We start from the raw sequence: 57,671 nt of genomic DNA on the forward strand, positions 1-57,671 counted from the left end.
AAGCCGTTCGCATCTTTTAAGCACGAGACGGTACCGGTGTCCCGATCAGCCATCTCACTATCTCCCTGTGACTCACTCTTGTTGTTGGAAACGCCTGGTGGGCGGCTGACAAGCAAGCGGGAAGCGAGGTCCATCGAGGCAGCCGATCGGGAAGAACTTGCGTCATCAGGCCACGAGCCACGGGGCCCCGCCCCCCCGCCCCCCCGCCCCCGCCCCCCCCCCCCCCCCCCCCCCCCCCCCCCCCCCCCCCCCCCCCCCCCCCCCCCCCCCCGCCCACCCATGGAATGCCGCTCTGGCTTTGGCTCTGGCTTTGGCTCTGGCTTTGGCTCTGGCTCTGGCTCTGGCTCTGGCTTTGGCCGTTGCCGTTGCCGTTGCATTGAGCAGGTGCAGGGCTGCAAGCCCTGCCGAAACCCTCCCCAACCATGACTGCAGTCACTTGCCCGGTTGCGCCGCGCTGGCGAAAGTCGAGGAGTTGACGTGATCGGTCCGGCGCGTTGCCGACCGCACGCAAGCGAGAGAGAGAAACGCTGTGCAACGACGTGAGTTCCTGGCTTTTTCCGGCCTGGGCCTGGCCGGCCTGCTGCTGCCGCATTCCCGTGCCATCGCCGCCGAGCAGCTGCTGGCGCCGGTCGATACCGCCCAGCGCCGGCGCTTGGCCGAGGTCGCGCTGGCCACCGCACGCTCGGCCAAGGCCAGCTACTGCGATGTGCGCATCGGCCGCTACCTCAATCAGTCGGTGATCACCCGCGAGCACCAGGTCGGCAATGTGACCAACCGAGAATCGTCCGGCGTGGGTGTGCGGGTGATCGTCAACGGCGCCTGGGGCTTTGCTGCCACCCATCAGCAGACCGAGGCCGCCGTGCGCGCAGCGGTCGAGCAGGCCGCAGCAATCGCCCGCGCCAACGCCAGCATCCAGACCCGCCCGGTGCAACTGGCACCCACGCCGTCCGTCGGTGAAGTGCGCTGGCAGACGCCCATCCGCAGGAACGCGATGGCGGTGCCGATCCAGGACAAGGTCGAGCTGCTGCTGGCCCTCAATGCCGCTGCGCTGGATGCGGGCGCCGACTACATCAATTCCACCCTGTTCCTGGTCAACGAACAGAAGTACTTCGCCTCCAGCGACGGCTCGTTCATCGACCAGGACATCCACCGCATCTGGTTGCCGTTCACCGCCACCGCCATCGACAAGGCCAGCGGCAGATTCCGCACCCGCGCCGGCCTGTCCTCGCCGATGGGCATGGGCTATGAGTTCCTCGACGGCGATGCGCGCGGCAAGGTGCAGCTGCCCGGTGGCATCACTGCCTACCGCGATTCCTACGACCCGGTCGAGGACGCCATTGCGGCCGCCCGCCACGCGCGCGAGAAACTGAAGGCGCCGTCGGTGAAGCCCGGCAAGTACGACCTGGTGCTGGACCCGTCCAATCTGTTCCTGACCATCCACGAGAACGTTGGCCACCCGCTGGAGCTGGACCGCGTGCTCGGCTACGAAGCCAACTACGCCGGCACCAGCTTCGCCACGCTGGACAAGCGCGATGCCGGCTTCCGCTGGGGCAGCGACATCGTCACCTTCTTCGCCGACAAGACCCAGCCCGGCAGCCTCGGCGCGGTCGGCTACGACGACGAGGGCGTGAAGACCCAGCGCTGGGACCTGGTGCGCGACGGCATCCTGGTCGATTACCAGGCCACCCGTGACGAAGCCCATATCCTCGGCCGCGATGCATCGCATGGCTGCAGCTACGCCGATTCCTGGTCCAGCGTGCAGTTCCAGCGCATGGCCAATGTCTCGCTGGCGCCGGGCAAGCAACCGCTCAGCGTCGAGGACATGATCAAGGACGTGGAGAACGGCATCTACATCCACGGCCGCGGTTCGTATTCGATCGATCAGCAGCGTTACAACGCGCAGTTCGGCGGCCAGCTGTACTACCAGATCAAGGACGGAAAGATCGCCGGCATGGTTGAGGATGCGGCCTACCAGATCCGCACCCCGGAATTCTGGAATGCCTGCACCGCCATCTGCGATGAACGCGACTTCCGCCTGGGCGGTTCGTTCTTCGATGGCAAGGGCCAGCCGGGCCAGGTGTCGGCGGTCTCGCACGGTTCATCCACCACCCGCTTCAACGGCATCAACATCATCAACACCGCGCGCAGTCTCGGCGCTTGAGCCACCCATCCTTCGACATGGAGAGCAGCCTTGCAAAGACGTGACTTCCTGGCCCTGACCGGGCTTACCGCGGGCGGGCTGATCGTGCCCTCCTTCTTCGGCAAGGTGATCGCCGCCGAGCAGCTGCAGAGCACGCTGGACCTGGGGCTGAAGAAGCGCCTGGCCGATGCGGCGCTGGCTGCCGCCCGCCAGGCCGGTGCCACCTACTGCGACGTGCGCATCGGCCGCTACCTGCGGCAGTTCGTGATCACCCGCGAAGACAAGGTGCAGAACGTGGTGAACACCGAGTCCACTGGCGTGGGCATCCGCGTGATCGTCAATGGTGCGTGGGGCTTTGCCGCCACCAACGCGCTGGGTACGGCCGATGTGGCCAAGGCCGCGCAGCAGGCGGCGGCGATCGCCAAGGCCAATGCCGGCGTGCAGACCGCGCCGGTGCAGCTGGCCAAGGCGCCGGGCGTGGGTGAGGTGAGCTGGCGCACGCCGATCCGCAAGAATGCGATGGAGGTGCCGATCAAGGACAAGGTCGGCCTGCTGCTGGACGTCAACGCCGCCGCAATGGGCGCCGGTGCCAGCTTCGTCAACTCGATGCTGTTCCTGGTCAACGAGCAGAAGTACTTCGCCTCCACCGACGGTTCCTACATCGACCAGGACGTGCATCGCATCTGGGCGCCGATGACGGTCACCGCCATCGACAAGGCCAGCGGCAAGTTCCGCACCCGTTCGGGCCTGTCCTCGCCGATGGGCCTGGGCTACGAGTACCTGGACGGCGCCGCCGCGGGCAAGGTGGTCAGCCCCAATGGCGTGGTCAACTACAGTTCTTCCTACGACATGAAGGAAGACGCCATCGCCGCCGCCCGGCAGGCGCAGGAAAAGCTGAAGGCACCGTCGGTGAAGCCGGGCAAGTACGACCTGGTGCTCGATCCGTCGCACACCTGGCTGACCATCCACGAGTCGATCGGCCACCCGCTGGAACTGGACCGCGTGCTCGGCTACGAAGCCAACTACGCCGGCACCAGCTTCGCCACCCTGGACAAGCGCGAACAGCGTTTCCAGTACGGCAGCGAGCTGGTCAACATCTTCGCCGACAAGACCCAGCCGGGCAGCCTTGGCGCCGTGGCATACGACGATGAAGGCGTGAAGTGCAAGCGCTGGGACCTGATCAGCAACGGCAAGCTGGTGGACTACCAGACCATCCGCGACCAGGCGCACATCCTCGGCAAGACCGAGTCCGACGGCTGCTGCTATGCCGACTCGTGGTCCAGCGTGCAGTTCCAGCGCATGGCCAACGTGTCGATGGCACCGGGCAAGAAGCCGCTGAGCGTGCCGGACCTGATCAAGGACGTGGAGAACGGCATCTACATCATCGGTGACGGTTCGTTCTCGATCGACCAGCAGCGCTACAACGCGCAGTTCGGCGGCCAGCTGTTCTACGAGATCAAGAACGGCCAGATCACCCGCATGCTGGAAGACGTGGCCTACCAGATCCGCACGCCGGAATTCTGGAACGCCTGTACCGCCGTGGCCGACGAGCGCGACTACCGCCTGGGCGGTTCGTTCTTCGACGGCAAGGGCCAGCCGGGACAGGTCTCGGCGGTCTCGCACGGCTCGTCCACCGCGCGCTTCAACGGCATCAACGTCATCAACACCGCACGCAGCCTCGGCTGACCGGTCAGGAGCCCTTACACATGAGTATCTTCACCGAAGCCCAGGCCAAGGCCATCCTCGACAAGGTCATCGCCCTGTCCAAGGCCGACGAGTGCACCGCCGTGCTGGCCGGTGCAATCAGCGGCAACATCCGTTTCGCGCTGAACAATGTCTCCACCAGCGGCATCGTCGACAACACCGAACTGGCGGTCACCGTCGCCTTCGGCAAGCGCGTCGGCACTGCCTCGATCAACGAGTTCGACGACGCCGCGCTGGAACGCGTGGTACGCCGTGCCGAAGACCTGGCCCGCCTGGCCCCGGAGAACCCGGAGTTCATGCCGGCCATCGGCAAGCAGAGCTACCGCGCCAGCCCGACCTTCAGCGACTCCACCGCCGCGATCGATCCGGCCTTCCGTGCGAAGGTCGCTGCCGATTCGATCGCCCCGTGCCGCGGCCACGGCCTGATCGCCGCCGGCTTCCTGGAGGACGGGCAGGGCTTCCAGGCCACCGCCAACAGCAACGGCAACTTCGCTTACCAGCGCACCACCAACTTCGATTACACCTGCACTGTGCGCACCGAAGATGGCCGTGGTTCGGGCTGGGTCGGCCGCAACCTGAAGGACGCGGCGGACTTCAAGGCTGACCAGGACATCCGCATCGCCATGCGCAAGGCCACCGAATCGGCCGAAGCCAAGGCACTGGAACCGGGCAAGTACACGGTCATCCTGGAGCCGGCCGCAGCTGCAGGCCTGATCAGCTTCATGATGAACTTCTTCAGTGCACGCTCGGCCGATGAGGGCCGCAGCTTCCTGTCGAAGAAGGGCGGCGGCAACAAGCTGGGCGAGCAGGTCTACGACCCGCGCGTGACCATGATCGCCGACCCGTGGCATCCGGAGGCGCCGGTGCTGCCGTGGGACAACGAAGGCCTGCCGCGCGAACGCATGGCCATCATCGAGAACGGCAGGATCGCCAACCTGGACTACTCGCGCTTCTGGGCGCAGAAGCAGGGCAAGACCGCCAAGGCTACGCCTGGCAACCTGCTGATGAGCGGTGGCGACAAGAGCACCGCCGAGCTGGTGCGCGGCACCCAGAAGGGCATCCTGGTCACCCGCACCTGGTACATCCGCATGGTCGACCCGCAGACCGTGCTGCTGACCGGCCTGACCCGCGACGGCACCTTCTACATCGAGAACGGCCAGATCAAGTACCCGGTGAAGAACTTCCGCTTCAACGAGTCGCCGGTGATCATGCTCAACAACATCGAAGAGCTGGGCAAGCCGGTGCGTGTGGCCGGTGATGAGTCCAGCTTCGTGATGATGATCCCGCCGATGAAGCTGCGCGATTTCACCTTCACCTCGCTGTCCGACGCGGTCTGATGGATCGCCGGGCCTGCCTGCGCTGGTTGGCCGCTGCCGCTTCGGCGGCGGCGCTGCCAGCCTGGGCACAGGCAGGCCCGCGCAGTTCGCGCTACGACTTCTGGTTCACCCGCCTGCAGTACGACTCCGGTGACTGGGACGTGGACGCGCGCATGCCGTCCAACCTGATCACCTCGCTGATCGACTACACTTCGCTGCGCGTGGACCCGCAGGAACACGTGGTGGCCCTGGCCGACCCGCGCATGCTGGAAGCGCCGTTCTGCTACCTGGCCGGGCACACGCTGGTGGAGTTCAACGCCGCCGAACGGCAGAACTTCGTGCGCTACGTGCGCAATGGCGGCTTCGTCTTCGTCGACGACTGCAACCATGACATCGACGGCCTGTTCGCCACCTCGTTCGAGGCACAGATGGGCCGGCTGTTCGGCCCGAAGGCATTGCAGAAACTGCCCAACAGCCACGCGCTGTACCGCAGTTTCTTCCGCTTCCCGGACGGTCCGCCCGCCACCAGCTTCGAACTCAACGGCTGGGGCGACGACCTGGTGCACGACTATCTGAAAGGCATCGAGGTCGATGGTCGGCTGGGCCTGCTCTACAGCAACAAGGACTATGGCTGCGAGTGGGACTACGACTGGCGCAACAAGCGCTTCCTGGCCGAAGACAACACCCGCTTTGGCGTCAACATCGTGATGTACGCGTTGAACAATTGACAGGACCTGCACGCCCATGAACTCCCCCGACCTCGATTCCCTGCTGCCGCGCCTGGATGAACTGCGCGCCGCGCTTGCACGCGCGGTGGTGGGCCAGCACACGGTGGTCGAGCAGCTGTTGATCGGCCTGCTGGCCGGTGGCCACTGCCTGCTGGAAGGTGCGCCCGGGCTCGGCAAGACCCTGCTGGTGCGCTCACTCGGCCAGGCATTGGAACTGCAGTTCCGGCGCGTGCAGTTCACCCCCGACCTGATGCCCAGCGACATTCTCGGCACCGAGCTGCTGGAGGAAGACCATGGCACCGGCCATCGCCATTTCCGCTTCCAGCAGGGCCCGATCTTCACCCACCTGCTGCTGGCCGACGAACTCAACCGCACCCCGCCCAAGACCCAGGCCGCACTGCTGGAGGCAATGCAGGAACGCACGGTCAGCTACGCCGGCACCACCTACGCGTTGCCCGCGCCGTTCTTCGTGCTGGCCACGCAGAACCCGATCGAGCAGGCCGGCACCTACCCGCTGCCCGAAGCGCAACTGGACCGCTTCCTGCTGCATGTGCTGGTGGATTACCCCAGCGAAGACGAGGAACGGCGGATCCTGGAACAGACCACCGGCGGTGCCACCGACGCGGTGCCGAAGGTGATGGATGCCGAGGCGGTGATCGCCCTGCAGGCGGCTGTGCGGCAGGTGCATGTCAGCCCCGACGTGCTGGCCTGGATCACCCGCCTGGTGCGCGCTAGCCGGCCCGGCGAAGGCGCCCCGGCGGCGATCAACCAATGGGTGAAGTGGGGCGCCGGTCCGCGCGCCGGGCAGTCGCTGGTGCTCGCGGCAAAAGCGCGCGCCTTGCTGCAGGGCCGCTTCGCCGCCACCCGCGAGGACGTGCAGGCGCTGGCCGCGCCGGTGATGCGCCATCGCCTGCTGCTGTCGTTCGCCGCCGAGGCCGAGCAGAAGCGTGCCGACGACGTGGTCGCCGCCCTGCTGCAGGCCGTGCCATTCCCGGGTTGATCCACGCGTGAACGCCGGTACCCCGCTGACCTTGCCACCGGAACTGCATGCGCGCCTGCGCCTGCTGCGGCTGCGGCCGCGCCTGGCCAGCGGTGCCAGTGGCATCGGCCAGCACGCCAGCCGCAGCCGCGGTGCCGGCCTCGAGTTCGCCCAGTACCGGGCCTACGAACCGGGCGACGAGCTGCGCCAGATCGACTGGAAGCTGTACGCGCGTTCGGACCGCTTCTTCGTGCGCGAATCCGAACGCGAAAGCCCGATCACGGTCTGGCTGTTGCTCGATGCCACCGCCTCGGCCGGCCAGGCCGATCGCGCGGCACCGCAGCGCACGCGCCTGGATCACATGCGCGGCGTGGCCGCCTGCGTGGTGGAACTGGCGCTGCAGCAGGGCGACCGTTTCGGCCTGCTGGCGATCAATGGCGATGGACTGCAGCTGGTGCCCGCGGCGAACGGCGCACGCCAGCGTGACCGCGTGCATCTGCAACTGCATGCCCTGCATGCGCGCGGCACCTGGCCCGCGGCCGAACGCCTGCGGCCACTGTGGGAGCGCGTGCGCCCGGGCGACCTGCTGCTGGCGATGGGTGATGGCTTCGACGCGGCCTGCATCGTGCTGCTGGAGCAACTGGCCAGCGCACGCCGTGAAGTGGCACTGCTGCAGATCCTGACCGCCGACGAGCGTGATTTCCCGTTCGACGCCGGCCATCGCTTCCGCGATCCGGAGACCGGCGAGGAACTGCTGGGCGATGGCGCGGCGATCCGCGCCGACTACCTGCAGCGCTTCGCTGACGCACGCAACGCATTGCAGTCGCGCCTGCAGGCCAGCGGCATTGCCAGTGCCACCGGCTGGCTCGACCAGCCGTTGGATCAACCCCTGCAGGCGCTGTTCGGCCGTGGGGGCAGTGCATGACCCTGCTGTTCCCGTTGGGCCTGGCCGCGCTCGCTGCGTGGTTGCTACCGCTGCTGATCCATCTGGCCCGGCGCCATCCGTACACGCCGCTGGATTTCGCCGCGCTGCGCTGGCTGCGCGCGCAGATCCGCCCGCGCCAGCGCATCCGCTTCGATGACTGGCCGTTGCTGCTGCTGCGCCTGTTGCTGCTGGCCGCATTGGCCTTGCTGCTGGCACGCCCTGCATTGACCGGCCCCGCGCCCGTCCCCACCGAGTGGACGGTAGTGGCTCCCGGATTGGACGCCGCCGCACTGCGCGGCACCGCCGAAGAGGGCAACTGGCACTGGCTGGCACCCGGCTTCCCCACCATCGATCAGGCACCGCCGGCATCCAGCGCATCGCTGCCCAGCCTGCTGCGCGAGTTGGACGCACAGCTGCCCGCGGGCACCGCGTTGACCGTGCACGTTCCCGATCCCCTGCCCGGTCTGGACGGCACCCGCCTGCAGCTGTCGCGCGAAGTGCAGTGGCGGCCGCAACCGGTACCGGCCACTCCGCAACCGAGTGCCGCGACGCTGCCGCGTCTGCGCGTGCACAGCGATGCGCCGGCCGCCGCCCAGCACTGGGTGAACGCACTGCAGCGCGCGTGGGGCATGCAGGCGCCGCTCGCTCCTCTGTCGGCCGATGCCCTGCCCGAACGCGGCGAGATCGGCGTATGGAGCCGCAGCGATGCACTGCCGGCGAGCTGGCAGGCATGGCTGCGCCACGGCGGTCGTGCAGTGAGCGCCGGCAAGCCTGCTGGCGACGCCGGCATCCTGCTGCGCAACGCCGACGGCTCACCAGTGCTGTGGCAACAGCGCATCGGCCACGGCGTCCTGTTGTCACTGCCCGGCGACTGGGATGCCTCAGGCAACGCTGCGCTGCGCGACCCGCGGTTGCCGCGTGCCCTGCTGCTGGCGCTGCAACCGCCAGCGTCACCGCGCCTCGGCGATGCACAGGACCAGGCACCACGCCGGGCCGCACTGCCCGCCATAGCGCCCCCAGCGCGTGAGCCAACCACGTGGTTGCTGCTGGTCATCGTGCTGCTGTTCGCGCTGGAGCGCTGGATGGCCAGCAGTCGCCGGCGCAGGGTGGCCACATGAACACCCTGCAGCACGCCTGGCAACGCGCACGCCGTCGACGTGCACTCGTTACCCTGCTGCTGGGCCTGCCATGGGCGCTGGCCGCGACGACGCTGGTGCTGCGTCTGGCGGGCTTCGATATCGCCTGCGTGGTCGGCACCGTCAGCGCGCTCGCCTGCGCAGCGCTCGCCACGGCACATGCCCGCCAGCTGGACCCACAGTGGGTGCAGCGCCAGCTTGATGCCAGCGGTGCCAGCGAGGACAGTGCCGACCTGCTGTTCGCCGATGCCGCCATGCTCAATCCGCTGCAGCAGCGCCAGCGCGCGCATGTGCTGGCCACGCTGGAGCGCGCGACACCGGACCTGCGTCAGCGCTGGCCGCGCAGGGCGTTGGCCCTGAGCTGGGTCGCGGGCCTGGCGATCACTGCGCTGGCATTCGGCTGGCCACGTTCCGGCCCCGACTCCGCGCCGGCCCGCACATCGGCGCCTGTCAGCACGGCTGCCGCCGGCCCGCTGCACCTTCAGTCCACCCGCCTGCGGATCGACGCACCGGCCTATACCGGCCAGGCCACGCGCACCCAGAACGCGCTGGATGCCAAGGTCGCCGCGGACAGCCGGCTGTCGTGGTCGTTGCGCTTCGATCGCGCGCCGGACAAGGCATGGCTGCAGTTCCACGACGGCCGCCGGCTGCCGCTGAGCGAGCAGGATGGGCAGTGGCTGGCGCAGGATGTGGCGCGCGTGCCTGTGCTGTACCGCGTGGTGAGCGAACCTGCACTGGCCCAGACCCGCCTGCATCGCCTGGACGTGGTCGCTGATCGTGCGCCCAGCGTGCGCGTGCTGGAGCCCGCCGCGACCCTGGTGCTGGGCACGCCCGGGCAACGCCAGTGGTCGTTGCGCTTCGAAGCCAGCGATGACTACGCCGTGGCCACGCAGGCAACGCTGTCGATCACCATTACCCAGGGCAGCGGCGAGAACATCACCTTCGTTCGCCGCAGTGTCGGCCTCACCGGCAGCGGCGAAGCGACTGCACGGCGTTTCGCGCACAGCCTCGACCTGGCTGCGCTGGGCGCGCAGCCCGGCAGCGATGTCATCGCCCAGCTGGAAGTACGCGACAACCACGCGCCAACACCGCAGGCCGGGCGCAGCAGCAGCGTGATCCTGCGCCTGCCCAGCGCCGAGGTTGCACTCGGTGCCGAACTGGAAGGCCGCATCAAGAAGACGCTGCCGGCCTACTTCCGCAGCCAGCGGCAGATCATCATCGATGCCGAAGCGCTGATCCGGCAGCGACACAGCCTCGCCGCCGAGGACTTCGTGAAGCGCAGCGATGCGATCGGTGTCGACCAGCGCATCCTGCGCCTGCGCTACGGCCAGTTCCTGGGTGAGGAAAGCGAAGGCGCACCGAAGCCGCCGCCGACCAGCGACCTGCCCACCAGCGATGCGCCAGCTGCAGGCAGCCACGATGACGAGCACGAGCACGACCATGGCACCGAGGCCGGGGCACACGATGAGCATGGCCACGATCACGGCGGCAAGGCGTCCAATGCCGATTCGCCACCGGTGTTCGGCAGCGCCACCGATGTGCTCTCCGAATACGGCCACACCCATGACCATGCCGAGGCCGCGACCCTGCTCGACCCGCAGACCCGGGCCACGCTGAAGGCCGCGCTGGACCAGATGTGGTCGGCCGAAGGCGAGCTGCGCCAGGGCCGTCCGGAGCAGGCGTTGCCGTTTGCCTACAAGGCGCTGGGTTTCATCAAGCAGGTGCAGCAGGCCGAACGCATCTATCTGGCCCGGGTCGGGCCAGAGCTGCCACCGATCGATGAAGGCCGTCGCCTCGGCGGTGATCGCGCCGGACTGGCCAGTCGTGAACTGCCGTTGGCCGCACGAACCCCGCCCGACCGGGCCATCGTTGAAGCCTGGCAGCGCCTCGGTGATGACACCAGCGTGCCCGACCTCGATGCACTCGCTGCCTGGCAGCAGCGCAATGCCGCCTACCTGCCCGATGCGCTGGATCTGGCTGCCGCCATCGAGCAGCTGCGCATCGAGCCCGGTTGCCGCGACTGCCGCCAGCGCCTGCGCGCTCAGTTGTGGCGGGCGCTGCAGCGTCCACTGCCGCAGGCGATGCGGCGCGGTGCCGCCGATGCGATGGGCCAGCGCTACCTGGACGCGCTGGAGGCGCAGCCATGAACCCCTCCGGCCTGAACCTGTGGATCGTCCTGGCACTCGCTGTGATCGTGGCGATCGCCAGCGTTCGCCAGTCGCGCAACAACACCACGCACCGTGGCCGCCGCTGGGGGGTGATCGGACTGCAGGTCATCGTCGCCACGCTGCTGTATTTCTGCCTGGTGCCGCCCACCCGCCAGCAACCCGCAGGCGGGCTGGTTGTGCTCGGAATCGATGCCAGCAGGGCCGGCGCGTTCCCGGCCAGCGAAGGTCCGCTGTGGCTGTTGCCGGAAGCTGCCGATGTGCCCGGCGCAAAGCGCGTACCCGACCTGGCCACCGCGCTGCGGCAGCATCCGGCCTCCACGCTGACGCTGGTTGGTGCCGGCCTGGTCGCGCGTGACCGCGACGCAGTACTGCCACGCGACGTACGTTGGCAGCCGACAGCACCGCCGCGCGGCTGGGTCGCCTTGCAGCCACCGGCCGACGCCGCGCCCGGCGCACGCTTCGAGGTACAGGCACAGGCGCGTGGCGTTGCCAGGGCAAAGGCGGAACTGCTCGACCCGGCCGGCAGCGTGGTCGATCGCGCGGATGTTGCCGACGATGGCCACGTTCAGTTGAGTGGCATCACCCGCGCCGAAGGCCGCAGCGTGTTCCAGCTGCGCCTGCTCGATGCCGACGGCCATGTGGTGGACAACGTGCCGGTGCCGCAGCAGACCCTGCCGGCGGCGCCGTTGCGCCTGCAGGTACGCGCCAGCGCGCCGGGCCCCGAACTGAAGTACCTGCGCCGCTGGGCAGCCGATGCCGGCATCCGCGTGCAGGTGCAGGCCGATACCGGTGCCGGCCTGAGCGTCGGCGACGGCGCCTTGCCGCTGGACGCGGCGTCGCTGGCGCGCAGCGATCTGCTGCTGCTGGACGAGCGCAGCCTGGCGGCATTGAATGCCGCCCAGCTGGCCGCTGTGCGGCAGGCGCTGCGCGAAGGACTGGGCGTGCTGGTACGCAGTGCGGGCGCGCCTTCGGCCAGCGCGCGCCAGCGCCTGCACGATCTGGGCCTGCCGCTGCGGGGTGATGGCAGCAGCCAGGTCCTCGAACTTCCCGGCGACGGCGAGAGCGCGGTCCTCACCGCACGACGTGGCCCGCTCGCCGCGGGTACGCTGCCGACCGGCTACGGCGAAGAGGCAGACCGCAGTTCGCACGACGCCGCGCTGCCCACACTGGAAGCACTGGGGCTGCAGGTACCTGGCAGCAACGCGCTGCTGCACGATCGCATCGGCAAGGCTGTCGGTGGCTGGCGCGCTACCGGCAAAGGCCGCATCGGCCTGCTGCCCATCACCGACAGTTGGCGCTGGGTGCTGGCCGGCCGCGATGACCGCCACGGCGAACTGTGGAGCGGCGTGGTTGCCACGCTGGCGCGGGCGCAGGGCAGCGCTGAGGCGCTGTGGTCGCCACAGCCGATCAGCTGGGCGGGCGAACGGCAGGCGCTGTGCGGCGTGCAGGCGCCGCTGCAAGCCTTCAACGCACGCGGCGAAGGCACGCCGCTGATCGTCGATGGCGCGACGTCAGACCTGCATTGCGCGGGCTGGTGGCCGCGCGAGGCGGGCTGGCAGCGCCTGCAGCACGGTGACGCTACCCTCTGGCGCTATGCGTTCGACCCGAAGGACGCGCCCGCGCTGCATCAGCAGGCAATGATCGATGCAACCACGCAGGCGCTGGCGGGCACCTCCCCGGCAACCGCGTCGCTGATGCAACCCGTGCCGGGATCGCGCTGGCCGTGGTGGCTGGCGTTCGTGCTGTGCGCATCGCTGCTGTGGTGGTTGGAGCGGCGGCGCTGACCGCGACGATGGGATCGCGGGCGGCATCCACGCATGGCGTGGATCTACTGGCCGGTTGCCCTGGTGGACGCCAACCTTGGCTGGCGTCTTTCGGCGGGGTCAACGCGTTCCCGCGCGCCGGTACACGCCATTGAAGCGCACGTTCATGCCACCGCATTCGCTGTTGTCGGCCACGATCAGCACCTCACCCAGCGAGTGCACACGCACCCGGCACGTATCCTCGGCGAACTCGACATCGGCACCCTGCGGTGTGGCACGCGCTTCCACCTGGCCCAGGTTCGGCCCATACGGGCGCTGTTCCGGCGTGGGGTTGGCGGAGGGCCAGTAGGCGTCGCCATCCACATGCAGCTGTCCACCCTGCACCGTGATGCGCAGGCCGTTGTCGCCATCTTTCCAGTGGCCCGTCCAGTCCTGCAGCGTGGGCACGGCCACCGGCAACGGCTGCAGCTTGCTGCGGTCGACCCAGCCGGCGCTGCCGCCCACCTTGTTGGGGAAGAACGCGCAGCGGTAACGGCCCAGGTCGCGACCGGTCACCACCGTATCGCCGTTGACCACATAGCTGCGCTGGCGGCAGGCCGGTTCGCCCTTGGCGGGGCAGCCCTCCATGTCGCCGAGCAGGTACAGGCGCGGTGCATCAACCACCCGCGCCAGCGCGAACCGGCTCTGTTGGGAGGGGAACGCGCCATTGCGGCAGGCGCCGCCATCGGCGATACCGGACGCGAAGGCGGAGGCCGGCAGCAACGCGGCCAGCAGGCAGAATGAACGCAGGGACATGACAGCATTACTGGTGGGGGAGCCCGCAGGATATACCGGCCTACTTCACTGGCGCTGTGTCGCCGGCATCCTGCTCCTGTGAGAACCGCAGCGCGCGCTGCTGCTGTTCGGCACTGAGCTCTGGGGGTGGCCGCGCCACGGCCGCCTGGATCTGGTCGGGACCGCCGGTGAGTTTGTTGATGCCTTTGGCTGCCGCCAGCACACCCTTGACCACGCCCATCATGATGTAGCCACCGCCCATGCTGACCTGCTCCGGCGATGGCGGTTCGCTCCAGTCGCGGCTGAAGCGGTTATCGCCGAACTTCACCGGGTTCTTGAAGCGGTACAGGTCCAGCGGCTCGTCATCGGGCTTGAGCGCACGCACTTCGCCGAGGGTGGTGACGTTGTCCTGCGGCAAGGTGGTGGAGATCGGTGCGGTGGGGGCAGGCGGCGCATCTTCAGGGGGAACGGGTGCAGGATCGGGCACCGCCACCGGCGCAGCCTGTTGCGCCTGTACGATGCCGGTCAGCAGCATGCCGGCCAGGAGTGCTCCCTGCGTTCCACGTCGTGCCACAGCCATCCACCCTTTGGTTGCGTCCAGCGCCCAAGCATACGGATGCCGGCTTCAGATTTCGTTGCTGCACTGGCCGCTGTTCAGCCAAGGGAGATGCGGCCACACCACGGGACGCGAGCACTGAACGGTTCACGTCTCCGTGTGTGGTGTCTCACATCCTGAGACATGGATGTGGTGCCATGTGATCCCTCGCAATCCGTCCCCGCTTCCTCTTCCATGGCCTACGAACTCGCCAAGCGCACCGCCGATGCCGAGCAGAAGCTCGCCACCCGCGATGGCCTGCCCGCCCGCGACGGCGCTCTGCTCAGCGCGCGCCTGCAGCGCCGCTACCAGGACCGCATCACCGGCAGCTTCGCCATTCCCGGCCGTGAAGGCCGCTACGCGCCCATTCCCGACTCGGTACCACCGGCGCTGGCCGCTGCACTGAAGGCACGTGGCATCGAGCAGCTCTACAGCCACCAGGCCGAAGCCTGGGAGGCCAGCCAGCGCGGCGAGCACGTAGCCATCGTCACCCCCACCGCCAGCGGCAAGTCGCTGTGCTACACCCTGCCGGTGGTCAGCGCGGCCATGCAGGACAAGGCCAAGGCGCTGTACCTGTTCCCGACCAAAGCACTGGCCCAGGACCAGGTGGCCGAGCTGCTGGAACTCAATCGTGCCGGCGATCTCGGCGTCAAGGCCTTCACCTTCGACGGCGACACCCCCGGCGATGCGCGCCAGGCGATCCGCCTGCATGGCGACATCGTGGTGTCCAACCCGGACATGCTGCACCAGGCCATCCTGCCGCATCACACCAAGTGGGCACAGTTCTTCGAGAACCTGCGCTACATCGTCATCGACGAGGTGCACACCTATCGCGGCGTGTTCGGCAGCCACGTCACCAACGTGCTGCGCCGGCTCAAGCGCATCTGCGCGTTCTATGGCGTGCAACCGCAGTTCATCCTGTGCTCGGCCACCATCGGCAACCCGCAGGCACATGCCGAGGCGTTGATCGAGGCACCGGTCACCGCCGTCACCGAATCCGGCGCGCCCACCGGGCCGAAGCAGGTGCTGCTGTGGAACCCGCCGGTGATCAACCCCGACCTGGGCCTGCGTGCCTCGGCGCGCTCGCAGAGCAACCGCATCGCGCGCATCGCGATCAAGTCCGGGCTGAAGACCCTGGTGTTCGCGCAGACCCGGTTGATGGTCGAGGTGCTGACCAAGTACCTGAAGGACATCTTCGACCACGACCCGCGCAAGCCGCCCCGCATCCGCGCCTACCGCGGCGGTTATCTGCCCACCGAACGCCGCGAGACCGAGCGTGCGATGCGTGCCGGCAACATCGACGGCATCGTCAGCACCTCGGCGCTGGAACTGGGCGTGGATATCGGCAGCCTGGACGTGGTCATCCTCAATGGCTACCCCGGCAGCGTGGCCGCCACCTGGCAGCGTTTCGGTCGTGCCGGTCGCCGCCAGCAACCCGCACTCGGCGTGATGGTGGCCAGTTCGCAGCCGCTGGACCAGTACGTGGTGCGGCACCCGGACTTCTTCGCCGAAGCCTCGCCCGAACATGCGCGCATTGCGCCAGACCAGCCGCTGATCCTGTTCGACCATATCCGCTGCGCGGCCTTTGAACTGCCGTTCCGGGTCGGCGATGGCTTCGGCCCGATCGATCCGGAGGTATTCCTGGAAGCGCTGGCCGAAACCGAAGTCATCCACCGCGAAGGCGAGCGCTGGGAATGGATCGCCGACAGCTATCCGGCCAACGCGGTCAGCCTGCGTGCGGTGGCCGACGGCAACTTCGTGGTGGTCGACCGCAGCGATGGCCGCCAGCAGATCATCGCCGAGGTCGATTACTCCGCCGCCGCGCTCACCCTGTACGAGGGCGCCATCCACATGGTGCAGTCCACGCCCTACCAGGTGGAGACGCTCGACTGGGAGGGCCGCAAGGCCTATGTCACCCGCACCCACGTGGACTACTACACCGACAGCATCGACTTCACCAAGCTCAAGGTGCTGGACCGTTTCGATGGCGGCGTGGCCGGCCGGGGCGATTCGCATCATGGCGAAGTGCACGTGGTGCGCCGCGTGGCCGGCTACAAGAAGATCCGCTATTACACCCACGAGAACATCGGCTACGGGCCGGTGAACCTGCCCGACCAGGAACTGCACACCACTGCGGTGTGGTGGCAGCTGCCGCAGGCGCTGCTGCTGCGCGCGTTCGTCAGCAGGCAGGATGCGCTGGATGGCTTTCTCGGCGCCGCGTATGCACTGCACATCGTCGCCACCGTGGCGGTGATGGCCGATGCGCGCGACCTGCAGAAGTCGGTGGGCAACGGCGATGGTTCCTGGTTCGCGATCGCCGACCAGAGCGGCCGCGGCCAGTTGCGCGGCAGCGAGGGTGATCCTGGCGTTGTCGAACTGCTGCAGGAATTCGTGCCCACTGTGTATCTGTATGACAACTTCCCCGGTGGCGTCGGCCTCAGCGAGCCGTTGTGGCAGCGTCAGGCCGAACTGGTGCAGCGCGCGCGTGAACTGGTGCAACGCTGCGACTGCAAGGCCGGCTGCCCGGCCTGTGTCGGCCCGGTGCTGGCCGCGCAGGAAGAGGATGAAACCTCGCCACGTGCGCTGGCATTGCGCGTGCTCGACCTGTTCGATGCCGATGCCTGCCAGCATGTGCCCGACGTGGTGGTGACCACGCGCGATCCGATGGAGCTGCTGGCACCGTGAGCCTGAGCCTGGACAAGCTGCGCCTGCTGCGCAGGCAGGCCGGCGACCCGAAGGCAAGCACACCGGCCGTGCCGGACGTGCCCCCTGCGCCACCGGCACCCGTGGCCGCCAACGATGCGCGGCAACCACCGGCCGAGCGTTCGGTGTTCGCCTGGGTCGAACAGGAAATCCGCCACAAGCCGACCGGCGCTGCAGCCCCCACACCGGCATCCGCACCGCTGCGGCGGCCGGAAGTTGGCAGCCTGCATCGCCTGCTCGGCCTGCGCACGCGGAGCGGCGCCACGCCGGCACGGGCCAGCGCGCAGGACCGTCAGTTGCCAGGTGAGGAGATCGCACCGGGCCTGTTCCTGATCGAATCGCTGCAGCCGCAGGCGATCCCGGCACAACCGCTGTCGCTTGATTTCGCCCGTCGCGACGGCGAGCACGTGGCTGCGCGTGACCTGCTGTTCTTCGATACCGAAACCACCGGCCTGGCCGGCGGCACCGGCACCCGCGCCTTCATGATCGGCGCTGCGGACTGGCATGTGTGCCCGCGGCGTGGCGAAGGCCTGCGCATCCGCCAGCTGCTGATGGCCACCATGGCCGCCGAGGACGCGATGCTGGCCACCTTCGCCGGCTGGCTGCAACCGTCCACCGTGTTCTGCAGCTACAACGGCCGCAGCTATGACGCACCGCTGCTGAAAGCGCGTTACCGGCTTGCCCGGCAACGCGACCCGATCAGCGCGCTGGACCATGTCGACCTGCTCTACCCCACCCGCCGCCGCTATCGCGGCACGTGGGAGAACTGCAAGCTGTCCACCATCGAACGCCAGCTGCTGCGCGTGGTGCGCGAGGACGATCTGCCGGGCTCGGAGGCACCCGGTGCGTGGTTGCGCTTCCTGCGAGGCGGCGACGCGGTGAACCTGCGCCGGGTGGCCGACCACAATCACCAGGACGTGGTGACCCTGGCCCTGCTGCTGCAGCGGCTGGTGCGCGAGGAACAGCGCGAGCGCGAGACACTGGCGCTGGTCGGGCAGTAATGACACGGGGCCGCGTTGACATGCCCTGACGGTGGCAGCGGTGACACTGCCACCACCATCCACGCCTGGAGCCCGACGATGCGTCCCAGTCCCCTTGTCCTGCTCGCCATCCTGCCCTTGGCCGCCTGCAGTCACGCCGGCGGCAGCACCGCCCACGATCCCACGCCGGCGCCCGTGGCCGACGCCGCGCACGAATGCAAGCCGGAGGCGCTCGAGGCCTTCACCGGCAAGACGGCTGACGAAGCCACCATCAAGAAGCTGGTGGCCGCCAGCGGCGCGCGCGGTGCACGGGTGGTCAAGCCGGGCATGGCGGTGACCATGGACTTCCGCCAGGACCGCGTGACGGTGCAGGTGGATGCGCAGAACCGGATCGAGCGCGCCAGCTGCGGTTGATCGCCCCAGGGCAGTGGGGGGGGGGGGGGGGGGGGCCCCCCCCGGGCGCCCCCCCCCCCCCCCCCCCGCCCCCCCCCCCCCCCCCCCCCCCCCGGCGCCCCCCCCCGCCCCCCACTACCGATCAGAGTCGCTCGGCCTTGCCGCTGGCCAAGGCGCGCGCGATCACCTGCTGCGCCTGCTGCGACGCTTGGGCATGCACGCGTGCCTGGCGCTCGCCCAAGGCGGCCTGCTGGCTGCCCAGCGCTGCCTGGCGGCTGGCCAGTTCAGACTGCTGGCTGGCCAGGCGCTGCATGTCACGAGTGCGGCCGGACTGCCCGGCCTCGCTGCGGGCTTCCTGCATCGCACGGCGTGCCTCGGCGGCGGCCTCGCGTGCAGCCTCACGCGCAACGGCCACGTCGCTGGTTGCACCGCGCGCTGCCTTTGCCGCTTCCGCCGCCGCCTCGCGGTTGATGTCATGCGCGGCCATCGCACTGCGCGCGGCCTCGGCGGCGATCAGTGCGATGCGGCGCGATTCCTCGCCCTGCAGGCGGCCCATTTCACCCATCTGCCTGCCGAGTTCGCCCTGCCGGCGACCCAACAGGCTTTGCTGGAGGCCCAGTTCGCTCTGCTGGCGGCCCAGCTCTACGGCACCGCTGTAGGCACGCTGCAGCGTCTGGATCAGCATCGGGTCACGCACCACGTAGCGCTTGTCACCCTGGCGGAACCACAACGCCGGGCCCTTGCCGAGCTGCCTGCGGGCCACCGTCACGTCGTCCATGCCGCCGTTGGCGAAGGTCGAATCACCATCAACCAGAACGAAGGCCTCCCGGGGCGACCTGCCCAGGTCGAGGCGACCGTAGGTGGTGATGGAGGTGGCGGCCGACGTCGCGCCTTCATCGTCTTCGGCCATGCCCGTGGCATCGTCGACATCGGCCACATCGGCATCGTCGGGCCCGGTCGCGTCAGCGGGTTCGGCCGGCGCGGCCGGTGCTGCAGGCGCGGCCGGGGCCGCCGGCACGCCCGCGGCGGATGGCGGTGCGGCCGGAGCCTTGGGAGCCTTCGGCGGTGCTGGCGCCACGACCTTGGGTGCCGCCGGTGGCGCGGGCGGTGCCGGCGGCACCGGCGCTGCGACCAGTCGCATCGGCGCCACGCCCACCACCACCACCACAGCAGTCAGCGCCATCGCCAGGATGCGCGGGCAGGCCCGGCGCGGCTGCAGCGAGAGCAGGCGACGCTTGAGGCTGGTGGCATCCGGTGCGGCACTGGCCACGCCCAGGTGCGGCTGCGGTGCCACCCCCAGCTGCAGCAGCAGACGGCCATAGGCCTGGCGGCTGGCAGCGTGCTGGCCCACCACCGCTGCGTCCACCGCTTCTTCGCGCGCTTGTGCATATTCACGCACCGACAGGCGCAGCAGCGGATGGAAGAAGAACAGGTGCTGGGCCAGCGCAGGCAGCAGGCCCCACTGCAGGTCCCGCCGCTGCAGGTGCTGCAGTTCGTGGGTCAGGGCCAGGTCCAGCGCGTCGCCCTGCAGGGCATTGTCGCCAGCCGGCAACAGCAGCACCGGGCGGAACGGGCCGACCAGCTGCGGTGCGTCCACCTGCGTGCTCATCCACAACCGCGGCGCAGGCCGCACGCCATGTGCATCGGAAGCCAGCTGCAGGGCCTGCACCAACGCCTGGTCCTCGCAGGGATAGGCCGCTGCCAGCAGCGCGCGGCAGCGACGCCACTCACCGAAGGTACGCAGCGCCATCAGCAGCACGCCGGATGCCCACAGCGCGGCCAGTGCGACGGCCCACCACGCCACGGCCGGCGCGTCCGCTGCAGGCATCGGCATCGCGGCCAGCAACTGTGCCGAGGCCTCCGGGGCCAGCGGGTAGACGATGTCAGCGGCCACGTCGGTCGCGGTCATCGCCACCGCCTGCGGGGCAGGCAGCCAGGCCAACTGCAACGGCTGGCTCCAGAACAGGCCGAGCACGGCCTGCAGCGAGACCAGCCACCACAGGCGGCAGCGGGTCGCCGCCGACAGCGACGGCAGCGCGCGGCACAGGCCGTACACCAGCGCCACCAGCAGCACGGTCTGCAGGCTGGTCCAGCCCAGGCGTTCCAGCATCGGGATCAGCATCGTGGTGTCCATGGCTCAGCCCTCGTGGCGACGCGATTGGAGTTGGGCGACCAGCGCTTCCAGCTCGGCCAGCTCGTTGTCGCTGACCTTCTGCCGCTGCGACAGATAGGCCACGAACGGCGACACCGAGCCCTTCAGGGTGTTGTCGACGAACTGCGCCACCGCGCCCTGCAGCACGCTCTGCGGGCCACGGGTGGCCTGGTAGCGGTAGACGCCGTCCTGCTGCCGACGCTGAAGATACCCCTTCGCCCGCAGGCGCTCCATCATCGTCAGCACAGTGGAACGAGCCAGCCCACGGGCCTCGCCGTAGCCACTGGCGACCTCACCGACACTGGCCGGCGCATGTTCATCGATGTACTGCAGCAGGGCCAGTTCCTGGTCCCCGATGGTCTTGCCGCGCATGACACCACTCCCTTGACTACACGTGTCGTCACTGTCAGCTTGACGACATCTGTAGTCAACCCCCCGGAGGTCATGGGCCGACGAACGGTAGGCACCACCGAGCGCTTAAACCTTTGACCCGCCCGCCGCATCCGATCCGCAACGCCCCGCTGGAATTCCGCATGTCCCGCCCAATGCTCCGAGTCCTGCTCATGCTCATCAGTGCCCTGCCCTTCGCCGCCGTCTCTGCCAGCCAGGACCAGGCCAACGACCAGACCCGCCGCCTGATCCGCCAGATCATGCTGGAGCAGCGCATCCCGGGATTGCAGATCGCGGTGGTCAAGGATGGGCAGATCGTGCTCTCCGAAGCCTACGGGCTGGCCAACGTGGAGAACGGTGTGCTTGCCTCGCGCGACACCCGCTTCCCGCTCAATTCGGCCACCAAGGCGTTCACCGGCGTGGCTGCCGCGCAGCTGGCCCAGCAGGGGCAGCTGGATCTGGACGCGCCGGCCTCGCGATATCTGGGTGATCTTCCGCCAGCGTGGAGAGACGTACGCGTACACCAGCTGCTGGCGCATACCTCCGGCCTTCCGGACATCCTTGATGCGAACGGGCTGCTGGGCGGAGGTTCCGAAGCACAGGCATGGGCGGCGGTGACAGCTCGACCGCTGGAAGCGGCGCCTGGGCAGCGCTTCGCCTACAACCAGACCAACTACGTATTGCTGGCACGGATCATCGCGCAGCAATCCGGCATGCCCTACGAACGTTTCCTCGCCACCGGCCAGTTCAGCAGCGCGCGCATGGCCCGCACCACCTTCGGCGACAGCTACGACCTGATTCCGGATGCGGCGACGATGTACAGCCTGGCCCCGCGTGCCACCGACGATGTAGATGCGCCGTCCCGCCTGTCGCATTGGTTCTACGACATACCGCCTTCGCTGTGGGCGGGTGGCGGCATCCTCACCACCGCCGACGACACCGCGCGCTGGCTGGTCGCGCTGACCGAAGGCCGCCTGTTGCCGGAGACGGCCCTGCGACGGATGTGGAGCGCAGAGCGCCTGGCGGATGGCCGTGCCGGCCCGTGGGCGGGTGGCTGGGCGGTACTGCGCGCGTCGCCCGACCTTCAGGTGGCCGGTATCGGCGGTGCGCGCTCGGCCTTCGTGGTCTATCCCGAGCGCGGCGTGGCGGTAGTGGTGCTGACCAATCTTGTCGGTGCCAATCCGCAGCAGTTCATTCCGCGCATTGCCGACTTCTATGCGACTGCTGAAACAGCGCTCAGACGCGGCAGGCAGCGGCAACACTGCGAGGGGTAGCGCATGCCGCTCCTGGAGTATCTCCATCCATGTTGGCGGCAATGAGCGCACCGTGTCCGCGATGTGCGCATCATCAACTATCTCGTAAATTTTCCCGTGACAGAGTAGAGCGGCTCGAGTAACCACTAATAGAGCTTTCGGCGCTCTCCCATAATATCTGCTTCAAGCTGCATACCTGGACGCAGTGGCTCGCGGTTCCCATATGCCAGAACATCCTGGTGGTCCAGCGAAACGAAGACACGATACAGGGACTGATTTGGATCGTTGCTCTCCTTACTTTTCATCATTGCGCTTCTGGAGATGCGAATTACGGTGCCCTCATGAGTACCGAACTTTTGGTAGGGATATGCTTGGTACCTCAGCAAAACTCGATCACCCACTTTCACGAAGCCTATCGCGGAACTCGGGACAAGCAACTGCGCTCTTAGCTCGGACCCTTCGGGTAGCAAGCTAAGAATCGCCTGACCTGGCTGTACGGCCTGTCCGGCCTCGACCAACCGGTTCGCGACAAGTCCGGCTACGGGAGCCCGAAGAAGGAGTTCGCCATCGGCCTCCATCCGAATAGTTTCCTGGCTCAGTGCCGCCAAGTCCCGCTCAGACGCGGCCTTAGTCGACAGCCTCTGCTGAGGAATCTCCGCAAGGCGCTGCTCCAGTTCAGCCAGACTCCTACGAATTGACGTCGCTTGGCGTTGGAGCGCCTGCTGTGCGTTCACCATCTCAAGTGTCGATTGCTCTTGCTGGTTGATCTGAACGAGACTCACATAACGCTGACCCTCCACGCTTCTATAGCGAGCTACGGTTTCGCGCCCGATCCTTACCTGCTCGCCGCGTGTCTGGATCTCAGACTCAATCTGGGCTAGCTCTTGCAACATCGCGCTGCGCTGCGCTTTGGCGCCGTCCTGCTGGGCTGCAAACTGTCTGTCCTGAAACTCGCTGATCGCGCTTACGCTTGCAATTCGGCTCCTCTGGGCATCGAGCAAGGTAGACACAGAATCGCGACCGGAGGACGTGACTCTTGGAACATTCACTGTCAGCAGTCCATCTTGAACACGAACATGGTCGCCCTCTTCCACATTCAACCTTGACACGACACCTGCAGAGGGAGCGACGACTGTGGACAGCCCGAGATCTGGCACAAGTTCACCCAGTACCCGCGATCTGCGCGAGTACTCGCCCAGGTACAGGAAGCTGACAATTGTCGAGGCAGCTATCGCTGCGAAGAGCCCCAGAATCCAGAATCGAACAGGTTGCGCGAGAGATATCGCCCCGAGCCAGCTGCGCCGCTGTGCGTCCACTGCCTCCTTTCGGAACAAATCGCTCATGAAACAGTGACCTTTTCACGCTGTTCTCCGTTCGCCAAAGGACCCGAAGGGCTTCGCTTCAGTCCGGAGCAATCGTCCCCGCATGCATAACGAGGACTCGGTCGGCACTTGCGATCGTCTCGGGACGATGAGCAATGATCACTCGGGTGAGGTCAAGCTTCCGCACCGCGTTGCTGACAAGCCTCTCTCGATCCACGTCCAGATGGCTGGTTGCCTCGTCAAGAAGGAGAAAACGAGGTTTCCGATACAAGGCTCTAGCAAGGATTACCCTCTGCCTTTGGCCTCCCGACAAGGAGGTTCCCATGTCTCCGATCAGGCTGTTATACCCCATTGGCATCGCAGAGATATCGTCGTGGACTGCAGCTAGGCGAGCTGCCTCACGCACTCGATCTTCGTCCCAGTCCTGATCCTCGAAGGCAATATTTTCACTCACACTTCCCGCGAAGAGCTGATCATCCTGCATTACAGCTCCGATCACTCGGCGATAGGCATCCATGTCGAGCTTGGAAAGCGGCACGCCCCCGACTCGAACCTCGCCTTCGGAGGGTTGCAGAAGGCCAAGCAGAATCTTCAGTAATGTTGTCTTTCCGCAACCCGAGGGACCGATGATGGCCACCGATTCGCCGGGCTCAATCACCAGGCTGCAGTTCCTGAGTACCCACGGCTCACCAGGAGCATAGCGAAAGCCAAGTCCATCGGCCTCGATACGCAGATCATCAGGGGGCAGACCACCTGACCTTAAAGAAGAGCTCTCCGGCTCCGTGAGAACAATGTCAGAAAGCCGCTCACCATGTAAGCGAAGCATGCGGAGTTCCACCCACTTGTCGATCAAGGCGCCCACGCGCTGTGAGAACTGATCCTTGTAGGCAAGGTAAGCGATCAGCATACCCACTGAGAACACGCTCTCCATTGCGAGAAGCGCTCCAATCCAGATGACCGCGATGCGTTCCAGACCAAACACAAATTGGCTTGCGCCACTGAAACCCAGGCCAAACTTCGAAAGCCAAATGTCTCGGTTGATGGCATCGTTCAAAAGGTTGAAGTAGCCAGCTTGGCGAATCGACTCGCGGCCCGCGACCTTCACTGACTGAACTCCGCGGATTGACTCAAGCAGATGACTCTGCTGTTTTGCCCCCGCGATCAACTGCGCCTCGGTTCCGCGCCGAAGAGGATTAAATGCTAACGCGCGCGCGACGGCATACAGGGCGACGGCGATTAGGGTGACGAGAGCGAGCTTCCAGCTGTACAGCAACATCATGCCAAGCGTCACTGTCATCATGAGACCGTCGATCAGCGCTTCAACAAAACTTGTCGTGAGCGTTCGCTGAATGGCCTGAACACTCCCCATGCGCGAGGTGACGTCACCCAGATGGCGCTTCTCAAAGTAATCCAAGGGCAAGTGCATGAGATGTCGAAAGACGTTGCCGGTCCACTGCAGGCTCAACCGATTCGACAGATAAATCACCGCTCTGCCGCGAATCTGTCCGATGCATACCTGCAGTACAAGTGCCAGACCAAAGCCGAGGCCAAGTACAGTCAGAAGGTCTCTATCGGAAGCGACTAGTGCCTGATCAACTGTCCATTGCATGAAGAATGGCGCTATCAGCACGAATATTTGAAGAGCAACTGACAACATCAGCAGCAAGCCGAGGGATCGCCATAGCCCTTCGATCTTTCCGGTCAATTGCTTCAGCGAGACTGCGGCTGGAGGCGGCGTGACCTGGAACTCTGCGGTTGGATGGAGCTCAAGAGCGATGCCCGTAAAGTGCCGCGAGACCTCTTCGAAGGATAGCTTGCGCTTGCCAAATGCCGGGTCCAGGACAGTGACGCTGCTTCGATGGAGCTTCTCAATCACCACGAAGTGATTAAGGTCCCAATGCGCGATGCAGGGCAGTTGCAGCTGGCTCAGATGCTCCATGTCCAAGCTCAACGGGCGACAACGAAAGCCAAGCTTTGCCCCAACGTCAATGATGTGAGCCAGCGTAGCGCCTTTGAGCGAGAGCGGATACCGGCGACGAAGTTCCCGAAGCCCGGCCTTGTTGCCATGGTGCGCCGCGACCATGGCCAAGCATGCAAGACCACACTCAGCCACCTCAGACTGTATAGGGGCGTCCATGCGTCGCCCTCCTAGTCGTGAAAATACTTCATCGATTGCGTTCTCAATTGCGGTGGATCTCCAGACTAAGCGGACGCCCGCTGCAAAATGCTTTCAAAGAACTTTGAGAATAGGATGTAAATTTCGCCACCTTGACTCCAAAGGAACCACAGCAATGCAATCGCACCAAGAACATGAGCGTCCCGCCTTTTGACTCTGAAAACATAGAACTTGCCCCGCTCACCTCCACCTTTTGAATCATCTGATTGCACAAATGGCTCCACGACGAAAAATGGAAGATGCCGGGTAGAAGCACCCGGCATCCAAGGTAATAGGAAGCAACTAGACTATGACGTCAGTGGAAGAATCGGGAGAGGCCGCGTACTCCTTCATCGCGCCCCAAGCACTACCTAGAGCTGAACCCACCATCCTTCCCCAGTTCCAAGTCTGCCAATCTCCACCTGAAATTTCTCCGATTTCATCGCAATGTAGCTCTCGAAATTCCCTCATTTACTTTGGCTCCATATAGCTGGTTCCATTGAACCCGTCCAAGACGCCGCCTACAAAGTCCGCGATTTCATTTCGTTCGTAGTAGACAAACGCGGCCACGGCGGCCCAAGGCAGCCATCCTCCTGAGATGCTATCGATCTGATCTGCAGAAATCTCTTTCATGGAATGCTCCTTATCCTTGATGAAGGGACCATCTTCTTTAACGAATACAACCAACACGGCGGCAGTTCAGGACTCCGCATTCACGCCGCAGGTCAACGATGTGCTTGAATTTGCATTCACATCCATGAGGAAAGTTGCAAATCGCCTGACACTTAGTAGGCAGGCAATGACACTAGCCTCACGTGAGAATATTGGGTTGGCGATCCCGTCTTGGGTGGACCCGAACAGGTTCCCCCTACCCGCGTGGCCCACCCATCACCGGCAGGATCACCCCACTGATGTAACTGGCACAGGCCGGAGATGCCAAGAACACATACGCCGGTGACAGCTCTTCAGGCTGTGCAGGCCGGCCCATGTCGCTGTCCTTGCCAAACTCCGCCACGTCTTCGGCCTGCTTGTCGGCGGGGTTCAGCGGCGTCCATACCGGCCCCGGCGCCACGCAGTTCACGCGGATGCCGCGCGGCAGCAGCTGGCTGGCCAGCGCCTTGGTGAACGCATGGATCGCGCCCTTGGTGGCGGAATAGTCGATCAGCGCCTTGCTGCCGAAGATCCCCGTTTCCGAGCCGGTGTTGATGATGCTGGCGCCTTCGCCCAGATGCGGCAGTACCGCACGCGCCATCTGGATGTAACCGCCGATGTTGGTCTGCAGGGTTTCCTGCAGGTGCGCGTCTTCCAGGTCTTCCAGGCGCTCGCAGTGCAGCTGGAACGCGGCGTTGTTGACCAGGATATCGATGCCGCCGAACGCCTTGGCCACCTGCTTGACAGCCTTGTTGCAGAAGCGCGGGTCGCGCACATCGCCGGCGATCACCACGCAGCGGCCGCCTTCGCGCTCCACGTGCTGGCGGGTGATGTCCGCGTCCTCGGCCTCGTCCAGGTGCAGTACCGCCACATGCGCACCTTCGCGCGCGAACAACACTGCCACCGCACGGCCAATGCCGGAGTCGCCACCGGTGACGATCGCACGCATGCCCTGCAGCTTGCCGCTGCCCGCGTAGTCGGGCGCAAGGAAACGGGGCGCCAGCTCCAGTTCGTGCTCGTGCCCGGGCTTGGCCAGCTGCTGCGCCGGCATCGCCTCCGGCTGCCGGCGTGCGCCGGCCTGGGTCGCGGTCTTCTTTGTTGCCTTCTTGGCTGCGCGGGCGTCCTTGGCCTTCTCCTGGTCCTGCAGGCGCCGCTGCCGTGCAGCGACGCGTGCCGCCCGTGGATCACTGGCGGCTGCCTTGCGGGTTGCGGTCTTCACCACGCGCGGGCGATCAGGGTCGGCGACCGCCTTGGTCGAGGTGCTGCCTTTACGCACTTTCGGCGATGCCTTACGGCGGGCGGGGGTCTTCCTGGTGGTGGCCATGCAGGTCTCCTCGGGAGGGAAAGGGGCTGCCGGCCAGCGGCCGGCACTACCGGGGGGCGGCCCATGCCGCTCCTGCAGTGTCTCCACCCACGCTGTTGGCGGCGGTGAGCGCGCCGTGTCCACGATGTGCACGGCATTCATTCCGCCACCACGTCTGACGTCGCACCCTGCACGCAATCACACAAGGAGTGCCTCCATGAAACATGCCATCGCCACCGCCGCCGCCTGCTTTGCCCTTGCCGCCTGCAGCAGCACACCGATGGCCCAGGTGCAGCCGATCGACGGCGTGATTTCCGGCCAGTGCCACAGCGACAGGGTGCGCGGCGCGGTGGGCCTGGCCGCCTCGGACGCCACCGTGGCCCGCGCACGCGTGGACAGCGACAGCCTGCACGTACGGGTCCTGCGCCATGACGGTCCGCGGGTGCCGCCGGCCAGCGAAGGCGGCGACCGCCTGACCATCGAGAAGGGCCGGACCAACAACATCGTTGCGATCTACTGCGGCTGACGACTGCGACTGAGCCGCCGCGCCCGGCGCAGCACTTTCAGGGTGGCCTGCTCCCACTGCCGCGGGCCTCGCAGGCCGGCCAGCGAGGCCAGCTCACCGCGCTCCCAGCCGGCAAACACGCACGGGTCGATGTAGGCCTTGCGGCACACGGCCGGCGTGTTGCCCAGCCGTGCCGCCACCTGGCAGACCACTTCGCGCTGCGCCTTGGCCAGCGCGCGCTGGCTGGCCGGTTCCGGCAGTTCGGTGGCGGCCAATGCCTGTACCGCCGCCAGCGTGCCGCCCCAGGTGCGGAAGTCCTTGGCGGTGAAGTCTTCGCCCATCACCTCGCGCAGGTAGTCGTTCACCGCGCCGGAATCCACCGGCTGCAGCGCGCCTTCGTCGTCGCGGTACTGGAACAGCGCCTGTCCGGGCAGCTGCTGGATGCCGCGCACCAGCGTGCCCAGCCGCCGATCGCCCACCACCACCTCGTGCAACTGCCCGGATTTGCCCCGGAAGCGCATGCGCACGCGGCCACCGCGCAGCAGGTCCAGGTGGCGGTTGCGCAGCGTTGTCAGCCCGTAGGATTTGTTTTCCTGTGCATAGCTTTCGTTGCCCACCCGCACCAGGGTGTCGGCCAGCAGGGCCACCACCACCGCAAGCACCTTGTCGCGCGGGAAGCCGGGCTGCTTCAGATCGCGCGACAGCCGCCGCCGCAACGTGGGCAACGCCTCGCCAAAGGCGATGATGCGATCGAACTTGCCGGCATCGCGCTCCTTCGCCCAATCGGCATGGTAGCGATACTGCTTGCGTCCACGCGCATCGCGGCCGGTGGCCTGCAGGTGGCCATTGGCGTGGGCGCAGATCCACACAGCGGTATACGCAGGTGGAATCGCCAGCGCACGGATGCGCTGCAGGGTGGCGGCATCGCGAACCGCGTGGCCATCGGCATCGCGGTAACTGAAGCCCTTGCCGGCGCGGCGCCGGCTGATGCCTGGCTGGGTGTCATCGACATAGCGCAGGCCGGCCGCGCGCGCGGCCTGTCGTTCGGGGGTAGAGGAGGTTGACATGACCGCAGTGTCGCCGTCGCGATGCCGCGAACCTGTCGATAACAGAAGACAAACACGTGAGGGTCGGTTCGCCGCTATGCTCGGGCTTTCACAATCCCTTCCGGAGTCATGATGTCGTTCCCGATTCGCGCCCGTTCGCTCTCCGCCCTGCTGCTGCCTGCCGTGCTGGCCCTAACCGCCTGCCAGGCTCCGGCGCTGGATGAACAGGATTCGGCCACTGCCCATGCCCAGCAGGCGGCCGAAGCCGCCAAGGCGCCGGCCGACGAAACCGGCAAGGCCACCGAGGCACCGCCGGTCGGCACCTGCGATGCCAGCCAGGTGCAGAGCCTGGTCGGCCAGGCCTACGCCGACGCGCTGGGCAAGCAGGCGCAGGAAGATGCCGGTGCCCACCAGCTGCGCGTCATGAAGCCCAATGACGTCGCCACCATGGAGTTCCTCGGCGACCGCCTGAACATCGAAGTGGACGACAAGGGCCTGGTCAGCGGCGTGCGCTGCGGCTGAGTTCGACCGCGCGCCGGCACGGGGTTGCCGGCGCGTTCTGTTGCACCTGCAACCGTGTATTGCGGCGCTGCAGCAACCTGTGATCTAGTCGAGGCATCCGGTGGCCTCACGATGCGCTCCAGGGAATGAGCGGGGACGAGTGTCGCCGCCAACCCTATACGCATCGAGGTAGAGATGGCCCCCCGCAACCGCCAAGGGCTTTACGACCCGCGCTCCGAGCGCGATGCCTGTGGATTTGGCATGGTCGCCCAGCTCGACGATCAACCTTCGCGCCTGTTGGTTGATACCGCCATCGCCGCGCTTTCGCGCATGACCCACCGCGGCGGCGTCGCCGCCGATGGCCTGACCGGCGATGGCTGCGGCCTGCTGCTGCGCCGCCCCGATGCGTTCCTGAAACTGCTGGCCAGTGAAGCCGGCATCGCCGTCGCCGCACGCTTCGCTGCCGGCCTGGTGTTCCTGCCACACGATGCCGAGGCTGCACACGCCTGCCGCACGCAGCTGCAGGCGCAGCTCGAAGCGGTCGGCTGCAAGGTCGCCGGCTGGCGCGAGGTACCCACCGACGACAGCGTCTGCGGCCAGCTGGCGCGCGACACCCTGCCACGCATCGAGCAGGTGTTCGTCGATGCCGGCGTCGGCCAGGATGATGCCGGCTTCGCGCTGGCGCTGTTCCTGGCCCGTCGCCGCAGCGAACAGCAGCTGCGCGACCATGCCGACTTCTACGTCACCACCCTCACCCCGGATGCGATCAGCTACAAGGGCATGGTGCTGCCGGACAAGCTCAGCCGCTTCTTCCCCGACCTGCAGCGCCGCGAACTGGCCTCCAGCGCGATCGTGTTCCACCAGCGCTTCTCCACCAACACGCTGCCGCGCTGGCCGCTGGCGCACCCGTTCCGGATGCTCGCCCACAACGGCGAGATCAACACCATCGAAGGCAACCGTCGCTGGGCGCAGGCGCGCAGCAAGGTGTGGAAGACGCCGCGCTTCGACATCGCCGAGTTCGATCCGGTGATCTCCATGCACGGTTCGGACTCGCAGAGCCTGGACAACATGCTGGAGCTGATGGTCGCCGGTGGCATGGAACTGATCCAGGCGCTGCGCATCCTGGTGCCGCCGGCCACCCAGTCGCTGGAGTTCAAGGACCCCGACCTGGCCGCGTTCTACGAGTTCCACGGCCTGAACAGCGAGCCGTGGGACGGCCCGGCCGGCATCGTCGCCTGCGACAGCCGCTACGCGGTGTGCACGCTGGACCGCAACGGCCTGCGCCCGGCGCGCTGGATGCTCACCGCCGACCGCCACTTCCTGGTCGCCTCCGAAGCCGGCGTGTGGGAAGTGCCGACCGAGCGCGTGGTGCGCAAGGGCAAGCTCGGCCCCGGCGAAATGGTGGCCATCGACCTCAAGCGCGGCGACCTGCTCGATTCGGACGCGGTGGACCGCATCAACCGCGGCCGCGCGCCGTACAAGCAGTGGCTGCAGCAGGGCGTGACCTACCTGCAGACCGAACTGATCGACCCGTCGCTGGTGGAAGAGCCGTTCGACGAAGCCACCCTGCGCAGCTACCACAAGCTCTACCAGCTCAGCAGCGAGGAAGTGGAACAGGTGCTGCGGCCGCTGGCCGAGACCGAGCAGGAAGCCACCGGCTCGATGGGCGACGACACACCGATGGCGGTACTGAGCCAGCGCAGCCGCCCGCTGTACGACTATTTCCGCCAGGCCTTCGCGCAGGTCACCAACCCGCCGATCGATCCGCTGCGCGAAGACTGCGCGATGTCCCTGTCCACCCAGCTCGGCAAGGAGACCAACATCTTCCATGCCGGCCCGGAGACGGTGAACCACGTCATCCTCAACTCGCCGGTGCTGAGCCAGCGCAAGCTGCGCCAGCTGCTGAAGATGGACCAGTACGTGCAGGCCAACCGCCTGCTCGACCTGTCCTACAGCGAAGACGAGGGCCTGCGTGCCGGCATCGAGCGCATCTGTGCCGAGGCCGAGCAGGCCGCGCGCGAGGGCATGGTGATGCTGCTGCTGTCCGACCGCTACCCGGTGGCCGGTCGGCCGATGGTGCATGCGCTGCTGGCCACCAGCGCCATCCACCACCACCTCTCGCGGCTGGGGCTGCGCTGCGACGTCAATCTGATCGTCGAAACCGGCACCGCGCGCGACCCGCACCACATGGCCTGCCTGCTCGGCTTCGGTGCCACCGCGGTGTATCCGTACCTGGCCTACCAGACCCTGTTCGACCTGGGCCGACGCGGCATCCTCAAGCTCAGCAAGGGCGGCGAGCAGTCGCAGATCGGCCGCCGCTACCGCAAGGGCATCTACAAGGGCCTGTCGAAGATCATCTCGAAGATGGGCATCTGTACGGTGGCCAGCTATCGCGGCGCACAGCTGTTCGAGATCATCGGCCTGGAACCCGAGGTTGTGGACATGTGCTTCCCGGACACCGCCTCGCGCATCGGCGGCGCCGGCTTCGCACGCCTGGATGCCGACGCGCGCGAGCTGTGCGCGCAGGCCTGGGATGCGCAGCAGGGCGTGGACGTGGGCGGCCTGCTGAAGTACGTGCACGGCGGCGAGTACCACATGTACAACCCCGACGTGGTCACCACCCTGCAGCGCGCCGCGCGCAGCGGTGACCCGCGTGCGTGGCAGCAGTACTGCGATGCGGTGCACGCGCGCCCGCCATCGGCGCTGCGCGACCTGCTGGAACTGGTGCCGGCCGCAATGCCGGTGCCGCTGGACGAGGTCGCCCCGGCCAGCGCCCTGTTCCCGCGCTTCGATACTGCAGCGATCAGCCTCGGCGCCCTGTCGCCGGAAGCGCACGAGGCACTGGCCATCGCCATGAACCGCCTCGGCGGCCGCAGCAATTCCGGCGAAGGCGGCGAGGATCCCGCACGCTATGGCACCGCGAAGCGCAGCAAGATCAAGCAGGTGGCCTCGGGCCGCTTCGGCGTCACCGCCGAATACCTGGTCAATGCCGAGGTGCTGCAGATCAAGGTCGCGCAGGGCGCCAAGCCCGGCGAGGGCGGCCAGCTGCCGGGGCACAAGGTCAACGAACTGATCGCACGCCTGCGCTATGCGCGCCCGGGCATCGGCCTGATCTCGCCGCCACCGCACCACGACATCTATTCGATCGAAGACCTGGCGCAGCTGATCTACGACCTCAAGCAGGTCAACCCGACCGCGCTGGTGTCGGTGAAGCTGGTCAGCCATGCCGGCGTCGGCACGATTGCCGCAGGCGTGGTCAAGGCCGGTGCGGACCTGATCACCATCTCCGGCCATGACGGCGGCACCGGTGCGTCGCCGGTCAGCTCGATCCGCTATGCCGGCGTGCCATGGGAACTGGGCGTGGCCGAAGCGCACCAGGCGCTGCTGGCCAACGACCTGCGCGGGCGCACCCTGCTGCAGACCGATGGCGGCCTGAAGACCGGCCTGGATGTGGTCAAGGCCGCGCTGCTGGGAGCGGACAGCTTCGGCTTCGGCACCGCGCCGATGATCGTGCTGGGCTGCAAGTACCTGCGCATCTGCCACCTCAACAACTGCGCCACCGGCGTCGCCACCCAGGACGAGCGCCTGCGCGAGAACCACTTCACCGGCCAGCCCGAACGCGTGGAGAACTTCTTCCGCCTGCTGGCCGAGGAAGTGCGCGGCTGGCTGTCGTACCTGGGCGTGCGTTCGCTGGAAGAGATCGTCGGCCGCACCGACCTGCTGCGGCAGATCGACGCGGCACCGCGCGAGGGCGTGCGCGTGGACCTGTCGCGCCTGCTGGCCGATGCCCGCTACGAAGGCAGCCACTGCGCCGCCCAGCGCCTGTACGAATCGCCGGACAGCCTGGCCACGCAGATGGATGGGCTGCTGGCCCCGGCCATCGAGCACAAGCGCGGTGGCGAGCACCGCTTCCTGATCCACAACACCGACCGCAGCATCGGCACCCGCCTGGCCGGCGCGGTTGCGCGCGCGCACGGCAACCAGGGCATGGCCGAGGCACCGCTGGAACTGCGCTTCCGTGGCAGCGCCGGGCAGAGCTTCGGTGCCTTCAACGTCGGTGGCCTGCACCTGGAAGTGGAAGGCGAAGCCAACGACTACGTCGGCAAGGGCATGGCCGGCGGCCGGCTGGTGGTGCGTCCGCCGCGTGGCGCCCGCTTCGAGGCACGCAGCACCGCCATCATCGGCAACACCTGCCTGTATGGCGCTACCGGTGGCGAGCTGTTCGCCGCCGGTCGTGCCGGCGAACGCTTCGCGGTGCGCAATTCGGGCGCGCTGGCGGTGGTGGAAGGTGCCGGTGACCACTGCTGCGAGTACATGACCGACGGCGTGGTGCTGGTGCTGGGCAAGGTCGGGCTGAACTTCGGCGCCGGCTTCACCGGTGGCCTGGCTTACGTGCTGGACGTGGACCGCGATTTCGTCGACCGCTACAACCACGAGCTGATCGACATCCATCGCGTCTCCGCCGAAGGCTTCGAGAACTACCGCCAGCACCTGCACCGCCTGATCGGCCGCCACCGCGAGCTGACCGGCAGCATCTGGGCACAGCAGATCCTGGACGAGTTCCGCGATTACATCGGCAAGTTCTGGCTGGTCAAACCGAAGGCCGCCAGCATCGAGTCGCTGACCGAAACCCTGCGACGCGCCGCCTGACGGTAGTGCCGGCCGCTGGCCGGCAACCCAGGATCACGTAGTGCCGGCCGCTGGCCGGCATCCGTAAAACACCACAGAGTCCGCCATGAGCCGCAAGCACGCCTTCCAGTTCCTCGACCTGCCCCGCACCATGCCGCAGCGCATCCCGGTGGAACTGCGCACCTCCGGCGACTGGGGCGAGCTGTACGGCAAGTTCGGCAAGGAAGACGCCCAGTACCAGGCGGGCCGCTGCCTGGACTGCGGCAACCCGTACTGCAGCTGGAAGTGCCCGGTGCACAACGCCATTCCGCAGTGGCTGCAGCTGGTGCAGGAAAACCGCATCCACGAGGCCGCCACGCTGTGCCACAGCACCAATCCGCTGCCGGAAGTGTGCGGCCGGGTCTGCCCGCAGGATCGGCTGTGCGAAGGCAGCTGCACGCTGGAGGAATTCGGCGCGGTCACCATCGGCGCGGTGGAGAAGTACATCGTCGATACCGCACTGGCCAGTGGCTGGCGCCCGGACCTTGGCGCGGTGCAGCCGACCGGCCACAGTGTGGCGGTGATTGGTGCCGGCCCGGCCGGGCTGGCCTGTGCCGACCGCCTGGCACGCGCCGGCATTGCCGCCGTGGTCTACGACCGCTACGAGCAGATCGGTGGCCTGCTGCAGTTCGGCATTCCCAGCTTCAAGCTGGACAAGGACGTGATCCATCGCCGCCGTGAAGTACTGGAAGGCATGGGCGTGCAGTTCCGCCTCGGTGTGGAGATCGGCCGTGATGTCAGCGTGCAGCAGTTGCTGGACAGCCACGATGCGGTGTTCATCGGCACCGGCGCCTACCGCTATACCGAGGGTGGCCTGGTCGGCCAGGACCTGAAGGGCGTGCTGCCGGCGCTGCCGTTCCTGGTGCAGAACAGCCGCATCGTCGGCGGCGATGACCCGAAGGGCCGGCCGATCGCCGGCTGGGAAGACACCATCGCCCTGCCCGACCTCAACGGCAAGCGCGTGGTGGTTCTGGGCGGTGGCGATACCGGCATGGACTGCGTGCGCAGTGCGGTGCGGCTGGGCGCGGCCAAGGTCACCTGCGCCTATCGCCGCGACGAAGCCAACATGCCCGGCAGCGCGCGCGAAGTCGCCAATGCACGCGAGGAAGGGGTGCGCTTCCTGTTCAACCGGCAGCCGCTGTCGATCGAAGCCGGCGCCGACGACGAGGTGATCGGCGTGACCGTGGTCGAGACCCGGCTGGGCGAGCCCGATGCCAATGGCCGCCAGAACGCGGTGCCGATCAAAGGCAGTGAGTCGCTGCTGGAGGCAGACGTGGTGATCATCGCCTTCGGCTTCTCGCCGAGCGTGCCGGCGTGGCTGGCGGAACTGGGGGTGGAAGGCCAGCCCAATGGCCGCATCCTCGCCGGTGGCAAGGACCGCCTGCCGTTCCAGACCGCGCATCCACGCCTGTTCGCCGGTGGCGACGCGGTGCGTGGTGCCGATCTCGTGGTAACCGCGGTGGCCGAAGGCCGCGACGCCGCTGCCAGCATCGTCCGCCTACTGGCGCACTGAGTCCGGCAACAGCAGCACTTCCAGCAGCGCGCGCAGTTCGTGCACCTCCAGCGGCTTGGCCAGGAAGTGGTCGATGCCCGCATCACGGCAGGCCTCACGGGTGCGCTCCAGCACGCTGGCAGTCAGCGCAATGATCGGGACCCGCGCACGGGTGGCGCAGGCGTCGCTCCGGATCGCCCGGGCCAGCGCGAAGCCATCCATGTGCGGCATGTGGCAGTCGGTGATGACCAGGTCGAACGGTTGCGCCTGCCAGGCCTCCCATGCCTGCAGGCCGTCGCTACAGGCGTGCACCTGCAGTCCCAGCTCGCACAGGCGTTGTGCCAGCAACTGCAGGTTGGTCGGATGATCCTCGGCCACCAGCACCCGCGCCGGCGGCAACGGTCGTTGCGCGGGCCGTGCCGTCGCCGGTCCCGCAGCGGGGGCCGCACAGGCCGCCAGGTCCAGCTCCAGCCACACAGTGGTGCCCTTGCCGGGCACGCTGCGCAGGTGCAGACGCCCGCCCATCGACGTCGCCAGCTCGCGGCAGATCGACAGCCCTAGGCCACTGCCGCCGAAACGGCGCGTGGTCGACGCCTCGGCCTGCTCGTAGGCGGCAAACACCGCCTGTTGCCGCTCCACGCTGATGCCCACGCCGGTGTCGGTCACCTGCAGGCGCAGTCGCTGGCCGCCGTCGCGCTGCTGCAGCACGCGGACCTGCAACACCACGCTTCCCTGCAGGGTGAACTTGAGCGCATTGCCGGCCAGGTTGAACAGGACCTGCCGCAGGCGCAGCCCGTCAGCCAGCGACCAGGGCTGCAACGTCGGGTCGATCTCGCTGCACAGGTGCAGCCCGCGGCTGGCCGCGACGGGCATCAACAGCTGCTGCACCGCGCGCACCAGCGCCGCCAGATCGGTCGGACGCAGCTGCAGGGGCGCCGGCTGCAGGCGCTGGCTGTGCAGCACATCGTCGAGGATCTGCCGCAGCATCTGCGCAGCGTCACCGACGGTGGTCAGCACCTGCCGCTGGCCCGCATCCAGGTCCGTGCCAGCCAGCCGCTCCAGCATGCCCAGCAGGGTGCTCATCGGCGTGCGGATCTCGTGGCTCATGGTCGCCAGGAAATGGCCCTTGGCCAGCGCCGCCTGCTCGGCCGCGCGGCGCGCCTCGGCCAACGCCGTTGCGCGCGCCTGGGCTTCGCTGACGTCCATCCAGTAGCCGCTCCACTCCACGCTGCTGTCATCGCACGGCAACGGTCGTCCCTGTGATCGGACCCAGCGCCAGCCCTGCGCCGACCGGGTGCGGAAGGTAACGTCGATCGGACCGCGCACGAGCGCGGCGGCTTCGATGCTCGCCATCACCCGGCTGCGGTCACCGGCATGCACGGCCGCCAGCAGCTGCAGATGGTCGATCTGCTCAGTCTCCACGGCTACGCCGAACAGCGCCTGCACGTCGCCGGCGATCTGCGCCAGGCTGTAGTGGCCGGTTGCCGAACGGCGCGCCTGGTAGACCACCGCCGGCAGGTTCGCGGTGACTTCATGCAAGCGCTGCTCCAGCACCCGGCGACGCACGCTCTCGCGATGCACGCGCCAGTAGCCGAAGGCATGCAGCAGTATGAGCGCGAGCAGGATCAGCGACACCGGCACCAGCCAGCGCAGTGCCGAACCGGCGGGCCGCGCACGTGGCAGTTCCGGCAGCCAGGCACTGCGAACCGACGCCCGACGCGCATCGCCCTCCCGCTGCAGCTCCCGGTCGAAGGCAGCGACCACCGCGGCACAGGCCGGTACGGCGGCCAGCACCAGTGCATCGCCGAAGCCCGCGGGTGCTGCGATCACCAGAGGGTCACCCGGCACGGCGCGAAGCGCGGCTTCGACTTCAGCGAGATTGGCCACCACGGCATCGACCAGCCCGGCGCGCAGCAGTGACAGCGCGTGGTCCAGCGGCGCCGGTGCCAGCAGCTGCGCACCCGGGGCCTGTTCGGCCAGCAATGCGTCCAGCGGCAGCCGGTCCGGGCTGGCCACGCTGCGGCCACGCAGTCCCTCCAACCCCAGCACTGGCGCTGCACCCTCGCGCCGCACGATCACCTGTGGCACTTCCAGGTAGGGGCTGCTGGCCACCCAGCCGGTCGGCAGCTGTGCGCGCGGCCAGCCCAGCAGCACCTGGGTGCCAGCCGGCAGCGGGTCATCGGTGAGCACCGCTGCGGGCAACGGCTGCGCATGCTGCACTGCCTGCGGGCCCAGCAGCGGCAGGTAATCTGCAGCCAACCCCGCAAGGTCGCCCTGCACGCTGTACGACAGCGGCGGCCGATCGGAACGCCATGCCACCTGCAGTGGACTCGCACAGCCGGACGCAGCAGCGATGCCGGGCAGCAACAGCGATGCCATGACAGCGGCGACGGCGCGGCGGCCGGCGACATTCACGGTAGACATCCTCATTTCGCGGGCAGGAACCACGGCCGCGCAGCGGTACCGCTGCCAGCCACGCTAGCGAGGCGCGCTTCCGCGACAATGAGAAAAATTCGAAAAACATCCCTATCGGCGAATGCCGACATACACTGCCGCTTCTACCCGTCCCTACGGAGCGCTCGATGCGTATCGGCCTGGCCGCCAACCGTCTCCATCACCACGATGCGCGCGCCGCGCTGTTCCGCTGGCTGCGTGCCAGCGAGGCCGGGCTGCGTGAACTGGGGGTATCGCTGCACGCGGTCGGGCGCACCCACGATGCGATCGAACGGCAGGGCTTCCTGGCCGGCTACGGCGGCCTGCACCGCTACCCCTACGGCCGCGAGGGTGGCCTGATGAAGCTGGTGGCCGAAGTGGTTGGCATGGGGCCGGACCGCACCCTGGACGGTGCGATCTACCTGATCGACCCGGTCGATCCTTCCTCGGTGTTTCCGGAGGCAACCGCGCTCAAGCGGCAGTGCGTGATCCATGGCAAGCCGTTCATTTCAACCGTGGCCACTGCGCGTGACTGGATCGAGGTGGAACGCATCCACGCCGGGCTGGCTGCCGATGCCGGTGCCGATGTTCTGCATGCCTTCCAGCACCAGACGCTGGCGCTGATCGCGCACGACGCGATGAAGCCGGCGATGCTGGCCTTCGCTGACGAGCACTTCGATGTGCTGGCACGGTTCGGCGAGCGCGTGGCGACCGGCACCACCGGCCAGCGCTTGAACGAACTGGCCTGGAGCCGCGGCTGGCCCAGCGATACGCCGTGGGTGACGCGCTACCAGAGTGGCCCGATGGGCGGCGATGCGCAGATTGCCGACCGTGTGCTGGAGGGGCGCTGCCAGCGCGCGATCTTCTTCGAGGACCCGCATGTGGCACGCCAGCATGAGGCCGATATCCAGCTGTTGGAACGCGCGGTGACAACGGTGACCGACCAGGCGGTGTGCATCACCGCGCCGCGGGTGGCGGCGCGGTGGGCGACCGCGGCGGCATTGCGGGCGGGGTGAGGGTTTCGGCCAACGGCTGCGCCCCTCGTGGTCGGTCGTTCAAACCAGAAGCCGTGCTCGGCCAGGCGGGGTGGATTGCGCAGGGGTCGCTGCAAGTACGTCCCTGTAAGCTCGGTCGCCCCTGCGCAACCCACCCCGCCCGGCCACGGACAGATTCCGGTGTGCCCACCACGGAAGAAAGAAAGAAGAGCAGGAGCGGGTCGCGCGCTGCGCGCGCTTGTGTAGAGCCGAGCCCATGCTCGGCTGCATTCAACGGCAGCCGAGCGTGGGCTCGGCTCTACAGTTACAGCAGCTGGCGTAGCATGGCTTTCAGGCGCCGACCTTCCAGCTGGAAGTAGTCGCGCTGTTCGCGCCAGGCAGGGAAACGTTGTTCGACTTCATGCCAGAACGCGGGCGAATGATTCGGCTGGATCAGGTGGCAGAGTTCGTGCACCAGCACGTACTCGAACGCTTCCGGACGACCGAGCACCAGGGCCAGGTCCAGGGCCATGCTGCCATCGGGGGCCAGCGAGCCCCACTGCGAGGACATCACCTTCAGGCGCAGGCGGCTGGGGGCGCGCGGCAGGGTGGGCAGGTACTTCGGCAGCCAGCGGCCGACGTCGGCGCGGGTCTGCGCTTCGTAGAACTCGCGCAGCAGGCGGCGCAGCGTGGCGTCACCACCACCGGTCGGCCACTGCACGCAGGCACCGTGCGCGTCGATCTCCAGCCGCGCGTAGCGGCCTTCCTGCCAGCGCAGCGGCAACAGCTCACCGCGCAATGGCAGCACGCCGTCTTCGCCGGGCTGCAGCGGTGCCGGCAGGCCCTGCCCCTGGTACTGCCGCAGCTGCAGCGCCAGCCAGTCGCGGTGCTGTTCCAGGAAGCGCTCGCCCATTACCAGGCTTGCGCGCGGGGGTAACGTCAACCGCGCGCCACGCTCGTCCACGCTCAGCTTGATGCGGCGCGCGCGCGGATCGCGCACGCGCAGCACCTCGATCTCGGCATCCTCCAGGCGCAGGCGAACGGTGTCGCGCTGTACGGTGGCGGGCGGGGTCGGAGTGATCAGGCGGCGCAGCAGACGGCTCATGCGCCCAGCATAGCGCTGCTTCGGGCCGCCGGATGACCGGCGACCGTCGGGCTGCCTGTTCAGTCAGCCTTGCTGAGCTTGAACGCTTCTTCCAGCAACAGGAACAGGCGGCGGATCTCGGCGCTCTGCAGGGCGAAGCGGGCATCGAACTCGGCACGGCGGCCGTCTTCGTCGGCATGCTCCAGCTGGTCCAGGGCGCCGTCGAGGAACTTCAGCTTGCGCACGATCAGGTCGTCGCCGATCACGAACGACAGGTTGTCCTCGAAGATCAGCGCCAGCTTGGTCACCTGCTTGCCGGCGTCCAGGTGCTTGTCGATCTCGTCGCAGCGCAGTTCCTGGTGCTGGCACTTGACCACCGCGCCGCCTTCGACCGGATCCTTCATCTCGCACTCTTCGCCCAGGCTCAGTCCGGTCGGCAGCGGCTCGCCGGCGATCCAGCCGGTCAGGATCGAACGCGGCGCGACTTCGGCGTTCAGCGGCATCGCCGGGAAGCTGCCGAGCAGCCCGCGGATGTCGGACATGAAGTATTCGCCGGTCTTGCGGCTGGAGGTATCCACCGCCACGTAGCCGTGCTGCAGGTCGATGAAGGCGTCGTTGCGCGAGGACTTCACGAAGGCGCGCGGCAGCAGTTCATGCAGCAGGTCGTCCTTCATGCGCTTGCGCTCGCGGCCACCCGGGCGCCGCCCTTCCTTCTCCTCGATCTCCTCCAGCTTGCGCTCGAGCAGGTCGTTGACCACCGCCGCCGGCAGGATCTTGTCCTCGCCACCCACGGTCAGCCACAGGTGTTCGGCGATGCGGTGGGACAGCAGTTCCTTCTCCTCGCGGCCGAACGGCGAAATGAAGCCGCGAGAATTCATTTCCAGCGCGCCGACAGGCTTGAGCACGGCGTGCGGCAGCAGGGTATCGACTTCGGAAAAATCGGTGGTGGTCGGGAAACGGAAGAACGTCAGGTTGCGAAAGAACATGGAATTCCGGATGGCGAAGAGGAAGGGCGACCGACCTTAAACGGTGGGCGTCTCGGGATCTGCGTCGGCGTCGGCCGGGGAGCCGGCCAGCCAGGCATGGGCGTCGGGCAGCGGCGTGTCGTCGCGACGGCCCAGCGCCATGAAGTCGAACAGGGTGGTGTCGGCCAGCTGCGAGGGCCGGACTTCACCCATGGCGCGCGCGATCTGCTCGATGCGGCCCGGATGGTCCTTTTCCCACTGCTTGAGCATCAGGCCGACCTGGCGGCGCTGCAGGTTCTCCTGGCTGCCGCACAGGTTGCAGGGAATGATCGGGAACTGGCGTGCCTGCGCGTAGTCGACGATGTCGCGCTCGCGCACGTAGGCCAGTGGCCGGATCACCACGTGCCTGCCGTCGTCGCTGCGCAGCTTCGGCGGCATGCCCGCCAGCTTGGCGTGGTGGAACAGGTTCATGAAGAACGTGGCCACCATGTCGTCGCGGTGGTGGCCCAGCGCGATCTTGGTGAAACCGTGGGTCTCGGCGTAGTTGTACAGCGCGCCACGACGCAGGCGCGAGCACAGCGAACACATCGTCTTGCCCTCCGGGATGACCCGGCTGACCACCGAATAGGTGTCCTGCTCGATGATGTGGTACGGCACGCCCAGCCCGGCCAGGTACTCCGGCAGGATGTGCTCGGGGAAGCCCGGCTGCTTCTGGTCCAGGTTCACCGCCACCAGCTCGAACGGCACCGGCGCCTTCTTCTGCAGCTGCAGCAGCACGTCCAGCAGGGTGTAACTGTCCTTGCCGCCGGACAGGCAGACCATGACCTTGTCGCCGGCCTCGATCATGCCGAAGTCGGCAATCGCCTCGCCGACCTGGCGGCGCAGGCGCTTGGCCAGCTTGTGCTGCTCGCGCTCGGCCACGCGTGGATCGCGGGCGGCGCGCGGCTGGGGATCGGGAAGGGAAATCACGGCACTCATGGGTTCCATTCTAACGGCTCGGAGCCGCCCCGGCCGGGGGTCGGGTTTCCCCTCTCCCGGCAGTCATCAACGCTGTGTATGCTCGGAGGCTGTGGATACCTACAGCCCCGCCGAGATCGTCGAGCACCTCGCCGCCCTGCGCGCCGAGCACCGCCTGCTGGATGAACAGATCACCCGCATGGCGGCCAACGGCGAGGACGAACTGGAAGCCAAGCGCCTGAAGCGGCGCAAGCTGCAGCTGAAGGACTGCATCGCCAGGCTGGAAAGCCTGCAGATTCCCGACGAGCCGGCCTGAGCCGGGTCCGGGTGGGTGCCAACCTTGGTTGGCCTCCCTCTCCGGTAGGTGCCAACCTTGGTTGGCACGGGTGGAAGTGTGCGGAGCAAGGTTCACACCCACCGCAGGAGCCGGCGCTGCCTTCAATCCTGCGGCGCAGGCTCGTCCGGGCGCGCGGCTTCCGGGCTGACCCGCTCGATGGTGTGGCGCAGCTCGCGCCCCAGGATGAACTTGGCGTCCTTGGCCCAGGCATCCAGGCGTTCATCGAACAGCAGCTTGCTGTTCTCGTCCGGCCACACCAGGCGCAGTTCGCGCAGCTTCTGGATGAAGCCGCGGAACAGGGCCTTGTCGAAGAACTCGGGAGCGGCCGGCGCATAGAGCAGGCTCAGGCGCTGCGCGGCCTGCTGGCACAGGCTTTCCAGCTCGGCCGCACCGAGCACGCCCGGGCCGTTCTTCACCAGCACCGAGATGGCGATGTAGTAGCGCTCGAACGCCTGCTGCAGCGAATGGCCGATCGCCCGCAGGCGGAACACCTCGTCGGTCTGCCCGGTGTTGCGTGCCAGGATGCCGCCGTCGTCATCGTTGACGTTCTGCAGCAGGCCTTCGCGCACGAACACATCAATGGTGCGGTCAATGCGCTGCGCGAACTCGTCCTCGCTCCACGGCAGGAACAGCTCGGCCTGCAGGAACGGGTACACCGTGCGGCCCAGCTGGACCAGGCCGGTACGGCTCATGCGGCGGTTGTTCTGGAAGCAGCAGGCCACCCACGACGAGGCGGTGAACAGGTGCACCACGTTGTTGCGGAAGTAGCTGAGCAGCACCGCGGTGTCGCCGCTGACGCTGAGCACATCGCCGAGCGGGTGCTTGATGCGGGTGAGGACGTTGATTTCCTCGGCATGGGCGATGATCCGCTCCGGCGAGTGCGGGGTCACCGTCACCCGGTCCGAGTACGGCATCTCGACCAGCAGCGTCTTGCACAGCTCGATCTGCGCGATCAGGTCGGCTTCGCCCATCGCGTGCTTCGGCGTGGACAGCAGGGCCAGCGCCAGCAGATTGATGGGGTTGACGTCGGCAGCGCCGTTGATGCGCACCTGGATGCGTTCGGCCAGCGTATCCACCGTGGTCGACAGCCAGGCTGGCTTCTCGTCCTCGGACACCGCCTCGCCCTTCCACTCCGGGGCCTTCTCGGCCAGCACGTCGTTCAGCGCGATCGGCTCGCCGAAGTTCACCACCACCTGGCCGTAGTTCTGCTTGAGCACCTTGGGGATGCCCCACAGCAGCGACCAGATCGACTCCTTTTCCTTCGGCCGGCCGGACAGTTCGTCCAGGTAGCTGCCGCCCTCCATCAGCTTCTCGTAGCCGATGTAGATGGGCTGGAACAGGACCGGCTTGCGCGGCTGGCGCAGGAATGCACGCAGCGTCATCGAGATCATGCCGCCCTTGGGCTGCAGCAGGCGCCCGGTACGCGAGCGGCCGCCTTCGACGAAGTACTCCAGCGAATAGCCACCGGCCACCAGCTGCGCGACGTACTCACTGAGCACTGCAGAGTACAGCGCATTGCCACGGATCGAACGGCGGATGAAGAACGCACCGCCCTTGCGCAGCAGGGTGCCGACCACCGGCAGGTTCAGGTTGATGCCGGCCACGATGTGCGGCGGCACGATGCCACGGTCGTACAGCAGGTAGGACAGCAGCAGGTAGTCCATGTGGCTGCGGTGGCTGGGCACGTAGACCACTTCGTGGCCCGGCGCGGCGGCCTTGAACTTGTCCAGGTGGTGCACCAGCACGCCCGCGTAGATGCGGTTCCACACGTGGCTGAGCATGAAGCTGGCCGAGCGCACCACCGGGCTGGAATAGTCCGCAGCGATTTCCCAGGCGTAGGCGTGTGCCTTCTTCCAGGCATCGGCCGGCTTCGAGTTGTCGCGCTTGGCCTGTGCGGCGATCGCTTCGCGGACCGGCTCGGCGGCCAGCACCTGGTCCACCAGCAGGCGCCGGGTCGACAGGTCCGGGCCGATCACCGATTCACGGATGCGGCGGAAATGGGTGCGCAGCACGCGCTGCAGCTTGCGGACCGTGCGCTCCGGCTCCAGGCCTTCGTCGACGGTGCTGCGCAGCGAGATCGGCGGGGCGAAGCGCACGATGGTATTGCGCCCGTTCAGCAGCAACCCCAGCAGGCGGCGGAAGCGGCCCACCAGCGCCCAGTTTTCCGAGAACAGCACCGCGAACCAGCCGCTCTGCTTGTCCGGCGCGCGGCCGACGAAGATCGACACCGGCACCAGGTGCACATCCAGGTCATCGCGCACGCGGTGCGCCTGCAGGACCTTGGCCAGCGAATCAGAGTGGGTCTTGGCGCCGCGCTGCTCGGGAATCAGCGAGTTGCTGGAGCTGCGCCGCGACAGCGCCAGATAGGCGCGCTTGCGGCCGGTCGGATCACCGGCCAGCGGCACCAGCGGCGACGGCAGGCCGGCCTGGCGGCAGGCCTTGTCCAGGATCAGCGCGTTGGACAGGCCGTAGTCTTCCAGCACGTACATGACCGGGCGGCCATCGTTGTACTGGCCCGGGTCTTCCGGTTCGATCTTCAGCGACAGCCACGGCTCGACCAGGCGACCGAGCAGTCGGGCCCACAGTGGACGGCGGCCGGGCGGACGCGCGTGCGCGGGCGGCGGTACCGGGTTCGGGCCGGTACCGGTCGAGGGGGACGCCGGCACCGTATCGGCGGGCGTCGACTGGGATTCTTCGCCGGGGAACGGCAGCGGGTTCTGTTTCGACATCGGCGCCATTATGGCTTAGCCGGCGGTGTTGCCGCTTCCCCACCCTCGGCGGAGGCTTCAGCCGGTGCTGGCAACGCAGCCGCCCGGGCCGCATCGGCCTTGCGCAGCAGCGCGTCGGTGTCGGCCAGGGTGCGGGTCAGGTACCAGTGGCCCTCGCGCCGGCTCAGTGGCAGCTGCAGGGTCATCTCGCGACCGGCCAGGTCGTAGTGCAGGCGCACCAGCGCATTGTCACCTTCCACCGACAGCAGTTCGCCGCGCACGCTGCGCAGCGCGTCGTCCACGCCGAGTCCGTAACTGCCCAGCACCGCCTTGAGGGTGTGGATGAACGGCGCCAGCTGCTGCAGGCTGCCTTCCATGCCGGCCGCCTGCAGGCCGGCTTCATCCTCGAAGCCGACCTTGCTGGCGGCGCCGACCAGCGCGGCGATGGTGCTGCGGGCACGTGCGCGGTCGCTGATCGGGGCAGCCTGCGCCCACCCCGCCAGGGTCTCGACCAGGGCGATATAGTGGGCCTGCTGGCTGGGCGTGTAGCCCTTCTGGTGGCGCAGGTACTGCACGCCGAAGTTGCCCATCGACTGTGCGGCCTGGCGCACGGCGCCGGCCTGGCCAGCCAGCTGACGATCGAAGCTGCGCTGCAGTTCGGCGCTGGCACCGGGCTTGCGCAGTGCGGCCAGCATCGGCAGCAGCTGGTCGCCCAGTGGCAGCTCGGTCAGCGGCCACTGGCTGTGGCCTTCCACCCACGCCTGCTGCAGGCGCTGGTACTGGCCCGGCGGCACCGACAGCTTTGCGTAGCCGACCAGATCATCTTCGGCCAGGCGCAACGCCATCGCCTGTACTGCAGCCACCGGCTCGGCCGCCGGCCTGGCCGGATCGTTGGCAGACTCGCGGCACCCCGCCACGGCCAGCAGCAGCATGGCCGCCAGCCCCCATCCACGCGCAGACTTTCCTCGCACCGCCACGCTCATGCACTCGGACTCCCCGGACCGGCCCGCATCTTGCGGCCTGCGACGTGACAGCGGCAAGCCGGGACGTCACGGTTTCCAGCCAAGGGGGGCAGATCTCCTCTGCTGCGGGCAGAAGGGATCGCGCCGCCACCGGGATAAAAAAAGAGCCCGGATCACGGGGATCACAGGCTCTTCAAGCCGGCGCGGGGCCGGAGGACAGTGTTGTGGCACATGTCCGGCCCGAGGACCGGATGGCGGCGATCCTACGCTGCCGTTCAAGTTAAGGCAACACTTCACGTAATGCCATGTATGTATTTGATTTTATTGTATCAATCGCGTTGCCAAACCGCTTCGATGAAATCTACGGCGTGTTTTTCGGCGATTCGGGCATAAATCCCCGGATAGCCGGCCAGCGCACAGCCCTCGCCCCAGCTGACGACACCGAACTGGGTCCAGCCTTCACGCAGGCGCAGCAGCAGGGGGCCTCCGGAATCCCCCTGGCAGCTGTCGATGCCCTCGCGGCCGGCGCAGATGACCTTTCCACGTGACAGTTCACCGCCGTAGGCCTGCTGGCATTCGGTGAAGGAAACGAACGGCACCTGCGCGGTCTGCAGCTGAGTCGGATAGACCCGGCCATCGCCGATGTCGGTGTCTCCCCAGCCGATCACCGTGAATTCACGGCCCGGCTTGAGATAGCTGGCGTCGTGCCGCAGCCGCAGTGCCACCGGCTGTGCGCCGTCCAGCGGTGCGCTGAGCTGGATCAGGGCGACGTCGTGCTCCAGCGAATTGCCGCTGTTGAATGCCGGATGGACGTGGATCGCCTTGACGTTGGACGGTCGTGGCGCGGCGTCGGTGGACAGGGTCGTGACCTTGCCGACAACGGCGATGCCACCAGGCGCTTCGCCCTGCATGCAGTGCGCGGCCGTCAGCACCCACGAGGGCGAGATGAGGGTGCCCCCGCAGAAGTGGCGGTCGTGGTCCGAATCGCCGTCGAAGATGCCCTGGATGCTGACCATGAACGGGTACTCGTCGGCCGGCGCCGCTTCGCCGCCGATGATGCGCGGCGCATCGCGCAGCTGCGGCGCAGCGATGGCGGGTACGGCAGACGCGGCCAACAGCAGGCCGATGAACAAAGAGGTGCTGCGATACATTTCCCTGTACTCCTCTGTCGATGGTTGGAACCGGTGCGGCCGCGGTCCGTACCGGTGCATCGATTGGGGAGCAGTGGAGAGGCCCGCAGCGCGAACGTGCGCACAGTTCTCGTGGCTGGCGCTGCGTGCGACAGATGCAGCCCCACAAATGCGAACGCCATCCCGCATGGATCGGGATGGCGTTCGTGGTGCCAGCGTGACCGGCGTCGGTGGTGGGCTCAGCGTGCAGCCAGAGCCGACGCGATTTCCTGCTGGATCGCCCGCGCTGCGGCCTGCGGATCGGCGGCCAGGCGGATCGGGCGACCGACCACGATGGCATCGGCGCCATCGGCAAAGGCCTGCGCTACGCCAACGGTACGCTTCTGGTCATCGCCGACCGGGCCACCGGGGCGGATGCCAGGGCAGACGATCGAGAATCCGCTGCCGGTGGCAGCGCGGATCGGGCCGGCTTCCTGGCCCGAAGCGATCACGCCATCGATGCCGGCGGCCTGGGCAGCCAGCGCGCGCTCGACCACCACGTCCACCGGTTCGCGGTCGATGCCCATCTGTGCGAGGTCGGGGCGCCCCATCGAGGTCAGCACGGTCACTGCCAGCAGGCGCATGTCGCCGCTGTTGGCGGCCGCGCACGCCTCCATCATGGCCGGGTGCCAACCATGGATGGTGGCGTAGCTGACCGGCCACTGCGACAGGCGCTTGATCACCGCCGCAGCGGTGGCCGGAATGTCGAAGAACTTCAGGTCGACGAACACGCGCTTGTCGCGGCGGGCCAGCTCATCGAGCACCTGGAAGTACTCGCCGGAGGCGAGCAGTTCCATGCCGATCTTGTAGAAGGCCACGCTGTCGCCAAGGCGGTCGACCCACGCCAGCGCCTGCGCGCGGTCAGGCACGTCCAGCGCGAAGATCAGGCGCTCGTCGTCGCGCAGCGGCAGTGGCGCGCGGCTCATGGTGCGTAGTCCAGGGCGGCGCGCTTGGCGTCGTGACGGGCCTGGCGCGACTGGCTGTAATCGTTGTTGAACTGCGCCGGCTCGAAGCCACCGTAGGTCGGGTTCGGCAGCATCCACCAGCGCTCGCCGAACCAGTCGTGGTACTGCTGCAGCAGGGCGTCACGGCCTTCGTTGGTGTTGGTGCTCACTTCCACGAAGTCACCCAGCTGGTCGCCGAACTGCATCAGCACGCGGTACTTCTGCCCGGCCAGGCGGCGGCGGCAGTTCTTCTCGCTGCCGGCCTGCTCGCAGCCCTCGACCACGGTGCCCAGGCCCAGGAACACGCTGTCATCGGCCACCGGCAGGCCCTGCTCGCGCAGGTTGGCCAGGGTCGCGTCCTTCAGGTGCACGGCACGGTTGGAGATGTACAGCAGGGTCACGCCCTTGGCGTTGGCGGCCTTGGCGAAATCAACCACGCCCGGAATCGCCTTGGCCTTCTTTTCGGCCACCCACTGGTCCCAGCTCAGCTCGTCGTATTCCTTGCCGTCGCGCACCAGGCGCGCCTGGTAGGGCGAGTTGTCCAGCACGGTCTCGTCCACGTCCAGCACCACAGCCGGCTTCAGGCCCTTGGCCTCGTTGCCGCGTTCTTCCGGCACCAGTGCGTCCCAGTGGGCCTCCTTCAGCGCCGCATCCAGGCGATCGGCGGCGGCCCGGTAGGTCTGCTCGGTGATCGCCCTGTACTCCTGCGCACGCTGCATCCACAGCACGGCGTTGAGGTTGTCGTTGGCGGTGGCATCACGCGCGCCATCGGCCTCGGCAGCGGCCGCCGGGGCCTCCGGCGCGGCGGCTTCGGCAGCAGGCGCATCCACGCGCTTGCAGGCGGACAGGCCCAGCGCCGCGGTGGCGAGCAGGGTCAGGGACAGGGAAACGGGACGACGCATGGATTCACCGGCAATCAGATATACCGGCGCATTTTACCGGCAAAGGCGGCCTCGGGACGGCTATGCTTGGCGGTTGACCCGTTGCCCTTCCGGAGGCCGCCATGACCGATTCCGTCCAGACCCCCGACGTCCCCCTGCTCGACGCCGTGCAGGCCCGCCTGCTGGGCTGCCTGGTGGAGAAGGAGGCAACCACACCGGACACCTACCCGCTGACGGTCAATGCGGCCCAGTCGGCCGCCAACCAGAAGACTGCCCGCGAGCCGGTGATGAACGTCGACGCCGGCAGCGTGCAGCACGCGCTGCGCCAGCTGGAAGCACTGGGCCTGGCTCGCCAGCACTTCTCCTCGCGCGCCGACCGCTACGAGCACCGCCTGCAGGCCGCGCTGGACCTGACCCGGCAGCAGACCGTGCTGCTGGCGCTGCTGTTGCTGCGCGGTCCACAGACCCTGGGCGAGCTGGTGTCGCGCAGCGAGCGTCTGTACCGGTTCGCGGATATCGACGAAGCCCGCCACGCCATCGAGCGCCTGCAGCAGCGCGCGCTGCTGGTGGTGCTGCCGCGCGCCAGCGGCCAGCGCGAAGACCGCTACATGCACCTGCTGTGCGGTGAAGTGGATGGTGCCGCGCTGGCGGCCAAGTACGCCAGCAGTGGCGGTGGCAGCAGCGATGCGGCCGATCCGGGCCTGGCCGAGCGCGTGGCCCAGCTGGAAACGGCCGTGGCCGAGCTGCAGGCGCAGCTGGCAGAACTGCGCGGTTGAGGGGGTGGGTGCCGACCGTTGGTCGGCACTGCATCTGAATCGTGCCGACCAACGGTCGGCACCTACCAACATCAGGGATCAGACCTCCGCCGCTCCCGGCGTGGCATACAGCCGGCTCGGGCTGTCCACGCCCGGCAGCTGGATCACTCCGCGCTCCTGCATGCCCAGGCCCAGCAGGATCTTCCCGGACACCACGTTGTCCAGATCGGTAATGCCATACAGATCCCGCAGGCCCAGCGCTCCGCGTGCGTGCGCGAACACCGCACGCGCCGCCTCACCGGCGTAGCCTTGCCCGGCAAATTCCGAGAGCACCGCATAGCCGATGTCCGGCCCCGGCAGGCCATCACGCCGCACCAGCCCGGCATTGCCCAGCCACGCGCCATCGGACAGCCGCTCGATGGCGTACATGCCGAACCCGTTCAAGGCATAGCTGTGCAGCACCCGCAGCGCGATGTACTCCCGCGCCTGTTCCTCGCTGCGTACGTTGCGGTCACCAATGAAGCGCACGAAGCCCGGATCGTTCAACAGTGCCAACATCGGCACCGCATCGCGGTCGGGCTCGATCGCACGCAGACGCAGGCGTTCACTTTCAATCGGATGCACGCGCAGACCTCCAGCCGAAACCCCGATTCTGCCTCAACCCCCGGCTGTTGAATTTGATTTTCTTTGCATTGCCGTGGAAGGACACGCCCGGGGGTCACTTCAGGGACGGGTTCACGGCGTCCCCCGCGAACCCACCCCGACCGGCCAGCCACCGAACCAACGCGTGCTCCACCACGGAGGGGCGGCGCCGTTGGAGCGCCTTAGTCGAACAACGCCTCGATCGCCGCCAACCCCGCGCTCGCCCGTTCCTTCTTGCGCGCCGCATCGGCCACCGGGTCAGCACCGTCGCGCTGGATCTCCTCGGCCGGGATCTCATCGAAGAACCGGCTCGGCTTCAGCCGCACATGCTCGCCGAACTTGCGCGTGAGCTTGCTGTAACTCATCCACAGCTGGATCTTGGCGCGGGTGATGCCCACGTACAGCAGGCGCCGCTCTTCCTGCAGGTTGCCCTCGTCCAGGCTGACCTGGTGCGGCAACACGCCGTCCTCGCAGCCAACGATGAACACGTACGGGAATTCCAGGCCCTTGGAGGCGTGCATGGTCATCATGCGCACCTGGTTGCCGCCCTCGTCCTTGTCGCTGCGCGACAGCAGCGCCAGCTGTCCGGCCAGGTCGGCCGCAGTGGCGCCGCGCGGGCCGCCCTCGAACCACTGCGCCAGTTCCTCGATGTTGTTGGCGCGGCGCTGGTAACTGGCCTCTTCCTTGGCCTGCTGGCGCAGTTCGCTGAGCAGGCCCGATTCCTTGGCGACCTTGCGGATCATGTCGCCGGAGCTGACCTGGCGCATCTGCGCGCGCAGGTCGCGCAGGATGTCGGTGAAGCGCGCCAGGCTGTTGGCCGCGCGCGGTGGCAGCTGCTGCAGCGCACCGATCGACTCGGCGGCATGCGCCATCGGGATGTCCTTTTCCTGCGCCAGCTCGGCCAGCCTGGCCAGTGTACCGGCACCCACGTCGCGCTTGGGCGACTGCACCGCGCGCATGAACGCGGTGTCATCGTCCGGGTTCACCAGCAGCCGCAGCCAGGCCAGCGTGTCCTTCACTTCCTGGCGTTCCAGGAACATCGTGCCGCCGGTCAGGTGGTAGGGGATGCGCAGCAGCTGCATCGCCTTTTCCAGCGGCCGCGACTGGAAGTTGCCGCGGAACAGGATGCAGAAGTCACTCCACGGCACGTTGCGCGACTGCGCCACGAAGGCGATCTCGGCGGCCACCTTTTCCGCCTCGTGTTCGCTGTTGCGGCATTCCCACACCCGGATGCGCTCACCGTCGGCCTGGTCGCTCCACAGCTTCTTCAGGTGCTCGTGCGGGTTGTTGGCGATCAGCGCATTGGCTGCGCGCAGCACGCGGTTGGAGCAGCGGTAGTTCTGCTCCAGCTTGATGATTTCCAGCGTGGGGTAGTCACGCCCCATCTGCTGCAGGTTCTCCGGGTTGGCGCCACGCCAGGCGTAGATCGACTGGTCATCGTCACCGACGCAGGTGAAATTGCCCTTCTCACCAGCCAGCTGCTTGAGCAGGCGGTATTGCGCGTCGTTGGTGTCCTGGCATTCGTCCACCAGCAGGTAGCCGATGCGCTCGCGCCAGGCCAGGGCGATCTCGGGGTTCTCTTCCAGGATCTGCACCGGCAGGCGGATCAGGTCATCGAAATCGACTGCATTGAACGCGGTCAGCCGCAGCTGGTAGCGCTCGTAGACGCTGGCCGCTTCCTTCTCGCGGTTGCTGCGTGCGGCGGCCATCGCCTGCTCGGGCGACAGCCCGGCGTTCTTCGCGCGCGACACCAGGTTCTTCATGTCCTCGATGTCATCGGGCTTGGCGCCGTGCATCAGGTCCTTGATCTGCGCGGCGGCATCATCGGCATCGAAGATGGAGAAGCCGCGCTTCAGGCCCACGGCGGCATGTTCGATCTGCAGGAACTTCAGGCCCAGCGCATGGAAGGTGCAGATGGTCACCTCGTCAGCGTCCTGCTCGCGTAGGCGCTTGGCCACGCGCTCGCGCATTTCCTTGGCCGATTTGTTGGTGAAGGTGATCGCCGCGATGCGGCGCGCCGGATAGCGGCCACTGCCGATCAGGTGGGCGATCTTCTCCACGATCACCCGCGTCTTGCCGCTGCCGGCGCCGGCGAGCACCAGCAAGGGGCCTTCGATGTGCAGGACGGCGGCGGCTTGGGGGGGATTGAGACCGTGCATGGGGACAGGATTGTAGCGGGGTGCCGGCGGGCCGACCTGACTTGCATGACGCCTGGCCCTAAGGTATTGAGTCGACTCCGGAACACAGGAGCGTGGTCCATGTCGTTGAACATCATCGCCCGCCCGTTGGTGGCTACCCTGCTGGGCCTGCTGGCCGTGCCTGCGGCCGGGTCCAGCCCGGCACCGCCTGCCGACGCCTATGAAACCATCGTGCTGCAGTCGCACGAGTTCCTCGTCTACCATCCGGACCTGCGCTTCCGTGGGCTCGGCATGCAGGCCCGCGAGCGGGGCCGCCACGAAGAGGCCCGCAACGACTTCCGCAATGCCGCGCGCTACGGCGACAAGCTCTCACAGGCAGCGCTGGCCGACATGCTCTGGAACGGGCAGGGCGGTCCGGTCGACCGCGCCCTGGGCTATGCATGGATGGACCTGGCGGCCGAGCGCGGCACCGAATGGCTGGTGGTACAGCGCGAACGCTTCTGGGAGGCGCTGTCCGCCGACGAGCGCGAGCGCGCGGTGCGCGAGGGCCGCGCGCTGTATGCCGAGTTCGGCGATCCGGCCGCGACGCCGCGGCTGGAACGTGAACTGCGGGCCGGCAGCATGCGGCAGACCGGCAGCCGCGCCGGCTGGAACGGCGCCATGCGCAGCCAGGGCCGTGGCGATGCGGGGGCCCGTGTGCTGCAACCGGAAAAGCACCAGTTGGCGCGCTACTGGGACCCGGTGGCCTACCGGCAATGGCAGGACGAGGAGCTGGCCAGATCGGGGCGATGAGCCACGCCTGCCAGGCCATCGTTGCCTCGGCGCTGCCGGCACCGGGGTACGCGACAGCCGGCACGTGATCGCCCGGCCACGGCCGATCCGCGACGGCGGGCCGGGTGGCGACTAGAATTGGCCGATGGCCAAGCTCTACTTCTACTACTCGGCGATGAACGCCGGCAAGACCACCACCCTGCTGCAGAGCGCGCACAACTACCGCGAGCGCGGCATGCGGGTGGCGATCCTGACTCCACGCCTGGACGACCGTGCCGGCGCCGGCGTGGTCGCCTCGCGGATCGGCCTGCGCGCTGACGGCATGGCCTTCGACCGCGATACCGACCTGCAGCGCTGGGTGGAGCAGGATCTGGCAGCCAACGGCCCGATGGGCTGCGTGCTGGTGGACGAGGCGCAGTTCCTGACCCGCGCCCAGGTCTGGCAGCTCAGCGAGGTCGTCGACCAGCTGCGCATTCCGGTGCTGTGCTACGGCCTGCGTACCGACTTCCGCGGCGAGCTGTTCGAAGGCAGCCAGTACCTGCTGGCCTGGGCCGACGAGATGCAGGAAATCAAGACCATCTGCCACAGCGGCAAGAAGGCGACGATGACCGTGCGCGTGGACGAGCATGGTCACGCTGTGCAGGACGGCCCGCAGGTGGAGATCGGTGGCAACGACCGCTACGTATCGGTCAGCCGCGCGGAGTTCAAGAAGATCACCCGCGGTGAAGGGCGTATCGATCCGGCGCAGGCCCCGCTGCCGTTGTAAAGGGTGTTCGGCAGGGCTGCGCCCTGCACCTGCAGAGGCAACAGCAACGTCAACAGCGAAAGCTGGCATTCCGTGGGAAGGCGGGGCACGGTGGGTGTGCGGGGACGGCGCAAGTACCTCCATGTAGCCTTGGTCGCCGCATCCATGCGGCTCACACCCCGCAAACCCACAGTGCCCCGCCTTCGACAATTGGCCGGCGGCCAGTAGATCCACGCCATGAGTGGATGAAATCTGTCAGATATCGAATGAAATTCCGGGGTCAGATCCGTTTTCCTTCGGAAAACGGATCTGACCCCATGAGCTGTTCCGACAGATCGCGGAGGTCTGTCGAAGGCGGGGTGGGTCCGGTTGCGGGGGCGTGAGCCGCATGGATGCGGCGACCCAGCTTACAGGGACGTACTTGCAGCGTCCCCCGCAACCGGACCCACCCCGCCATCCCACGGAATGCACGCATTTGACGTTGCCTTGGCTTGAAGCGGGTGCAGGGTTGCAAGCCCTGCAATCCCAAACCACTCAGTACAGCGTCCGCTCCGGCGCACCCACCGGCGGCGGGGTGTACTGGTACAGCCAGGTCTCGGTGAGGGTCTTGCCACCACTGCGCAGGAACAGGCGGATGTCGATCTGCTCGGTACTGCCTTCCGGCGGCACCAGGTCGAACATCGCGCGATAGCCGTTGATCTCGCGCAGCGGGCGCGCCGAAACGATCTCGACCCGGCCACGGCTGGCTTCCACCACCGCTTCGACCTCGGCCTTGTCGATCAGCCTGGCCAGTTCGCCACCTTCGAAGTCCACCGCGAAGCGCCAGCTGAAGTACTCGCGCTTCTTGCCGACCACACCGCCCAGGCCGGTGCGGCTGGCCACGCAGTGCGCCAGCGGCGGGCGCGCCGGCGGTTCGGCGCCCCAGTACAAGCGGTAACCGACCAGCAGCTCCTGGCCCGGCTGTGGCTTTTCCTTCGGGTTCCAGAACGCCACGATGTTGTCGAAGGTCTCGTCCACGGTGGGAATCTCCACCAGCTGCACCGAGCCTTCGCCCCATTCGCCCTTCGGCTCCACCCACAGGCACGGGCGCTTCTCGTAGAACACGCCGTCGTCCTGGTAATGGTCGAAATTGCGGTCGCGCTGCAGCAGGCCGAAGCCGCGCGGGTTGCGGTCCACGAACATGTTGAAACGCAGGTTGCGCGGGTTCAGCAGCGGCCGCCAGATCCACTCGCCGGCACCGGTCCACAGCGACAGGCCATCGGTATCGTGGATCTCCGGGCGCCAGTCCCAGCCCATCCGGCGGTCGTTCTCGCCCACCTGGTACATGCTGGTGCACGGGGCGATGCCCAACCGCTCGATCGTCTTGCGCGGGTACAGCGCGCTGTCGATGTCCATCAGCAGCACGTCACCGTTGGTGATCGCGAAGCGATAGGCTCCGGCCACGCTGGGCGAATCCAGCAGGCCGTAGACCACGATCGTGTCCGAATCAGCCGACGGCTGTTCCAGGTAGTAGGCGATGAAATCCGGGAATTCCTCCGGCTTGCCCATGCCGGTGTCGATCGCCAGGCCACGCGCGGACTGCCCGTACTGGCCCTCCTTGCCGACCGCGCGGAAGTAGCTGGCGCCAAGGAAGGCGGCGAAGTCGCGGTCGGTGTCCTTGCGGGTGTTCAGGCGGAACCCGGCGAAGCCCAGATCGGCCGGCAGCTCGCCATCCTTGATGCCGCTCTTGCCGTAGTTGAACGCCGCGCCGTCATACGCCAGTTCCTGCGCCTTGCCGTCGACCACGTCGAACATGCGCACCGGCGAATGGAAGTACAGGCCCAAGTGGAAGAACTTGGCCTGGAACTTGCCGGGCTGGTCGGCCCACAGCGCATGGTCCTGGCGGTAGCCAATCGACTGGTACTGGTCCCAGTCGAGGCCTTCCAGGCGGCCCGGCAACACCCGCTTGTGGCTCTTGTAGGGTGCCTGTGCCAGCGCGCGCGCCTGGCCCTTCAGGGTGGCGAAGTCGAACGGCTGCGGTTGGCCGAGGCGGCGCAGGCCCATCTGGCCGCTCCTGCTGGCCGCGCACGCGGGCAGGGACGGCAGGCCGAATGCAGCCAGGGCGAGGGAGGCATTGCGGATGAAGTCGCGTCGTTGCATGCAGGCGCGTCAGGCACAGAGGGAAGGTCGGCCATGATAGGCAGACAAACGTTAACGGGCAGCGGAGACGCGCCCTGCCCGTTCAGCTGCCGCTGGTCGCCGGCTCAGCGCTGGCAGTGGCTGCACCAGACGCTGGCGCGCTGGCCGATGGTGGCGTGCTTCAGCGCGCGCCCGCAGTTCGGGCACGGCAGCCCGTCGCGGCCGTACACCAGCAGCTCCTGCTCGAAGTAGCCCGGCGCACCATCGGGGCTGATGAAATCGCGCAGGGTGGTGCCGCCGCGGGTGATGGCGTAGCCCAGGATTTCCTTCACCGCGTCGGCCAGCCGCTGGTAGCGTTCTCGCGAGATCTTTCCTGCCTCGCGCAACGGGCTGATGCCGGCCTTGAACAGGCTCTCGGCGGCGTAGATGTTGCCCACGCCCACCACCACCGCCTGGTCCATCAGGAAGGTCTTCACCGGCGCGCTGCGGCCCCGGCTGCGGTTGAACAGGTAGTCGCCGTCGAACGCGTCGTCCAGTGGCTCCGGGCCCAGCCCCTGCAGCAGCGGGTGGATCTCCCCAGCCGGCTGCCAGAGCAGGCTGCCGAAGCGGCGCGGGTCGTTGAAGCGCAGCAGGCGGCCGTTGTCCAGGCTGATGTCAACGTGGTCATGCGCCCGCAGCGGGGTATCACCGGGCAGCACGCGCAGGCTGCCGGACATGCCCAGGTGCAGCACGGCGCTGCCGATGGCGGTATCCAGCAGGAGGTACTTGGCGCGCCGGCGGATGTCCTCGATGCGCTGCCCCGGCAGCAGCTCGGCCACTTCCGGTGGAATCGGCCAGCGCAGGTCGGCGCGGCGCAGGATCACGCCATGCACGCGCCGGCCCTGCAGGTGCGGCGCCAGGCCGCGGCGGGTGGTTTCGACTTCGGGCAGTTCAGGCATGGTGCGATTCTACGCCCGCTCAACGCGGCGGCGCGGACAGCTCGCGGGCATCCAGGAAGCCATCACCGTTGGCATCCTGCTTGTGGAAGCGCTGCACGATCACCTGCCGCTGCTGCTCGCGGCGGATTGCCCTGCCCTTGCCGCCGGGCAGCTCGTCGGCGCTCAGTACGCCATCACCGTTGCGGTCCATGCGATCGAAGGCATACAGCATCCACTGCACGTACTCGGCCTCGCTGACCCTGCCGTCGCCATCGCTGTCCATCCGCTGCAGATAGCTGGCGGTGTCGGTGACCTGGGCCAGCGCCGCACCCGGCAGCAGCGCCGCCAGCAGAAGCCCGTACCCTGCCCTCACGCGCCCACCAGACTGTAGCCCTTCAAGCGTGCGGCGTAGGCCTGCAACGCCGCGAT

At 67.5% G+C, this 57,671-nt stretch carries 46 protein-coding genes (1 of these 46 running past the window's edge); 22 read left to right on the plus strand and 24 right to left on the minus strand.

Going from position 1 to position 57,671, the window contains the following annotated elements; genetic code table 11:
• Positions 1–529 precede the first annotated feature (529 nt).
• Genes WDC87_RS12550 through WDC87_RS12590 form a run of 9 tightly spaced genes read left to right on the plus strand, consistent with a single transcriptional unit; the run spans position 530 to position 12,880 of the window.
• Positions 530–2,161 (plus strand): TldD/PmbA family protein, encoded by a 1,632-nt coding sequence (locus WDC87_RS12550; protein ID WP_072167390.1) that lies wholly within the window; start codon positions 530–532, stop codon positions 2,159–2,161.
• 30 nt (positions 2,162–2,191) lie between these two features.
• Positions 2,192–3,826, plus strand: a complete 1,635-nt coding sequence (locus WDC87_RS12555; protein ID WP_061479900.1) for a TldD/PmbA family protein — start codon at positions 2,192–2,194, stop codon at positions 3,824–3,826.
• A 20-nt stretch (positions 3,827–3,846) separates the two neighbouring features.
• The gene (locus tag WDC87_RS12560; RefSeq protein WP_252744742.1) at positions 3,847–5,181 is read left to right on the plus strand and encodes a TldD/PmbA family protein; all 1,335 of its coding nucleotides are present in this window, start codon (positions 3,847–3,849) and stop codon (positions 5,179–5,181) included.
• Positions 5,181–5,888 (plus strand): DUF4159 domain-containing protein, encoded by a 708-nt coding sequence (locus tag WDC87_RS12565; protein WP_005421001.1) that lies wholly within the window; start codon positions 5,181–5,183, stop codon positions 5,886–5,888. Before WDC87_RS12560 ends, WDC87_RS12565 begins: the two co-directional genes overlap by 1 nt.
• Positions 5,889–5,904: 16 nt before the next feature.
• Positions 5,905–6,888 (plus strand): MoxR family ATPase, encoded by a 984-nt coding sequence (locus WDC87_RS12570; protein ID WP_061479903.1) that lies wholly within the window; start codon positions 5,905–5,907, stop codon positions 6,886–6,888.
• 7 nt (positions 6,889–6,895) lie between these two features.
• The gene (locus WDC87_RS12575; protein ID WP_252744743.1) at positions 6,896–7,792 is read left to right on the plus strand and encodes a DUF58 domain-containing protein; all 897 of its coding nucleotides are present in this window, start codon (positions 6,896–6,898) and stop codon (positions 7,790–7,792) included.
• Positions 7,789–8,910, plus strand: a complete 1,122-nt coding sequence (locus WDC87_RS12580; RefSeq protein WP_088496773.1) for a BatA domain-containing protein — start codon at positions 7,789–7,791, stop codon at positions 8,908–8,910. Before WDC87_RS12575 ends, WDC87_RS12580 begins: the two co-directional genes overlap by 4 nt.
• Positions 8,907–11,075 (plus strand): hypothetical protein, encoded by a 2,169-nt coding sequence (locus tag WDC87_RS12585; protein WP_088496774.1) that lies wholly within the window; start codon positions 8,907–8,909, stop codon positions 11,073–11,075. Before WDC87_RS12580 ends, WDC87_RS12585 begins: the two co-directional genes overlap by 4 nt.
• Complete coding sequence (locus WDC87_RS12590) at positions 11,072–12,880, plus strand: hypothetical protein (protein ID WP_252744744.1); 1,809 nt, start codon at positions 11,072–11,074, stop codon at positions 12,878–12,880. The genes WDC87_RS12585 and WDC87_RS12590 overlap by 4 nt, the downstream gene beginning before the upstream one ends.
• A 99-nt stretch (positions 12,881–12,979) precedes the next feature.
• Here the strand turns inward: WDC87_RS12590 and WDC87_RS12595 are convergent, their stop codons facing one another.
• Both WDC87_RS12595 and WDC87_RS12600 read right to left on the minus strand, forming a co-directional pair.
• The gene (locus tag WDC87_RS12595; protein WP_072167397.1) at positions 12,980–13,654 is read right to left on the minus strand and encodes a hypothetical protein; all 675 of its coding nucleotides are present in this window, start codon (positions 13,652–13,654) and stop codon (positions 12,980–12,982) included.
• Between the two features lie 40 nt (positions 13,655–13,694).
• Positions 13,695–14,213, minus strand: a complete 519-nt coding sequence (locus WDC87_RS12600; protein ID WP_061479909.1) for a hypothetical protein — start codon at positions 14,211–14,213, stop codon at positions 13,695–13,697.
• Positions 14,214–14,423: 210 nt separating this feature from the next.
• On the opposite strand from WDC87_RS12600, the gene WDC87_RS12605 reads away from it, so the two are divergent.
• The 3 genes from WDC87_RS12605 to WDC87_RS12615 all read left to right on the plus strand — a co-directional run bounded on the left by WDC87_RS12605 (position 14,424) and on the right by WDC87_RS12615 (position 18,325).
• Positions 14,424–16,913 (plus strand): DEAD/DEAH box helicase, encoded by a 2,490-nt coding sequence (locus WDC87_RS12605; RefSeq protein WP_252744745.1) that lies wholly within the window; start codon positions 14,424–14,426, stop codon positions 16,911–16,913.
• Complete coding sequence (locus tag WDC87_RS12610) at positions 16,910–17,932, plus strand: ribonuclease H-like domain-containing protein (RefSeq protein ID WP_252744746.1); 1,023 nt, start codon at positions 16,910–16,912, stop codon at positions 17,930–17,932. Before WDC87_RS12605 ends, WDC87_RS12610 begins: the two co-directional genes overlap by 4 nt.
• 78 nt (positions 17,933–18,010) lie before the next feature.
• Positions 18,011–18,325, plus strand: coding sequence for an I78 family peptidase inhibitor (locus tag WDC87_RS12615; RefSeq protein WP_072167401.1), 315 nt, complete (start codon positions 18,011–18,013; stop codon positions 18,323–18,325).
• A 121-nt stretch (positions 18,326–18,446) separates the two neighbouring features.
• On the opposite strand, the gene WDC87_RS12620 is transcribed toward WDC87_RS12615, so the two are convergent.
• Together WDC87_RS12620 and WDC87_RS12625 are read right to left on the minus strand one after the other, a co-directional pair.
• On the minus strand, positions 18,447–20,438 hold the full coding sequence (locus WDC87_RS12620) for a M56 family metallopeptidase (RefSeq protein WP_252744747.1): 1,992 nt from the start codon (positions 20,436–20,438) through the stop codon (positions 18,447–18,449).
• Positions 20,439–20,441: 3 nt separating this feature from the next.
• On the minus strand, positions 20,442–20,828 hold the full coding sequence (locus WDC87_RS12625) for a BlaI/MecI/CopY family transcriptional regulator (RefSeq protein ID WP_252744748.1): 387 nt from the start codon (positions 20,826–20,828) through the stop codon (positions 20,442–20,444).
• Positions 20,829–21,019: 191 nt separating this feature from the next.
• Here WDC87_RS12625 and WDC87_RS12630 point away from each other — a divergent pair, with 191 nt between their 5' ends.
• Positions 21,020–22,120, plus strand: coding sequence for a serine hydrolase domain-containing protein (locus tag WDC87_RS12630; protein ID WP_088496780.1), 1,101 nt, complete (start codon positions 21,020–21,022; stop codon positions 22,118–22,120).
• A gap of 125 nt (positions 22,121–22,245) precedes the next feature.
• On the opposite strand, the gene WDC87_RS12635 is transcribed toward WDC87_RS12630, so the two are convergent.
• The 4 genes from WDC87_RS12635 to WDC87_RS12650 all read right to left on the minus strand — a co-directional run bounded on the left by WDC87_RS12635 (position 22,246) and on the right by WDC87_RS12650 (position 27,551).
• Positions 22,246–23,442, minus strand: a complete 1,197-nt coding sequence (locus WDC87_RS12635; RefSeq protein WP_252744749.1) for an HlyD family efflux transporter periplasmic adaptor subunit — start codon at positions 23,440–23,442, stop codon at positions 22,246–22,248.
• 58 nt (positions 23,443–23,500) lie between these two features.
• Positions 23,501–25,558 carry a peptidase domain-containing ABC transporter gene (locus tag WDC87_RS12640; RefSeq protein WP_252744750.1) on the minus strand — a complete coding sequence of 686 codons (2,058 nt, stop codon included), beginning with the start codon at positions 25,556–25,558 and terminating at the stop codon, positions 23,501–23,503.
• A gap of 489 nt (positions 25,559–26,047) precedes the next feature.
• The gene (locus WDC87_RS12645) at positions 26,048–26,209 is read right to left on the minus strand and encodes a hypothetical protein (protein WP_155760601.1); all 162 of its coding nucleotides are present in this window, start codon (positions 26,207–26,209) and stop codon (positions 26,048–26,050) included.
• Between the two features lie 235 nt (positions 26,210–26,444).
• The gene (locus WDC87_RS12650) at positions 26,445–27,551 is read right to left on the minus strand and encodes an SDR family oxidoreductase (RefSeq protein WP_252744751.1); all 1,107 of its coding nucleotides are present in this window, start codon (positions 27,549–27,551) and stop codon (positions 26,445–26,447) included.
• Positions 27,552–27,747: 196 nt separating this feature from the next.
• Here WDC87_RS12650 and WDC87_RS12655 point away from each other — a divergent pair, with 196 nt between their 5' ends.
• Entirely contained in the window at positions 27,748–28,056 is a 309-nt protein-coding gene (locus tag WDC87_RS12655; protein ID WP_005421049.1) for a hypothetical protein, read from the plus strand.
• Here WDC87_RS12655 and WDC87_RS12660 read toward each other — a convergent pair.
• On the minus strand, positions 28,044–29,102 hold the full coding sequence (locus WDC87_RS12660) for a DNA topoisomerase IB (RefSeq protein WP_088496784.1): 1,059 nt from the start codon (positions 29,100–29,102) through the stop codon (positions 28,044–28,046). The genes WDC87_RS12655 and WDC87_RS12660 overlap by 13 nt on opposite strands.
• A gap of 111 nt (positions 29,103–29,213) precedes the next feature.
• Between WDC87_RS12660 and WDC87_RS12665 the strand changes: the two genes are divergently transcribed.
• The 3 genes from WDC87_RS12665 to WDC87_RS12675 all read left to right on the plus strand — a co-directional run bounded on the left by WDC87_RS12665 (position 29,214) and on the right by WDC87_RS12675 (position 35,763).
• Entirely contained in the window at positions 29,214–29,603 is a 390-nt protein-coding gene (locus tag WDC87_RS12665; protein WP_032954733.1) for an I78 family peptidase inhibitor, read from the plus strand.
• Between the two features lie 174 nt (positions 29,604–29,777).
• Positions 29,778–34,232, plus strand: coding sequence for a glutamate synthase large subunit (gene gltB, locus WDC87_RS12670; RefSeq protein WP_072167407.1), 4,455 nt, complete (start codon positions 29,778–29,780; stop codon positions 34,230–34,232).
• Positions 34,233–34,317: 85 nt separating this feature from the next.
• The gene (locus tag WDC87_RS12675) at positions 34,318–35,763 is read left to right on the plus strand and encodes an FAD-dependent oxidoreductase (protein ID WP_252744752.1); all 1,446 of its coding nucleotides are present in this window, start codon (positions 34,318–34,320) and stop codon (positions 35,761–35,763) included.
• On the opposite strand, the gene WDC87_RS12680 is transcribed toward WDC87_RS12675, so the two are convergent.
• Positions 35,749–38,157 (minus strand): ATP-binding protein, encoded by a 2,409-nt coding sequence (locus tag WDC87_RS12680; protein ID WP_088496796.1) that lies wholly within the window; start codon positions 38,155–38,157, stop codon positions 35,749–35,751. The genes WDC87_RS12675 and WDC87_RS12680 overlap by 15 nt on opposite strands.
• A 167-nt stretch (positions 38,158–38,324) precedes the next feature.
• Here WDC87_RS12680 and WDC87_RS12685 point away from each other — a divergent pair, with 167 nt between their 5' ends.
• On the plus strand, positions 38,325–39,191 hold the full coding sequence (locus tag WDC87_RS12685) for a methylglyoxal synthase (protein WP_227836864.1): 867 nt from the start codon (positions 38,325–38,327) through the stop codon (positions 39,189–39,191).
• A 283-nt stretch (positions 39,192–39,474) separates the two neighbouring features.
• Here WDC87_RS12685 and WDC87_RS12690 read toward each other — a convergent pair whose 3' ends face one another.
• Genes WDC87_RS12690 through ttcA form a run of 3 tightly spaced genes read right to left on the minus strand, consistent with a single transcriptional unit; the run spans position 39,475 to position 42,176 of the window.
• Entirely contained in the window at positions 39,475–40,254 is a 780-nt protein-coding gene (locus tag WDC87_RS12690; protein WP_252744753.1) for a SprT family zinc-dependent metalloprotease, read from the minus strand.
• Between the two features lie 59 nt (positions 40,255–40,313).
• Positions 40,314–41,219, minus strand: coding sequence for a recombination-associated protein RdgC (locus WDC87_RS12695; protein WP_005421064.1), 906 nt, complete (start codon positions 41,217–41,219; stop codon positions 40,314–40,316).
• A gap of 36 nt (positions 41,220–41,255) precedes the next feature.
• Positions 41,256–42,176, minus strand: a complete 921-nt coding sequence (gene ttcA, locus WDC87_RS12700) for a tRNA 2-thiocytidine(32) synthetase TtcA (protein ID WP_172412120.1) — start codon at positions 42,174–42,176, stop codon at positions 41,256–41,258.
• Positions 42,177–42,267: 91 nt separating this feature from the next.
• Between ttcA and WDC87_RS12705 the strand changes: the two genes are divergently transcribed.
• Complete coding sequence (locus WDC87_RS12705; protein ID WP_005421068.1) at positions 42,268–42,471, plus strand: YdcH family protein; 204 nt, start codon at positions 42,268–42,270, stop codon at positions 42,469–42,471.
• 122 nt (positions 42,472–42,593) lie between these two features.
• Here WDC87_RS12705 and plsB read toward each other — a convergent pair whose 3' ends face one another.
• The 5 genes from plsB to WDC87_RS12730 form a co-directional block, all read right to left on the minus strand.
• A complete protein-coding gene (plsB, locus tag WDC87_RS12710) occupies positions 42,594–45,230 on the minus strand; it encodes a glycerol-3-phosphate 1-O-acyltransferase PlsB (protein ID WP_088496788.1) in 2,637 nt (878 codons plus the stop codon).
• Positions 45,230–46,183, minus strand: coding sequence for a hypothetical protein (locus WDC87_RS12715; RefSeq protein WP_088496789.1), 954 nt, complete (start codon positions 46,181–46,183; stop codon positions 45,230–45,232). The genes plsB and WDC87_RS12715 overlap by 1 nt, the downstream gene beginning before the upstream one ends.
• Positions 46,184–46,491: 308 nt before the next feature.
• Positions 46,492–47,313: a serine protease gene (locus WDC87_RS12720; RefSeq protein ID WP_252744754.1), complete on the minus strand. Its 822-nt coding sequence runs from the start codon at positions 47,311–47,313 to the stop codon at positions 46,492–46,494.
• Between the two features lie 218 nt (positions 47,314–47,531).
• Positions 47,532–48,257: an orotidine-5'-phosphate decarboxylase gene (gene pyrF / locus WDC87_RS12725; protein WP_005421084.1), complete on the minus strand. Its 726-nt coding sequence runs from the start codon at positions 48,255–48,257 to the stop codon at positions 47,532–47,534.
• A complete protein-coding gene (locus WDC87_RS12730) occupies positions 48,254–49,177 on the minus strand; it encodes a 5'-nucleotidase, lipoprotein e(P4) family (RefSeq protein WP_088496792.1) in 924 nt (307 codons plus the stop codon). The genes pyrF and WDC87_RS12730 overlap by 4 nt, the downstream gene beginning before the upstream one ends.
• 101 nt (positions 49,178–49,278) lie before the next feature.
• On the opposite strand from WDC87_RS12730, the gene WDC87_RS12735 reads away from it, so the two are divergent.
• Positions 49,279–49,932, plus strand: coding sequence for a DUF480 domain-containing protein (locus tag WDC87_RS12735; RefSeq protein ID WP_072167414.1), 654 nt, complete (start codon positions 49,279–49,281; stop codon positions 49,930–49,932).
• A 78-nt stretch (positions 49,933–50,010) separates the two neighbouring features.
• Here the strand turns inward: WDC87_RS12735 and WDC87_RS12740 are convergent, their stop codons facing one another.
• Both WDC87_RS12740 and WDC87_RS12745 read right to left on the minus strand, forming a co-directional pair.
• Entirely contained in the window at positions 50,011–50,535 is a 525-nt protein-coding gene (locus tag WDC87_RS12740; RefSeq protein ID WP_072167415.1) for a GNAT family N-acetyltransferase, read from the minus strand.
• A gap of 200 nt (positions 50,536–50,735) precedes the next feature.
• The gene (locus tag WDC87_RS12745; protein WP_072167416.1) at positions 50,736–52,712 is read right to left on the minus strand and encodes a UvrD-helicase domain-containing protein; all 1,977 of its coding nucleotides are present in this window, start codon (positions 52,710–52,712) and stop codon (positions 50,736–50,738) included.
• Between the two features lie 99 nt (positions 52,713–52,811).
• On the opposite strand from WDC87_RS12745, the gene WDC87_RS12750 reads away from it, so the two are divergent.
• Together WDC87_RS12750 and WDC87_RS12755 are read left to right on the plus strand one after the other, a co-directional pair.
• Positions 52,812–53,483: an SEL1-like repeat protein gene (locus tag WDC87_RS12750; protein ID WP_005421099.1), complete on the plus strand. Its 672-nt coding sequence runs from the start codon at positions 52,812–52,814 to the stop codon at positions 53,481–53,483.
• Between the two features lie 124 nt (positions 53,484–53,607).
• Positions 53,608–54,228, plus strand: coding sequence for a thymidine kinase (locus WDC87_RS12755; protein ID WP_008264720.1), 621 nt, complete (start codon positions 53,608–53,610; stop codon positions 54,226–54,228).
• Positions 54,229–54,741: 513 nt separating this feature from the next.
• On the opposite strand, the gene WDC87_RS12760 is transcribed toward WDC87_RS12755, so the two are convergent.
• The 4 genes from WDC87_RS12760 to WDC87_RS12775 all read right to left on the minus strand — a co-directional run.
• Entirely contained in the window at positions 54,742–56,346 is a 1,605-nt protein-coding gene (locus tag WDC87_RS12760) for a glucan biosynthesis protein D (RefSeq protein WP_180868592.1), read from the minus strand.
• 104 nt (positions 56,347–56,450) lie between these two features.
• Positions 56,451–57,263, minus strand: coding sequence for a bifunctional DNA-formamidopyrimidine glycosylase/DNA-(apurinic or apyrimidinic site) lyase (gene mutM, locus WDC87_RS12765; protein WP_072167420.1), 813 nt, complete (start codon positions 57,261–57,263; stop codon positions 56,451–56,453).
• Positions 57,264–57,282: 19 nt separating this feature from the next.
• Positions 57,283–57,615 (minus strand): hypothetical protein, encoded by a 333-nt coding sequence (locus tag WDC87_RS12770; protein WP_005421108.1) that lies wholly within the window; start codon positions 57,613–57,615, stop codon positions 57,283–57,285.
• Positions 57,612–57,671: the end of a fatty acid desaturase gene (locus WDC87_RS12775; RefSeq protein ID WP_072167421.1), read on the minus strand. It continues 1,143 nt past the right edge of the window; 60 of the gene's 1,203 nt are visible here — the last part of the coding sequence; the start codon falls outside the window, past its right edge — the gene reads right to left on this strand; its stop codon occupies positions 57,612–57,614. Before WDC87_RS12775 ends, WDC87_RS12770 begins: the two co-directional genes overlap by 4 nt.

The organism is Stenotrophomonas maltophilia group sp. Smal12, assembly GCF_037079935.1.
In the GTDB taxonomy this organism is placed as follows: domain Bacteria; phylum Pseudomonadota; class Gammaproteobacteria; order Xanthomonadales; family Xanthomonadaceae; genus Stenotrophomonas; species Stenotrophomonas sepilia.

What these genes read in the sequence shown, in the direction of transcription:
- pyrF (WP_005421084.1), bottom strand. Translation starts at nt 48,257, where the DNA reads ATGAGCCGCGCGCCACTGCCGCTGCGCGACGACGAGCGCCTGATCTTC.
- WDC87_RS12645 (WP_155760601.1), bottom strand. Translation starts at nt 26,209, where the DNA reads ATGAAAGAGATTTCTGCAGATCAGATCGATAGCATCTCAGGAGGATGG.
- mutM (WP_072167420.1), bottom strand. Translation starts at nt 57,263, where the DNA reads ATGCCTGAACTGCCCGAAGTCGAAACCACCCGCCGCGGCCTGGCGCCG.
- WDC87_RS12605 (WP_252744745.1), top strand. Translation starts at nt 14,424, where the DNA reads ATGGCCTACGAACTCGCCAAGCGCACCGCCGATGCCGAGCAGAAGCTC.
- WDC87_RS12625 (WP_252744748.1), bottom strand. Translation starts at nt 20,828, where the DNA reads ATGCGCGGCAAGACCATCGGGGACCAGGAACTGGCCCTGCTGCAGTAC.
- WDC87_RS12630 (WP_088496780.1), top strand. Translation starts at nt 21,020, where the DNA reads ATGCTCATCAGTGCCCTGCCCTTCGCCGCCGTCTCTGCCAGCCAGGAC.
- WDC87_RS12600 (WP_061479909.1), bottom strand. Translation starts at nt 14,213, where the DNA reads ATGGCTGTGGCACGACGTGGAACGCAGGGAGCACTCCTGGCCGGCATG.
- WDC87_RS12720 (WP_252744754.1), bottom strand. Translation starts at nt 47,313, where the DNA reads ATGTATCGCAGCACCTCTTTGTTCATCGGCCTGCTGTTGGCCGCGTCT.
- WDC87_RS12665 (WP_032954733.1), top strand. Translation starts at nt 29,214, where the DNA reads ATGTCGTTCCCGATTCGCGCCCGTTCGCTCTCCGCCCTGCTGCTGCCT.
- WDC87_RS12715 (WP_088496789.1), bottom strand. Translation starts at nt 46,183, where the DNA reads ATGAGCGTGGCGGTGCGAGGAAAGTCTGCGCGTGGATGGGGGCTGGCG.
- WDC87_RS12650 (WP_252744751.1), bottom strand. Translation starts at nt 27,551, where the DNA reads ATGGCCACCACCAGGAAGACCCCCGCCCGCCGTAAGGCATCGCCGAAA.
- plsB (WP_088496788.1), bottom strand. Translation starts at nt 45,230, where the DNA reads ATGGCGCCGATGTCGAAACAGAACCCGCTGCCGTTCCCCGGCGAAGAA.
- WDC87_RS12635 (WP_252744749.1), bottom strand. Translation starts at nt 23,442, where the DNA reads ATGAGCGATTTGTTCCGAAAGGAGGCAGTGGACGCACAGCGGCGCAGC.
- WDC87_RS12745 (WP_072167416.1), bottom strand. Translation starts at nt 52,712, where the DNA reads ATGCACGGTCTCAATCCCCCCCAAGCCGCCGCCGTCCTGCACATCGAA.
- WDC87_RS12675 (WP_252744752.1), top strand. Translation starts at nt 34,318, where the DNA reads ATGAGCCGCAAGCACGCCTTCCAGTTCCTCGACCTGCCCCGCACCATG.
- WDC87_RS12735 (WP_072167414.1), top strand. Translation starts at nt 49,279, where the DNA reads ATGACCGATTCCGTCCAGACCCCCGACGTCCCCCTGCTCGACGCCGTG.
- WDC87_RS12565 (WP_005421001.1), top strand. Translation starts at nt 5,181, where the DNA reads ATGGATCGCCGGGCCTGCCTGCGCTGGTTGGCCGCTGCCGCTTCGGCG.
- WDC87_RS12590 (WP_252744744.1), top strand. Translation starts at nt 11,072, where the DNA reads ATGAACCCCTCCGGCCTGAACCTGTGGATCGTCCTGGCACTCGCTGTG.
- WDC87_RS12580 (WP_088496773.1), top strand. Translation starts at nt 7,789, where the DNA reads ATGACCCTGCTGTTCCCGTTGGGCCTGGCCGCGCTCGCTGCGTGGTTG.
- WDC87_RS12620 (WP_252744747.1), bottom strand. Translation starts at nt 20,438, where the DNA reads ATGGACACCACGATGCTGATCCCGATGCTGGAACGCCTGGGCTGGACC.
- ttcA (WP_172412120.1), bottom strand. Translation starts at nt 42,176, where the DNA reads ATGAGTGCCGTGATTTCCCTTCCCGATCCCCAGCCGCGCGCCGCCCGC.
- WDC87_RS12760 (WP_180868592.1), bottom strand. Translation starts at nt 56,346, where the DNA reads ATGCAACGACGCGACTTCATCCGCAATGCCTCCCTCGCCCTGGCTGCA.
- WDC87_RS12685 (WP_227836864.1), top strand. Translation starts at nt 38,325, where the DNA reads ATGCGTATCGGCCTGGCCGCCAACCGTCTCCATCACCACGATGCGCGC.
- WDC87_RS12655 (WP_005421049.1), top strand. Translation starts at nt 27,748, where the DNA reads ATGAAACATGCCATCGCCACCGCCGCCGCCTGCTTTGCCCTTGCCGCC.
- WDC87_RS12660 (WP_088496784.1), bottom strand. Translation starts at nt 29,102, where the DNA reads ATGTCAACCTCCTCTACCCCCGAACGACAGGCCGCGCGCGCGGCCGGC.
- WDC87_RS12585 (WP_088496774.1), top strand. Translation starts at nt 8,907, where the DNA reads ATGAACACCCTGCAGCACGCCTGGCAACGCGCACGCCGTCGACGTGCA.
- WDC87_RS12640 (WP_252744750.1), bottom strand. Translation starts at nt 25,558, where the DNA reads ATGGACGCCCCTATACAGTCTGAGGTGGCTGAGTGTGGTCTTGCATGC.
- WDC87_RS12690 (WP_252744753.1), bottom strand. Translation starts at nt 40,254, where the DNA reads ATGAGCCGTCTGCTGCGCCGCCTGATCACTCCGACCCCGCCCGCCACC.
- WDC87_RS12750 (WP_005421099.1), top strand. Translation starts at nt 52,812, where the DNA reads ATGTCGTTGAACATCATCGCCCGCCCGTTGGTGGCTACCCTGCTGGGC.
- WDC87_RS12755 (WP_008264720.1), top strand. Translation starts at nt 53,608, where the DNA reads ATGGCCAAGCTCTACTTCTACTACTCGGCGATGAACGCCGGCAAGACC.
- gltB (WP_072167407.1), top strand. Translation starts at nt 29,778, where the DNA reads ATGGCCCCCCGCAACCGCCAAGGGCTTTACGACCCGCGCTCCGAGCGC.
- WDC87_RS12730 (WP_088496792.1), bottom strand. Translation starts at nt 49,177, where the DNA reads ATGCGTCGTCCCGTTTCCCTGTCCCTGACCCTGCTCGCCACCGCGGCG.
- WDC87_RS12560 (WP_252744742.1), top strand. Translation starts at nt 3,847, where the DNA reads ATGAGTATCTTCACCGAAGCCCAGGCCAAGGCCATCCTCGACAAGGTC.
- WDC87_RS12595 (WP_072167397.1), bottom strand. Translation starts at nt 13,654, where the DNA reads ATGTCCCTGCGTTCATTCTGCCTGCTGGCCGCGTTGCTGCCGGCCTCC.
- WDC87_RS12570 (WP_061479903.1), top strand. Translation starts at nt 5,905, where the DNA reads ATGAACTCCCCCGACCTCGATTCCCTGCTGCCGCGCCTGGATGAACTG.
- WDC87_RS12695 (WP_005421064.1), bottom strand. Translation starts at nt 41,219, where the DNA reads ATGTTCTTTCGCAACCTGACGTTCTTCCGTTTCCCGACCACCACCGAT.
- WDC87_RS12615 (WP_072167401.1), top strand. Translation starts at nt 18,011, where the DNA reads ATGCGTCCCAGTCCCCTTGTCCTGCTCGCCATCCTGCCCTTGGCCGCC.